Source organism: Micromonospora marina, assembly GCF_900091565.1.
In the GTDB taxonomy this organism is placed as follows: domain Bacteria; phylum Actinomycetota; class Actinomycetes; order Mycobacteriales; family Micromonosporaceae; genus Micromonospora; species Micromonospora marina.
In genome coordinates this window covers 166,630-221,717 of the sequence record NZ_FMCV01000004.1, presented here as the reverse complement: position 1 = coordinate 221,717, position 55,088 = coordinate 166,630, and the positions used below count along the sequence as shown (strand labels likewise).

Sequence of the window (55,088 nt, the reverse complement as noted above, 5' to 3'; positions counted from 1 at the left end):
GCACCGGCTCGATCATCCAGACGCTGCTGGGCAACATGGGCCGCCCGGGCGGCGGCATCCTGGCGCTGCGCGGGCACGCCAGCATCCAGGGCTCCACCGACATCCCGACGCTGTTCAACCTGCTGCCCGGCTACCTGCCGATGCCGCACCACGCGGACCACCCGACGTTCGACGAGTGGGTGGACAGCATCCGGCACCCGGGCCAGAAGGGCTTCTGGGGCGACTCGCGGGCCTTCGCGGCGAGCCTGCTCAAGGCGTACTGGGGTGACGCGGCGACGCCGGAGAACGACTTCTGCTACGGGTACATGCCCCGGATGACCGGCGACCACGGCACGTACCAGCAGGTCCTGAACATGATCGACGGCAGAGTGAAGGGCTACTTCCTGCTCGGCCAGAACCCGGCGGTCGGCTCGGCGCACGGCCGGGCCCAGCGCCTGGGCATGGCCAACCTGGACTGGCTCGTCGTCCGCGACCTGTTCATGATCGAGAGCGCGACGTTCTGGAAGAACGGCCCGGAGGTCGCCACCGGCGAGATCGTGCCGGAGGAGTGCCGCACCGAGGTGTTCTTCCTGCCGGCGGCCTCGCACGTGGAGAAGGAAGGCACGTTCACCCAGACGCAGCGGCTGTTGCAGTGGCGGGAGAAGGCGGTCGACGCGCCGGGCGACGCCCGCTCCGAGCTGTGGTTCTTCTACCACCTCGGCCGGGTGCTGCGGGAGAAACTGGCCGGCTCCACGCAGCGCCGCGACCGCGCGCTGCTGGACCTGGCCTGGGACTACCCGACGCACGGCCCGCACGCGGAGCCGAGCGCCGAGGCGGTGCTCAAGGAGATCAACGGGTACGAGGTGGCGACCGGCCGCCCGCTGGGCGTCTTCACCGAGGCCCGTGACGACGGCTCGACGGCGATCGGCTGCTGGATCTACTCCGGCGTCTACGCCGACGGGGTGAACCAGGCGGCCCGCCGCCGGCCCCGGCACGAGCAGGACTGGGTGGCGGCCGAGTGGGGCTGGGCGTGGCCGGCGAACCGGCGCACGCTGTACAACCGCGCCTCCGCCGACCCGGACGGCCGGCCGTGGAGCGAGCGCAAGAAGTACGTCTGGTGGGATCCGGACGCCGGCGAGTGGACCGGCTACGACGTGCCGGACTTCGAGAAGACGAAGCCGCCGTCGTACCGGCCGCCGGAGGGCGCCTCCGGCCCGGCCGCGCTCGCCGGTGACGACCCGTTCATCATGCAGGGCGACGGCAAGGCGTGGCTGTACGCGCCGGGCGGCGTCCTCGACGGCCCGCTGCCCACGCACTACGAGCCGGCCGAGTCGCCGATGCGCAACCCGCTCTACGGCCAGCAGGCCAACCCGACCCGCAAGATCTACGAGCATCCGATCAACCGGATGAACCCGAGCCCGCCGGAGCCGCACAGCCAGGTCTTCCCGTACGTGTTCACGGTCAGCCGCCTCACCGAGCACCACACGGCCGGCGGGATGAGCCGTACCGTGCCGCGCCTGGCCGAGCTGCAACCGGAGATGTTCGTCGAGGTGTCCCCGGAACTCGCCGGCGAGGTCGGGCTGGCCCATCTGGGCTGGGCGCACCTGATCAGCGGCCGCGCGGTGATCGAGGCGCGGGTGCTGGTCACCGACCGGCTCACCCCGCTGCGGGTGGACGGCCGGATCATCCACCAGGTCTGGCTGCCGTACCACTTCGGCACCGAGGGCCTGGTGACCGGCGACTCGGCGAACGACCTGTTCGGCATCACGCTGGACCCGAACGTCCTCATCCAGGAGAGCAAGGTCGGCACCTGTGACATCCGGCCCGGGCGGCGGCCCACCGGCCCGTCGCTGCTCGACCTGGTCGGCGACTACCAGCGGCGGGCCGGGATGACGCCGGACCGCAAGGTGCCGGTGGTGACCACCGACGCGGCCGGCGGGGACGACGCCGCCGGCAGCACCGACGAGCAGTCGGCCGCCGCGCACCAGGACGGGGAACCGCATGCCTGACGCCAACAGCCTGTACGGCCCGCTCGACCCGGCACCGGACGCGGGCTGGGTCTCCGCGCCGCCCCGGATGGGCTTCTTCACCGACACCAGCGTCTGCATCGGCTGCAAGGCGTGCGAGGTGGCCTGCAAGGAGTGGAACGGCGTCCCCGACTCGGGTTTCGACCTGCTCGGCATGTCGTACGACAACACCGGCGCGCTGACCGCGAACTCGTGGCGGCACGTCGCGTTCATCGAGCAGCCCCGCCCGGCCGGGCACCGCACGCCGCCGTTCGCCGGTGACCCGACCGGCCCGGCGACCAGCCCGGCGTCGGCGACGGCCGGCGCGGTGACGGCCGCGGACACCGGGACGAACCCCGGTCTGCCGCCGGGGCAGCCGGAGGCGGCGGCTCTGATGGCCGCCGGTCCGGAGTTCCTCGGCATGCCCGGTGCCCGGCCGCCCGGGCGGGGCACGGGCGCGGAGAGCCGAACGGACTTCCGCTGGCTGATGATGTCCGACGTGTGCAAGCACTGCACGCACGCGGCCTGCCTGGACGTGTGCCCGACCGGTTCGCTGTTCCGCACCGAGTTCGGCACCGTGGTGGTGCAGGAGGACATCTGCAACGGCTGCGGGTACTGCATCTCCGCCTGCCCGTACGGCGTGATCGACCAGCGCAAGGACGACGGCCGGGCGTGGAAGTGCACGCTGTGCTACGACCGGATCGGCGCGGGCATGACGCCCGCCTGCGCGCAGGCGTGCCCGACCGAGTCGATCCAGTACGGCCCGCTCGACGAGTTGCGGGAGCGCGCCGCCCGGCGGGTCACCGCGCTGCACGAGCGAGGGGTGCCGGAGGCGCGGCTGTACGGCCACGACCCGACCGACGGCGTCGGCGGCGACGGCGCGTTCTTCCTGCTGCTGGACTCACCCGAGGTCTACGGGCTGCCGCCGGACCCGGTGGTCACCACCCGGGATCTGCCGAAGATGTGGAAGCGGGCCGGGCTGGCCGCCCTGGCCATGGCGGCGGCTGCCGTCGCCGCGTTCGCCGGAGGATCGTCGTGAGCCCGGACCGCCCGGTCGGTGACCTGTTCCGCCGCTTCCGCGAGCGCCCGGCCGCCGGACGCGTCAACGGTTCCGCCACCGGACGCGACGCCGGCCTCGCCCCGCACCCGTCCCGCGACGCGGCACCGCGCCGGGGCGGCAGGGGCGGCGGGGAGCAGCTCAACGTCCCGCCGGCCGAGTTCACCTCCTACTACGGCCGGCCCGTCCTCAAGCCGCCGGTGTGGCGGTGGGACGTCGCCGCGTACCTGTTCACCGGCGGTCTCGCCGCCGGGTCGTCGCTGCTGGCGGCGGGCGGGCAGCTCACCGGCCGGCCGGCACTGCGCCGGGCCGGCCGGGTCAGCGCGCTCGCGGCGGTCGGCGCCAGCACGTACTTCCTGGTGAACGACCTGGGGCGGCCGTCACGCTTCCACCACATGCTGCGGGTGGCGAAGGTGACCTCACCGATGTCGGTGGGCACCTGGATCCTCAGCGTGTTCGGCCCGGCCGCCGGGGTCGCGGCGGTGGCCGAGGCGGCGCCGCTGCTGCCCGACCGTGGCGTGCTGGGGTTCGGCCGCCGGCTGCTGCCCCCGGCCGGGCATGCCGCCGGTGTGGTCGCCGCCGTCACCGCGCCGGCGCTGGCCACGTACACCGGGGTGCTGCTGGCGGACACGGCGGTGCCGTCGTGGCACGAGGCGTACCCGGAACTGCCCGCCATCTTCGCGGGCAGCGCGCTGGCCAGCGGAGCCGGTGTCGGGCTGGTGGCCGCGCCCGGCGCGCAGGCCGGCCCGGCGCGGCGCCTCGCGGTCGCGGGCGCGGCGATGGAGCTGTGGGGTTCGCACCGGGTGGAGAACCGGCTCGGCCTGCTCAGCGAGCCCTACACGCAGGGCACACCCGGGAAGCTGCTGCGCGCCGGCCGGGCGCTGACCGCCGCCGGTGTGGCGGGCGCGCTGCTCGGCCGCCGCAGCCGGGTGCTGTCCGCGCTATCCGGTGGCGCGCTGATCGCCGCGTCGGTGTGCACCCGGTTCGGCATCTTCCACGGCGGGGTCGCCTCGGCGCGCGATCCGCGGTACACGGTGGTGCCGCAGCGCGAACGCGCCGACCGGCGGGCCGCCGGCCAGGACTGACACCTCCCCGGGCGGGCCCTCCGTCCGCTGTGGTTGACTGCTGCGTGGAGGCGTTCAGGCGGCTGGTGCCCCTCCCGGTCTTCAAAACCGGTGTGGTCCGGGATCCGGGCCAGGCGGGTTCGATTCCCGTCCGTCTCCGCCAGGAACCGTTCCCGGGAGTCCGCCGATGCGTGAGGTCGACCCGCGACGGCGGGTGCCGCGCACCGACGCGCTGCTCGCCGATCCCGCGCTGGCCGCCGCCGCCGGCACGCTCGGCCGCGACCGGGTCAAGGCCGCGATCGTCCGCGCGCAGGACCGCGCCCGCCGCGGCGAGCTGACGCCCGATGAGGTACGCGACGCGGCGCTGGCGGACCTGCCCGGTCGTACGCCGCGCGCGGTGCTCAACGCCACCGGCGTCGTGCTGCACACCAACCTGGGCCGCGCCCCGCTCGCCCCGTCCGCCGTGGACGCCCTGGTCGCCGCCGCCGGGCACACCGACGTGGAGCTGGACCTGCGGACCGGGCGGCGGGCCCGCCGCGGCCGGGAGGCGCTCGACGCGCTCGCCGCGGCGGTGCCCGACGCCGGGGCGGTGCACGTGGTGAACAACGGCGCCGCCGCGCTGGCGCTGGCCGCGACCGCGCTGGCCGCCGGCCGGGAGATCGTGGTCAGCCGCGGCGAACTGGTCGAGATCGGCGACGGGTTCCGCCTGCCCGACCTGCTGGCCAGCACCGGCGCCCGGCTGCGCGAGGTGGGCACCACGAATCGCACCACGCGCGCCGACTACGAGGCCGCGATCGGCGAGCGGACCGGGTTCGTGCTGAAGGTGCACCCGTCGAACTTCGTGGTCAGCGGCTTCACCTCCGCGGTGCCGGTGGCCGAGCTGGCCACACTCGGCGTGCCGGTGGTGGCCGACATCGGCTCCGGCCTGCTCGCGCCGGACCCGCTGCTGCCCGCCGAGCCGGACGCCGCGACCACGTTGCGGGCGGGCGCGCACCTGGTCACCGCCAGCGGCGACAAGCTGCTCGGCGGCCCGCAGGCCGGTCTGCTGCTCGGCGACGCCGACCTGGTGCACCGGCTGCGCCGGCACCCCCTCGCCCGAGCGCTGCGGGTGGACAAGCTCACCCTCGCCGCGCTCGCCGCCACCCTGTACGCGCCGGCCACGCCCACCGGGGACGCGCTGCACGCCGACCCGGCCCGGCTGCGGAAGCGGCTGGAACGGCTGCGTGACCGGCTCGGCGAGGACGGCTGCAAGGCCGAGGTGGTGCCCAGCGTCGCCGTCGTCGGCGGCGGTGGGGCACCCGGCGTGGAGCTGGACTCGTGGGCGCTGAGCCTGCCCGAGCGGTACGCGCAGCCGCTGCGCACCGGCGACCCGGCGATCCTCGGCCGGGTGCTGCACGGCCGGGTCCTGCTGGACCTGCGTGCCGTGCCGGAGGGCGCCGACGACCGGGTCCGCGCGGCCGTGCTGAACGTGGGGGACTGACCGGCATGTGGGTGGTGGCGACCGCCGGGCACGTCGACCACGGCAAGTCCACGCTGGTGCGGGCGCTGACCGGGATGGAACCGGACCGGTGGGCGGAGGAACGCCGCCGGGGCATGACCATCGACCTCGGCTTCGCCTGGACCACGCTGCCGTCGGGCGGCACGATCGCCTTCGTCGACGTGCCGGGGCACGAGCGGTTCGTGCCGAACATGCTCGCCGGTGTCGGCCCGGTACCGGCCGCGCTGATCGTGGTGGCCGCCGACGAGGGCTGGATGCCGCAGTCCGCGGAGCACCTGGCCGCGCTGGACGCGCTGGGTGTGTCGTACGGGCTGCTGGCGGTGACCCGCGCGGACCTGGCCGACCCCGGCCCGGCGGCCGCGCGCGCCCGTCGAGAGATCGCCGCGACGTCGCTGGGCGCTGTGGAGGCGGTGCCGGTCTCCGCGGTCACCGGCGCCGGGCTGCCCGAGCTGCGCGCCGCACTGGACCGCCTGACCGCCCGCCTGCCCGACCCGGCCCGGGACGCGCCGGTGCGGCTGTGGGTGGATCGGGCGTTCACCGTGCGCGGCAGCGGCACTGTGGTCACCGGCACGCTCGGCGGCGGCCGGCTGCGTGCCGACGACGAGCTGGAGCTGGCCGCCACCGGCGAGACGCTGCGGGTACGCGGGCTGCACTCGCTCGGCACCGCACGCACCGCTGTCGAGGCGGTGGCCCGGGTCGCGGTGAACCTGCGCGGCCTGTCCCGCGACCGGGTCGGGCGCGGCGACGCGCTGCTCACGCCTGGCCGGTTCGGACGCACCGACCTGCTCGACGTGCGGCTGTCCGGTGACCCGGCCGCCGACCTGCCGGCCGCGCTCACCCTGCACGCGGGCTCGGCGGCGGTGCCCGCCCGGGTCCGGCCGCTGGGCCCGGACACGGTACGACTGCGCCTGGCCCGCCCGCTGCCGCTGCTGGTCGGGGACCGGGCGTTGCTGCGCGACCCCGGCCGGCACCACGTGGCGGGCGGCGTGACGGTGCTGGACGTCGACCCGCCGCCGCTGCGCCGCCGGGGGGCGGCAGCAGCCCGCGCGGCGGTGCTGGCCGGCCTGGACGGGCGGCCGGACCTGGCCGGGGAGCTGCGCCGCCGGCGGCTGGTCCGGGCCGGTGACCTGACCCGGATGGGTGTGCCGCCGGCCGGAACGCCGGTGGCCGGGCAGTGGCTGGCCGACCCGGAGCACTGGCGGGATCTGGGCCGTCGCCTCACCGCGGAGGTGACCCGGTACGCCAGCGAGCATCCGCTCGCCGCGGGCGTACCCGTCGACGTGCTGCGGCACCGGCTCGACCTGCCCGAGCGCGCCCTGGTCACGGCGCTGCTGCGCCCGCCGCTGCGGCTGCGCGACGGCCTGGTCACCGCCGCCGGGCAGGGGACACTGCCGGATCCGGTGGCCCGGGCGGTGGACCGGGTCCGGGCCGAGTACGGCGACCGGCCGTTCCAGGCCCCCGAGGCGCACCACCTGGCCGACCTCGGCCTGGGCCCCCGCGAGATCGGCGCCGCGGTCCGGGCCGGTGTGCTGCTGAGGCTGGCCGAGAACGTGGTGCTGTTACCCGGCGCCCCGGACGACGCGGTGCGGGTGCTCGCCGGGCTGCCGCAGCCGTTCACGCTCAGCGCCGCCCGGCAGGCGCTCGGCACCACCCGCCGGGTGGCGGTGCCGCTGTTGGAACTGCTCGACCGGCGGGGCGCCACGCGGCGGCTGCCCGACGACGCCCGCGAGGTGGTCCGCCCGCCGGGCTGAGCCAACCGGCGCCACCGGCCCGTGCCGGTCACCTACCGTGACGCCATGGACCCTTCCGCGGTCTGGCGGGACAAGAACCACAAGTGGCGGATCGAGGCGTACCGGGCCCCGGACCTGCGCTTCGCGATCTTCGCCACGAACGGCCCCACCGAGTCGGCGCCGCTGTGGCTGTTCGGGATGGCCGCGCTGGCCCGCTGGCTGATGACCCACGCGATCTCGCTGGACGACCTGGAGACCGACTGATGGGCGCGCAGCCGCCCCCAAGCGGCTGGCCGTGCAGACCGCGGGCGACCGGGCCCGCCCACCGGTGCTGCTGCCCGGGACGCTGCCGGTGGCCGACGCGATGCGGCAGCTGCGCCAGCGGCGCGGGCAGCTCGCCCTGGTTCGTACGCCGGACTGACACCCGGACGGGGGACAGACGCCCGATCCGGCGTCCCGGCCCGCGCCGCCGGTCGTACGGTGCGGACGTGCGGGACCGTGGAATGCGTGTGTTCATCACCGTGCTGGCCGGGCTGGCCGTGATCTACTTCGGCTTCACCGGAAGCCGCGACAGCGGCGGGGAGGGTGGCGTCTCCGGCGGCGTGGTGCTGCTCGCGCTGCTCGCCTCGCTGCTGGCCTGGAACCTCACCAAGCCCGGCCCGGCCAAGTAGCCACCCCTCAGTGGGCCGTGGCGGCGCTGCGGCTCACCTCGCCCGCCGACTCCTCGCCCAGGGCCACCCGCACCAGCGCCGACGCCAGCCGGCCGAAGTCGGCCTCGCCGACCAGCCCGACCAGGTCACCCGGGCTCGCCGGCAGCCCCAGCCGCCGCGCCCCGGCAAGCGTGCGCCGGTCGGCGTACGGGCGCACGTCCGGCCACACCGACTGCGCCTCCCGCAGGAAGATGTCCGCACCGGTGGGGCCGATGCCGGGGAACCCGGTGAGCAGGCGGCGCAGCACGGCCCGGTCGGCGCCGGCCTCCTCGTGCAGGCGGCGCAGGTCACCGTGCCAGCGGTCCAGGCAGAGCCGCGCGCCGGTGCCGAGCATGGTGGCGGTCCGCTCGTCGTAGCGCCGGTAGTGGCCCCGGCCCAGCGCGTCGACCCGGTCCTGCCAGCTCGCCGCCTCCATCGCCTGCGGGGTGCGGTAGCCGGCCGCGAACAGCTCCCGGGCGGCGGCCACCGCCACCGAGGCCCTGATCCGGGTGCTCAGCAGCGTGGTGAGGACCAGCAACTGGTAGAGCGGGCCGGGCCGGTCCGCGAGGGCGATGCCGGCCTCCTCCGCGTACGTGCGGGACTGCCGGTCCAGCAGGGCGCGCGCGACGTTGCGATCGTCTGGCATCCATCCGGCTTACCCGCCGCGGCCCCGGCCAGACCCCCGGCCGATCCGGAATGCGCCGGGCGGCGACGGGTACGCGGGGCGGGTGCGCGGTCGACGGCCGTGCGCTCCACCGGGAAGGAGAGACCCGTGGTCAAGCCGCAGCAGGAGGAACTGCGCCGGAACGACCTCGGCGGCACCAGCCAGGACAGCCGCAAAACGGCCACCCTGGCGGGCGGCCGTTCGCGAGGCGGTGGTACGTCCAACGCCGACGCGGGACGCCCCGTCCCGAGGGGACAGGTGTCGCCGTACGGCCCGGCCGGTGAGCCGGTGGCCGACGACGAGAGCGACGGCTAGGCGCGAGCCGACGTCGGCCGCAGTCGCCGCCAGGTGGCTGCGGCCGACAGCCCGTACGCCAGGTGCGGGATCAGGTCGGCGACCCAGTCGCTGCGCCGCCAGGTCCGCGGGTCGGTCACCCCGAGCACCGTCATCGAGCCGTCGGTGGTGGCCATCACCCCGCCGCCGAGCAGCACCGTGGCAAGCGGCAACGGGATCCGGCGATCGGCGGCGAGCAGGCCGAACACGGCCCCGGCGGCGACGCCCGTGGCGTATCCGAGCAACGGCCCCAGACCGGAGCGGCGGTTCGCCGCCTCGTCGCCGGGGCCCAGGTCGACGTGCGCGACGTCGGCCAGCCGCCCGGCCACCGACTCCGGGGTGCTGCTGGCCGGCCGGGCCCGCAACGCCATGTCGAGGTACGTGACCGCGTTGAGGACGGCGCTGCCGACGGCGCCCGCGACGGCGCCGTCGGCAACCGCTGCCGATCTCACTTCGGGTCACCCGGTTCCCGGTTGCCCTTGGGGCCGTAGGTCCGTTCGCCCCGGACCACGCCGCGTTGCCCCCGGTCGTCCTGGAGGATCCGGTTGGCGACCTGGTTCGCCTCCTTGTCGGACGCCCGCCCGGACTGCTCGACGAGGTCGCGAAGGCGTGCCCGCTGCTTGTCGTACGCGTTGCTGCCCGGCCGTGGTCCTGGCATCTCTGCCTCCTGCGGATCGGTGTCGGCTGACCGAAGGCGTCTACCCGTCCGGGCCGGGACCAACCGTCGCCTGCACGTCCCCGCCCGGCCGCCGTTCAGTCGGGCGCGCGGACCACCGCGACCGGGCAGGCGGAGTGGTGCAGGACCCCCTGGCTGACCGAGCCGAGCAGCAGCCCGCCCAACTCGCCGCGGCCGTGCCGGCCCACCACGACGAGCTGGGCGTCGCGGGACGCCTCGGTCAGCGCGGCGAGCGGCTTGGCGCGTACCGCCTCGGCGTGCACCGGCAGTTCCGGCCACCGTTCGCCGATCGCGGTGAGCGCATCGGTGAGCACCCGCTCCTCGTCGTCGTCCCGGCCGCGCGGGCGGGCGTGCACCACGTGCAGCGCGGCGTCGCGGTCGTACGCGGTCTCGGCGGCGAACTCGACGGCGTCGCGCGACAGCGCGGAGCCGTCGACGCCGACCACGACCGGGCCGTGGTCACGGGCGGTGCCGCGGGCGATGAGCACCGGGCAGTCGGCGTGTGAGGAGACCTGCACCGCCACCGACCCGACCACGAGCGCGGCGAATCCGCCCAGGCCGCGGTCGCCGAGCACGAGCACGGCGGCGGTGGGGGACTCGCCGAGCAGCACCGCCGCCGCCTCCCCGTCGATGATCTCGCCGGTGACGTGCAGTCCCGGTGCCTCGGTCTCGGCCACGGCGACCGCGTCGGAGACGAGCTGCTCGGCCTGGTGGCGCAGCCCGGCGCCGGGTGGCGACCCGGCCGGCGGGGACACCGGTACGCGCAGCAGCGGCCAGATGAAGCCGTGCACCACCCGCAGCGGGCGGTCGCGCCGCAGCGCCTCCCGGGCCGCCAGGCGCACCGCCCGTGTCGCGGGTTCGGAGCCGTCCACCCCGACCACCACCGCGGCCCCGTTCGCCGAATTCACCAGTGCCTCCTCGTGGTCGGCGCGCTCCCGTGGCCAGTATCGCGGCCCGGGTGGGCGGCCCGGGGCGATACCGCCGGGGTCGCCCGGTGGGTACGCTGGCGTGCAGCGCCCAGGGGGAGGAGCCCCGTCGATGGATCAGCCGGACGGACCGAGCACCGCCCGCATGATCGACTACTGGCTCGGCGGCCGGCACCACCGTCCGGTGGACGTGGCAGCGGCCGCCGCGTTCGAGGCGGCGTACGGGCCCTGCGCGGCGATCTTCCGGTCGCTGCGCGGCTTCCTCGGCCGTACCGTGCGGGCCATGGCAGCCGACGGGATCGACGGCTTCCTGGTCTTCGGTGCAGGCGTGCCCACCTGTGGCAACGTGCACGAGGTCGCACCGGAGGCGACTGTCCTCTACACCGACGTGGAACCGGAGACCGTCCGCCTGGGCCGCAGCCTGCTCGCCGGCAGCGACCGGGCCGGGTACGGCTACGGCGACGCCACCGACATCGGGACCGTGGACCGGGCGCAGCTGCACCGGTTCGTGCCGGGCTGGGGGAGACGACCGGTGGGTGTGGTCTTCCTGGGGCTGGCGGCGTTCCTGGACGACGACACGCTCGCCCGTACGCTCGACGAACTGTACGAGGCGGTCGCGCCCGGCAGCCGGCTGGCGATCGACTTCGACACCGAGGAGCTGGCCGGTCACCCCGAGGCGCTGGCCATGATGGGTCCGAAGTTCCGGATGCGGGCGCCCGAGCGGTTCGCGCCGCTGCTGGGCCGCTGGCGGCCGACCGACGACGGCATCGTGCCGGTGGCCCGGTGGCGGCCGGCTAGCGAGCCTGAGCCGGTGCCGGACGCGTTCCACGGCGCGCTGGCGGTCCGCGCGGCCGGCTGAGGCGTTCTCGTCACGCCCGGCCGAGGCGGGGCGTTCGTTGTCGGCCGACCTTCGTATGATGTTTGCTCTGTAGCAATAGTCGTCATCGGAGGATGAGCATGCCGGAGGCGTCCGGATCGGTGTCGCGTGCCCTGCGCACGGCGCCGCCCGACCAGCTGGCGGAGACCGCGGACGCGGTGCTTCGCCAGACGCTCGGGGCCGCGCGGGCGGAGGTGTTCGTCGCCGACTACCGCGCCAGCGGGCTCTGGCCGGTGCTCGACCCGGACGTGCCCGACGGCGGCCCGCTGCCGGCCCACACCGTGGCGCAGCGCTGTTTCAGCAGCCAGGAACCGGTGCTGGACATCGTCGAGGACGGCCGCTGCCGCGCCTACCTGCCGTTGTCGGTGTGGGGGGAGCGGCTCGGCGTGCTGATGGTGGACCTACCCGGCGATCCGGACGCGGCCACTGTGGAGGCGGTCCGTGACGCCGCCGGGGAACTGGCCGTGGCGATCCGGGCGGCGGACCGGGAGACCGACCGCTACCGGCGCGCCCGGCGACGGGAGCGGCTGAGCATGGCCGCCGAGATGCAGTGGGACCTGCTGCCGGGGCGCAGCGTACGGCTCGGTGACGCGCTGCTCGCCGGGCAGCTCGAACCGGCGTACACGGTGGGCGGCGACCACTTCGACTGGTCGGTGGACGGCGACCGGCTCACGCTCACCGTGCTCAACGGCACCGGCAGCGGGCTGGCCGCGTCGATGCTCACGTCGATGACGGTGAACGCCATGCGCAACGCCCGGCGTTCGGGCGGCAGCCTGGTCGAGCAGGCGGAGCTGGCCTCGGACACCATCTTCTACCAGCACCGGGGAAGCCGGCACGTGGCCACGCTGCTGCTGGAACTGGACAGCCGCCGCGGTGTGATGCGGGCGGTGGATGCCGGCTCACCGCAACTGCTGCGGCTGCGCGGTGGCCGCGTCACGCCGATCGCGCTGGAGCAGCAACTGCCGCTGGGCATGTTCGCCGAGACGCGCTACGACGTGCAGGAGTTCACTCTGGAACCGGGCGATCGACTCTTCGTGGTCAGCGACGGGGTGTACGCGGCGGCGCCCGACGAGCAGGAGCCGTACGGTGTGCGGGCGATGGCGCGCGCGATGCGGTCGACGCGGCTGCAGCCGGCGACCGAGGCAGTTGGTACGGTGATGCGCGAACTGCATGCGTACCATGCCGACGCGGATCTCCGTGACGACGCGGTCGTCGTCTGCCTGGACTGGCGCGGCTCCAGCCGGTCGGACGACGTGACGGGGCAGTGACGGGGGCGGCGGAGCGGACACGAGCGGGACGATCGCAGGGGACAGCGAGTGGAGCGACCTCCGAATCTTGCCGCGGCCATCGAATCGGCTGCGGAGGCGCTCATCGGTGTGCTCGACTCCGCGACCTCCCGGCACACGGTCAGCGTCTCGCCCACCCAGCTGCGGGTGCTGTCGCTGATCGTGTCGCATCCGGACACCAACGTGAACCGGCTGGCCGAGCTGCTGGACGTCGTCCCGTCCTCGGCGAGCCGGCTCTGCGACCGCCTGGAGGCGGTCGGCCTGCTGCGCCGGGTGGCCGACCCGCGCGACCGGCGCGAGGTGCGGCTGATTCCCACCACTGCGGCGGAGACACTGTTGCGCGACCTCCAGGAGAGACGGCACCGGGCGGTGCAGGCCGTGCTGGACCGGATGCCCAACCGGGTGCAGCACGAACTGCTGCTGGCGCTGGTCGCGTTCAGTCAGGCCGCGACCGCCACCGCCCCGCAGGCCGGGTCGGACTCGGCCGCCCGTACCGCCTGACCCGCACTGCCCAGATCGGCCTCCCCTTCCACCGTTCGACTAGTGTCCTAGGATGCCCTAACGGTTGTGACGGTCCCCACCGTGACACCACTGAGCAACGGCGCAGCGGGCAGCCGGGGCAGAACGGCCAGCCCGATATAGTGGCAGCGCAACTGGGCGGCCCGTGACGACGACGGCGGGCCGCATCGGGGAGGTCCCAGCCCGGGATCACAGAGGGCGCCGGCGTCTGACCGGCCGGCAACGCGCACGTCCCTCCAGCGGCCGCTCGTCCGGCTGCCGGACCGTGCTGCGAAGGGAGGTTCGGTGTCGCGTCGGCCGGCTCCAGCGGAGCAACCGGATTCCGGGACCGCCACGGTCATGGGAGATCGCGTCCTCACGCTGCCCAACCTGATCAGCTTCGTCCGGCTCGTCGGCGTGCCGGTCTTCCTCTACCTGTTCCTCGTGGTCCGGGCCGACGTCGCCGCCATCGTGGTGCTCGCCGTCGGTGGCACCAGCGACTGGGTGGACGGCTGGATCGCCCGCCGCCTGGGCCAGGTGAGCCGGCTCGGGGAGTTGCTCGACCCGCTCGCGGACCGCCTCTACATCATCGCCACGCTGTTCGCGTTCACCGCACGCGAGGTGGTGCCGTGGCAGTTCACCGGCGCGCTGCTGGCCCGGGAGCTGCTGCTGCTGGCGTCGCTCGGGGTGCTGCGCCGGTACGGCTACGGCCCGCCGCCGGTGCACTACGTGGGCAAGACCGCGACGTTCCTGCTGCTGGCGGCGTTCCCGATCCTGCTGCTGGCCGACGCCGTGCCGGACGCCGGCACCGCCGCCGGCGCGATCGGCTGGGGGCTGGCCTGGTGGGGTCTGGCCCTCTACTGGGCCGCCGGCACGATGTACGTGGTGCAGGCCGGCCGCCTCGTGCGGACCATGCGGGGGCGTCGTACGGAGGCGGCGGCATGACCACGCCGCAGCCGCGGGACGGGGAGCGCGACCCGTCGACCCGGGTGTACACGCCGGACTTCCTGACCGAGCTGTTCCGCAATCCGCTGGATCCGGGGTACGGCGACGCTGCGGCGCGCCGGGCGACGGGCTCGGTGTCGCGGGTGCGGCAGGTGCTGGGCCGGCCGGTGAGCCTGGTGGTGCTGGCGCTGATCGGTTTCCTGTTCGCGGTGGCGTACCGGGAGACGGTGGCGGAGGAGCCGAGCCGCGCGACGGCGCGGGCGGGTCTGGTCGCCGAGATCAAGGGGCGGGAGGCGGAGACCGACCGGTTGACCGAGCGCGCGGAGCAGTTGCGTGAGGAGGTCGGCCGGCAGCGGGACGCGGCGTTGAGCGGTTCGCAGGCGTCCCGGTTGCGCACGTTGGAGGCGGGAACCGGCCTGGCCCGGGTGCGAGGGGACGGCGTGGTGGTGCGGCTGGCCGACGCGGCGGCGGACCAGGACGGGGTGACCGGTGGGAACGCGGGTCCGTCCCGGGTGCTGTATTCGGATCTGCAGAAGGTCGCGAACGCGTTGTGGGCGGCAGGCGCCGAGGCGGTGGCGGTGAACGGGCAGCGGTTGACGGCGACGTCGACGATCCGGTCGGCGGGTGAGGCGATCCTGGTGGACTACCGGCCGGTGACGGGCCCGTACGAGGTGCAGGCGATCGGGCCGGGGTCGATGCGGGACCGGTTCGACGAGAGCCGGGCGGCGGCGTTGATGCGTGAGGTGGCGCGGACGACGGGTCTGTCGTTCGGGGTGAAGCGGGTCGAGGACCTCACCCTGCCGGCGGCGCCGCAGCCGCGGCTACGCTACGCCGAGCCTTCGGTGAGTCCGAGCGCGCGCCCGTCGCGTTCGGGTGGTGCCGGTTCGTCGAGTCCCGGGTCGTCCGGCCCGGGTGGTTCTTCCAGCCCTTCGGGAGGTGGCCGATGATCGCGGTGCTGGCGTTGCTCGCCGGTGTGGTGCTCGGGGTGTATCTGGACCCCACGGTGCCGGCGGCGTTGCAGCCGTATCTGCCGATCGCGGTGGTGGCCGCGTTGGACGCGGTGTTCGGTGGGGTGCGGGCGAAGCTGGACCGGATCTTCGACGACAAGCAGTTCGTGGTGTCGTTCATTTCGAACGTGCTGGTGGCGGGTCTGATCGTGTACCTGGGTGACCAGTTGGGCGTGGGCGGTCAGTTGTCGACCGGTGTGGTGGTCGTGCTCGGGGTGCGCATCTTCGGAAACGTGGCGGCGATCCGCCGGCACCTGTTCCGGGCGTAGGTTTGTGGCGATGAGCGAGGAACACAGGGAGACGGGTACCGGGTGGCCGAGGCCGGGGGAGCCGGTGCGGCCGTCGGGTCCGGCGGGTGAGCCGGATCCGCGCCCGGAGGCGCCCGATCCGGACGAGTTGAGCCCGTTGGCGCCGGTGCCGGACGAGTCGGCGCCTCCCGCGGAGCGGACGGCGGTGCCGGAGTCCGAGCCGGAGCGGGGCGAGGTGGCCGGTGGGCCGTCGGCGGCGCGGCGGTTCTCGTCGGCGGGTGCGATGATCGCGGTGTTGCTGGCGTTGCTGGGGTTCACGCTGGTGGTGCAGTTCAAGACGACGTCGACGGATCCGACGCTCGCGGCGACGCGGGAGGAGGACCTGGTGCGGATCTCGTCGGATCTGGATTCGCGGGAGCGGCGGCTGCGCCAGGAGATCGAGTTGCTGGAGGAGAGTCAGCGGCAGCTGCGGTCGGGTGAGCAGGGCCGGCAGGCGGCGTTGGAGGAGGCGACGCGGCGGGCGGACGAGCTGGGCATCCTGGCGGGTACGTTGCCGGCGGTGGGTCCGGGTCTTGAGGTGCGGTTCTCGGGGCCGGCGAAGGCGGTGTCGTCGACGCGGATCCTGGACGCGGTGCAGGAGCTGCGGGGTGCGGGCGCGGAGGCGATGCAGATCCAGGGCGCGGACGGTACGGCGGCGCGGATCATCGCGTCGACGTATTTCGTGGACGGGCCCGACGGTGCGCTGGTGGTGGACGGGCGGCGGTTGACGGGTCCGTTCACGATCATGGTGATCGGTGATCCGGCGACGATGCGTACGGCGTTGAACATTCCGGGCGGGGTGGTCGCATCGGTGCGGGACGGCGGCGGTAACGTGACCTCCGAGGATCGTGAGGTTGTGGAGGTTTCGCAGCTGCACGCGCCGATCAAGCTGGACCACGCCCGGCCGGTCTCGTGACCGGTCGCGGCCGCGCCGGTTTCTCCGGTGCACCGATGACGAAGGACGCAGCTGGTGATTCCTGAGGATCTGCGGTACACCGCCGAGCACGAGTGGGTGGTCGGTGGTGACGGTGGTGTCGTCCGCGTCGGTATCACGCATTTCGCGCAGGATGCCCTGGGTGACATCGTGTTCGTGCAGCTGCCGGAGCCCGGTGCGGTGGTGGCGGCGGGTGAGTCGCTGGGCGAGATCGAGTCGACGAAGAGCGTGTCGGAGATCTACGCGCCGATGAGCGGCACGGTGGCGGCGCGCAACGAGGCGTTGGCCGACGCCCCTGAGGTGATCAATACGGATCCGTACGGTGCGGGGTGGTTGGTGGAGATCACTCCGGACGATCCGGCGGCGGTCGAGGGTCTGCTGACCGCTGATGCGTACCGCGAGCTCACCGAGAGCTGAGTTCGTGCTGTTCCGGGCGGCGGCGCGGTTCCGCGCGTCCGGTTGCCCTGCATTTCGGCGCTGGCTAGGCTCGCCCAGTCGACCGAGAACCAATAGTTTGAGCGTCGCGGAATGCGCCTTCCCGGGCACGGGGAGCCAGCCGCCGGGTGTGGTGTTGCCCGGCGGCCAGACCCGCCATTCCCTGACGCCGACCGAACAGATCCGTGAGGTGGTCCCATGACGCGCCCAGACGACGAGTTCCCCCCGCTCGACGTCACTTCGACGCTCAATCTCGGTTCGCTCGACGAAGTGCTGGAGGGGCCGGACACCGATGTGGTGCCGAGCCGGATGTCCGGCTCGTTGCCGCCGGGTATGGCGTTGCTGGTGGTTCGCCGGGGTCCGAATGCGGGTGCCCGGTTCCTGTTGGACCACGATGTGACGACGAGTGGGCGGCACCCGGACAGTGACATCTTCCTGGACGACGTGACGGTGTCGCGCCGGCACGCGGAGTTCCACCGTGACGGTGGGACGTTCACGGTGCGGGATGTGGGCAGCCTGAACGGCACGTATGTGAACCGTGAGCGGGTCGAGGCGGCGACGCTGAGCAACGGTGACGAGGTGCAGATCGGCAAGTTCCGGGTGGTGTTCATCGCCGGTCCGCGCCCGGAGGAGGAGGCCGGCCGGGGGTGAACGAGCCTGCGGCTTCGACGCCGTCCGGGGCGGCGCGGGCGCCTGCGTTGATGAGTATCGGCGAGGTGCTGGCGCAGTTGCGGCCGGAGTTTCCGGACGTGACGATCTCGAAGTTGCGGTTCCTGGAGGCTGAGGGCCTGGTGGAGCCGCAGCGGACGCCGGCGGGTTATCGGAAGTACGGCTGGGACGATGTGGCGCGGTTGCGGTTCGTGTTGACCGCGCAGCGGGATCAGTACCTGCCGTTGCGGGTGATCCGGGAGCAGTTGGCCCAGTGGGACGGGTCTGGTCCGTCGCCGGGGCGGGGGCGGCCGAATCTGGTGGCGGTGGGTCCGGGTGGTGAGGTTCCGGGCCGGGAGCCGGTGGAGTCGTCGGAGGTGCGGCTGGACCGGGCGGGTCTGATCGCCCGTAGTGGTGTGGAGGAGTCGACGCTCGCGGAGTTGGAGCGGCTGGGTGTGCTGGTGCCGGATCCGCCGGGGTGGTACGACGCGGATGCGTTGATCATCGCGAGTGCGGTGGCGGGTCTGGCGGCGTACGGGCTGGAGCCTCGGCATCTGCGGGCGTACCGGTCGGCGGCGGATCGTGAGGTCGGGTTGTTCGCGCAGCTCGTGGCGCCGTTGGCGCGGCAGAGCGATCCGGCGGCGCGGGCCCGGGCGGCTGAGACGGCGCGGGAGTTGGTGGCGTTGTCGCAGCGGTTGCACGCGGCGTTGCTGCGGGTGGGGTTGCGGTCGACGTTGGGCCGGTGAGGTCGGTGCGGAGGGCCGGGTGCGGGTGCGCCCGGCCCTTCGTCGTGGGTGGGCGCGGAAAGATCTGGTGGGTGGAGCGTGTCGTAGGCTTGCCGGGGTATGCCCGTCCGGCGAGGCGTGGTGCACGTAGCGCGTGGGACTCCCGTGTCCTGGTCCGTGTACCGTGCAGGGAAGGGCGCGGTGCAAGGTGACGACGACACGGAGGCGGCGGTGCGCGAGCTGAGCGTGGTCGGAGTTCGGGTGGAGTTGCCCAGCAACCAGCCGATCGTCCTGCTGCGGGAGGTCGAGGGGGACCGCTATCTGCCGATCTGGATCGGCGCGGTCGAGGCGACGGCGATCGCTTACGAGCAGCAGGGGGTCAAGCCGGCTCGGCCGTTGACGCACGATCTTCTGCGGGATGTGCTGACGGCGTTGCAGGCGCCGTTGCGGGCGGTGGAGATCACCGAGTTGAAGGAGAACGTGTTCTACGCGGATCTGCTGCTCGGTGACGGTGTGCGGGTGTCGGCGCGGCCGAGTGACTCGATCGCGTTGGCGTTGCGGGTGGGTGCTCCTATTCGTTGTGCGGAGCAGGTCCTCAGTGAGGCGGGGATCGTGATTCCGGACGAGCAGGAGGACGAGGTGGAGAAGTTCCGGGAGTTCCTGGAGCAGGTGCGTCCGGAGGACTTCGCGGGTTGAGGTGTTCCCGGCCGGGTGGCCGGGGTCGGCGCGGCGGCGGGTGTCACGGTGGTGGCGGCCGGCCGCCGTGTGTGGTTTGTTGCCGGATGGTGGCGCGGCGTGTCGCGGTGTCTCCTGCGGGTGAAGTCCGGGGGGCGGCGTTAGGGTTGCCGTGTCGAGGGGTGCGCGTACGGGGAGTCGACGCGCCGCCGCCACGGACGCGGGGAGGTTGGTCCGGATGCACGAGCCGCGGGATCCTGGTCCGGGTGCGGAGCAGCAGGCGGGTGTGGGGGCCGTTCCGGCTGGTGACGGCGAGGTCGGTTACCGGGGTGTGACCGCGTGTTCTGCGGTGGGGATCAGTTACCGGCAGTTGGACTACTGGGCGCGTACGGCGCTGGTGGTGCCGAGTGTGCGTGACGCGTCGGGTTCGGGGACGTCGCGGTTGTACTCGTTCCGCGACCTGGTGGTGTTGAAGGTCGTGAAGCGGCTGCTGGATGCCGGGGTGTCGTTGCAGAACATCCGTAAGGCGATCGAGGCGTTGCGGTCGCGTGGGGTGGACGATCTGGCGGGTATCACGTTGATCTCCGACGGGACGACTGTGTACGAGTGCCGGTCGCCGGAGGAGGTGGTCGACCTGTTGCAGGGCGGCCAGGGGGTGTTCGGCATCGCGATCGGCGGCGCGTTCAAGGAGATCCAGGGTTCGTTGTCGCATCTGCCGGCGGAGCCGGTGGGTGGGCAGGAGCCGGCCGTTGCGGCGGTGGAGCCGGAGGTGGAGTCGGTGGGTGACGAGCTGGCGGCGCGCCGGGCCCGGCGCCGGGCCGGGTGACCTGCGTCGCGTCTCGTTGACGGGATCGCGCCGCGCCCGAAAAGGGTGCGGCGCGATTCGTGTTTTGGTGACGGGGTGTGGTCCTCGCCTGTGGGTTCAGGCGTTCGGGCGGTGTGGGCCGGGCCGGGTGGAAGTCGGTGCAGGTCGCGGCGCGTGTGCACGTGATGTCCGAAAAGGACGGTACGTGGTGTGCGTTGACGGCTTGTGTGCGTGCGGCTGCGGTGCGTCCACCGGTTCGGGCGGGTTGCTGACTGTCCGTGATCGACGGCTCTCGGGATCGACACAGGGTGGGCGTGAAGTGTCGTTGCGGTCGCGCTATGGTCCGTTCCGGTCGTCGGCGTGTCGGCGTCACGGCGGAACGCTGTGTGACGCCGCGCCGGACGGCGAACCCCTGCCGCGGCGCTGCCCGCGGGCTCCTGGTGGAAGGACCGAGCATGACGGTGACGAGCGAGACCACCCCGATCTCCCATTACGAGCGCATCGGCGGCGCGGCGGCGGTGAAGGCCGCGGTGGAGCTGTTCTACGACAGGGTGCTGGCCGACCCGGATCTGGCCGGCTACTTCGCCGACGTGGACATGGTGGAGCAGCGGCGGCACCTGGCGCTGATGCTGGCGGTGGTGCTGGGTGGCCCGAACGAGTACGCGGGCCGTGGGCTGGCCGAGGCGCACCAGCCGCTGAGCATCACCGGTGAGCACTACGCGAAGGTCGGTGAGCACCTGACCGCGACGCTCGTCGAGCTGGGTGTGCCGGCGGACGTGATCGCCGACGTGCAGGTCGTGCTCGGGCAGGTGCGGGAGCAGGTCGTGTCGGCGGGGGACGCCTGAGCGTGGACGTCGCACGGCTCAAGCAGAGCTGGTCCCTGGCCGCCGCGCACGGCGACCAGGTGCCGCTCTACTTCTATTCGACGCTGTTCCTGGCGCATCCGGAGACCCGGCAGATGTTCCCCACGAACATGGCCGGGCAGCGGGACCGGCTGGTGGCCGCGTTGGGGCATGTGGTGTCCCACGTGGACCAGGTGGACCGGCTGGTCGGGTTCCTGCGGGACCTCGGCGCGGATCACCGGAAGTTCGCGGTGCGCGCCGAGCACTACCCGGCGGTCGGTGAGGCGCTGCTGGCGACGTTGCGGCACTTCTGCGGTGAGGCGTGGACCGAGGAACTGGCCGCTGACTGGGCCGCGGCGTACGGGCTCGTCGCGCGGGTGATGATCGAGGGCGCGCAGGCCGCGGAGTCGCAGTCGCCGCCGTGGTGGGTGGCGGAGGTGCTGACGCACGAGCAGCGCACGTTCGATGTGGCGGTGCTGACGGTGCGCCCGCAGTATCTGTTGCCGTTCACGCCCGGCCAGTCGATCGGGGTGTCGCATCCGGCGGTTCGGTCGTGGCGGTACTACTCGCCGGCGAACGCGCCGCGGCCGGACGGCACGGTGGAGTTGCACGTGCGGGCCGCGCCGGGTGGTGTGGTGTCGTCGCGTCTGGTGTACGGGTGCGCGGCCGGTGACCAGATCCACCTGGCGTCGCCGGTGGGGGACCGGTTGACGTTGTGGCAGGCCGGGTCGTCGGATCTGTTGCTGCTGGCGGGTGGGACCGGCTGGGCGCCGGTGAAGGCGCTCGTGGAGCAGGTCGCGGCGGAGGGTTCGGGCCGGCGGGTGGACCTGTACGTGGGTGCGCGTTCGCGGACGGAGTTCTACGACAGCGAGGCGATCGACAAGCTGGCGGCGACGCATCCGTGGCTGCGGGTGTCGTACGTGGCCGGTGCGGATCCGGCCCGGCCGGGTGAGTCGGTGCGTGTCGCCGACCGGGTGCTGGCCGACGGGGACTGGCGGTCGCGGCACGTGTACGTGTGCGGCTCGGACGAGATGGTGGGTCATTCCGTGGCGGCGTTGAGCGGTGCCGGGTACCAGCCGGGCCAGGTGCATCACGAGGGTTACGGCAAGCACTGGTACGGCCCGGCGTGGCGGACGTTGACGGGGTCTGACGAGTCGGAGGTGGACCGGTGAGCGCGAGGAGTGAGCCGGTGAGCGCGGGTCCGATCAGAAGTTACGACGGGCAGCAGGTGTCCGGTCCGGTGCAGGTGCGGTTGACCTCGGACCGGGTACGGCGGTGGGAGTTCGGGTCGGCGGCGTTCACCCGGCGTGGCTACGACCAGACCGGGGTGGACCGGTTCCGGTTGCAGGTGGCTGACGAGCTGGATCTGCTGGCCGCGCAGGTGGCGAACCTGCGGGCGGAGAACGAGCGGCTCAACGACCATCTGGAGCTGCACCGGCACGGGGTGATCCCGAGCACCGAGGCGGCGGTGGCGCCGGCGGCGAAGGAGGTCAACCTGTTGTCGGCGGCGCAGCGGGAGGCCGAGCAGATCATCGCGCAGGCCCACGACTACGCCCGCCGGGTCGCCGAGTACGCCCGTACGCAGTACGAGAGTTACATGCGGGCGGCGGCGGAGGAGGCGAAGCGGGAGGCCGAGCGGGCGGTGACGGAGTACCGCAGCGCGGCCGGGAGCGGCTTCGACGACTCGGTGGCGACGCGTGAGGCGTTGCGGATCTTCGGCGAGATGATGATCTCGCACATGCAGGCGGCGGCCCGGCACCTCGACGACGGCAGTGAGCAGTTGTCGCGCACGATGGAGCGGATCGCCCGGGAGTTGCCGCAGGGCGGCGGGGGCGCACCGCAGCCGGCGTTGTCCCGGCACCAGCGTTGAGCGGCGTCCCGGCCCGTGGATGATCGCGGGCCGGGACGTGCCCGCCGGGTCAGCCGGCGACGGCGGCGATCGCGTCGGCGATGGGTGTGTCTCCGCCGACCAGTTCCAGGGTGTGCCCGGCGGTGTCCGGGGCGTACAGCAGGGCGAGCAGTACCCGGGCCACGTCGGCGCGGCTGATCGCGCCGGGTTCGACGTGCCGGGCCAGGGTGATCCGGCCCGCGGGTTCGTCGTCGGTGAGGCGGCCGGGCCGCAGCACCGTCACGTCGAGGTCCCGGCCGGCGACGTCGTCCTCGGCGGCCTTCTTCGCGCGCAGGTACGCCGCCCACACGTCGTCGGTGCCCTCGGCGGGCGCGTTCTCGACGCCCATGGAGGAGACCAGCAGGTAGCGGCGTACCCCGGCGCGGACGGCGGCGTCGGCGAGCAGCACGGCGGCGCCGCGGTCGACGGTGTCCTTGCGGGCGGCGCCGCTGCCGGGTCCGGCGCCGGCGGCGAACACGACCGCGTCGGCACCGGCGAGGTGGGCGGCGAGGGTGTCGACGTCGGTGTGTTCCAGGTCGCACACGACGGGTTCGGCGCCGGCGGCGCGCAGCGCGGCTTCGTGGTCGGGGTTGCGGATCAGCCCGAGCGCGGTGTCTCCGCGTCCGGCGAGTTCCCGCTCCAGCAGTTTGGCGATCTTTCCGTGCCCTCCGGCGATGACGACGCGCATGGGCTCAACCTAGCCCGCCACGGCGGCCCTCGCCGGGCGACCGGCCTCGCCGATCATGAGGTCGGCGGTACGAAACGCCGGGCCTGAGCACCGCCGACCTCATGATCGACCGGGTGAAGGGGCGGGCAGGGGCGCGGCGAGGGACGATGGACGGGTGAGTGAGGCGTTCGAGGAGTTGACGCGGCTGGTGGCCGCCGGGGACGTGGTGGTGCTCAGCGGCGCGGGCCTGTCCACCGAGTCGGGCATCCCGGACTACCGGGGGCCCAGCGGCGCGGCGCGCCGGCACACCCCGATGACGTACCAGGAGTTCACCCGGGATCCGCTGGCGCGGCGGCGGTACTGGGCGCGCAGCCACCTGGGCTGGCGGACCATCGCCCGGGCGGCGCCCAACGACGGGCACCGGGCGGTGGCCCGGCTGCAGGGCGCCGGGCTGCTCGGCGGGATCATCACCCAGAACGTCGACGGGCTGCACACCGCCGCCGGCGCGACCGGGGTGATCGAGCTGCACGGCCGCCTCGACGAGGTGACGTGCCTGGACTGCGGCAACGCCACCGGCCGCGACGAGCTGCACCGGCGGCTGTCGGAGGCGAACCCGGGCTTCGACGCGCGGGCGGCCCGCGTCAACCCCGACGGTGACGTGGACCTGCCCGACGAGGCGGTGACCGGGTTCCGCACCGTCGACTGCGGGGTCTGCGGCACCGGCATGCTGAAACCGGACGTGGTGTTCTTCGGCGAGACGGTTCCCGCGCCCCGGGTGGCGGACTGTTTCGCGCTGGTCGAGCGGGCCCGGGCGCTGCTGGTGCTCGGGTCGTCGTTGACTGTCATGTCGGGGCGGCGGTTCGTGCTGCGCGCGGCCCGCCACGGCATCCCGGTGGCGATCGTCAACCGGGGCGCAACCCGCGGCGACGGGTACGCGGCGCTGCGCCTGGACGCACCGCTGGGCGTCACGCTGTGCGCGCTCGCCGACCGGGTGGCGGCGGCACCGGCGCCGGTGTGATCAACCCCCGGGACATGAGCCGGAAACACGCCCGCTGGTAGCGTTGGGGCTGCCGGTACCACCCACGTGGGAGAGACCGTCGACCCGACGGCGCCGAAGGGGCAGATTCTCCCCGGAACCTCTCAGGCAAAAGGACCACGTGGGCAGGCGCTGTGGAGCGCGTCAGCGCGACTCAGGGGGAGGCCGACCCGTCGACCTCGCCCCACCAAGGAGCGCAGCGCATGACCGCAGAGCAGTTCGCCGACCGGCACATCGGTCCCGGCCGCGACGACGAACGCCGGATGCTGGGCACAGTCGGTTACGACTCCGTCGACGAGCTGATGGACGCCGCGATCCCCGAGGTGATCCGCTGGCACGGCACCCTGGACCTGCCCGCCCCGGCCAGCGAGCGGGAGGCGATCGCCGAGCTGCGCGCCCTGGCCTGCCGCAACACCGTGGCCGTGTCCATGATCGGCCTGGGTTACCACGGCACGCACACCCCGGCGGTGATCCGCCGCAACGTGCTGGAGAACCCGGCCTGGTACACCGCGTACACGCCGTACCAGCCGGAGATCAGCCAGGGCCGGCTGGAGGCGCTGCTGAACTTCCAGACCATGGTCACCGACCTGACCGGTCTGGCCACGGCGAACGCCTCGATGCTCGACGAGGGCACCGCCGCGGCCGAGGCGATGACGCTGGCCCGCCGCGCGTCCAGGAGCAGGAGCCCGGTGTACGTGGTGGACGCCGACGCGCTGCCGCAGACCGTCGCGGTGATCGCCGGCCGCGCCGAGCCGCTCGGCATCGAGGTGCGCGTCGTCGACGTCGAGCGTGACGAGTTGCCGGCCGAGTTCTTCGGCCTGCACCTGCAGTATCCGGGCGCCTCCGGCGCGGTCCGTGACCACCGGGCGCTGGTCGAGGCGGCGCACGGCGTGGGCGCGCTGGTGACCGTCGCCGCGGACCTGCTGGCGTTGACGCTGCTGCGCCCGCCGGGCGAGATCGGCGCCGACATCGCCGCCGGCACCACGCAGCGTTTCGGCGTACCGATGGGCTTCGGCGGGCCGCACGCCGGTTACCTGGCGGTGCGCTCGGGCCTGGAGCGGATGCTGCCCGGCCGCCTCGTCGGGGTGTCCCGCGACGCCGACGGCAACCCGGCGTACCGGCTGGCGTTGCAGACCCGCGAGCAGCACATCCGCCGGGAGAAGGCCACCAGTAACATCTGCACCGCGCAGGTGCTCCTCGCGGTGATGGCCGGCATGTACGCCGTCTACCACGGCCCCGACGGGCTGCGCGCGATCGCCCGGCGTACCCACGAGGCGGCGGCGCGGCTCGCGGCCGGGCTGCGCGCCGGGGGCGTGCAGGTCGCGGACGTCGCGTTCTTCGACACCGTCACCGCGACCGTGCCGGGCCGCGCCGCCGACGTGGTGGCCGCCGCGGCCGAGCGCAACGTGAACCTGCGGCTGGTCGACGCCGACCGGGTCGGTGTGTCCTGCGACGAGACCACCACACCCGCGCACCTCGCCGCGGTGTGGGCGGCGTTCGGCGTCGGCGGGTTCGACGGCGACGCCGACGTGGCCCTGCCCGACGGGCTGGCCCGCACGTCGGACTTCCTCACCCACCCGGTGTTCCACAACCACCACTCGGAGACGGCGATGCTGCGCTACCTGCGCCGCCTGGCCGACTTCGACTACGCGCTGGACCGCGGCATGATCCCGCTGGGGTCGTGCACGATGAAGCTCAACGCCACCACCGAGATGGAAGCGATCACCTGGCCGGAGTTCGCGCACCTGCACCCGTTCGCGCCGGACGAGCAGACCGCCGGGTACCGGGAGCTGATCGCGCAGCTGGAGGGCTGGCTGGCCGAGGTCACCGGCTACGACGCGGTCAGCGTGCAACCCAACGCCGGTTCCCAGGGTGAGCTGGCCGGGCTGCTGGCGATCCGCGGCTACCACCGCGAGCGCGGCGAGGGCCACCGCGACGTGTGCCTGATCCCGTCGTCGGCGCACGGCACCAACGCCGCGTCGGCGGTGATGGCCGGCATGCGGGTGGTGGTGGTCGGCTGCGACGCCGACGGCAACGTCGACCTGATCGACCTCGACGCGAAGATCGACAAGCACCGGGACGTGCTCGCCGCGATCATGGTGACGTACCCGTCGACGCACGGCGTGTACGAGACCGGCATCGCCCAGCTGTGCGCGAAGGTCCACGACGCGGGCGGTCAGGTGTACGTCGACGGCGCGAACCTCAACGCGCTGGTCGGGTTCGCCAAGCCGGGCCGGTTCGGCGCGGACGTGTCGCACCTGAACCTGCACAAGACGTTCTGCATTCCGCACGGCGGCGGCGGCCCCGGTGTGGGCCCGGTGGCGGTGCGCTCGCACCTGGCGCCGTTCCTGCCCGGTGACCCCCTCGGTGCGCGCGCCGAGGGGCGGCCGGTGATCTCGGCGGCGAACCACGGGTCGGCGGGGATCCTGCCGATCCCGTGGGCGTACCTGCGGATGATGGGCGCCGACGGGCTGGCCCGCGCCACCGGCGTGGCGGTCCTGGCCGCGAACTACGTGGCGGCGCGGCTGCGGGGCCACTTCCCGGTGCTGTACGCCGGCAACAAGGGCCTGGTCGCGCACGAGTGCATCCTGGACCTGCGTCCGCTGACCAAGGCCACCGGTGTGAGCGTCGACGACGTGGCGAAGCGGCTGATCGACTACGGCTTCCACGCGCCGACGATGTCGTTCCCGGTGGCCGGGACGTTGATGGTGGAGCCGACGGAGAGCGAGGACCTGGCCGAGCTGGACCGCTTCTGCGACGCGATGATCGCGATCCGGGCGGAGATCGACAAGGTCGGCTCGGGGGAGTGGCCGGCCGGGGACAACCCGCTGGCCAACGCGCCGCACACCGCGGCGATGGTGTCCGCCGACCAGTGGCCGCACCCGTACCCGCGGTCGGTGGGCGCCTACCCGGCGGGTGTGGACCGGGCGGGCCGGTACTGGCCTCCGGTGCGGCGCGTCGACGGCGCGTACGGCGACCGGAACCTGGTCTGCTCGTGCCCCGCGCCGGAGGCGTTCGAGGACTGAGCGGCTGCCGCCGGGGCGGTGGGCTCCCGCCGCCCCGGCCGGTGTGCGCGCCAGTCCTGACCGGCGCGTACGCTCACTGACGCTGCGTGATCGCTCAGGCGACGAGGGCGTGGCGGGCCGGACCCCGGTGCGGGGCGATGGTGCGCCCGTCGGGGAGCAGCTCACCGGTGTCCTCGAAGACGATGACACCGTTGCAGAGCAGGCTCCAGCCTTGCTCAGGGAAGCAGGCGAGGACGCGGGCGGCCTCGCGGTCGGTCGCGTCGGCGGAGGGGCAGGTGGGCTGGTGCTGACACATCGGGTTCTCCGGACTGTGGGGGCACTGTGTCATGGTTCACATGACCAGTGACGCACAGTACCAAGGAAAACTGAGCGGCATCGAGCAAGGATGCGTCATGTTCACCCAGAATGGGCTGAACGGATGACCCGTCACGGCCCAGACGTCGTGGAAGCGCTCCCACAGGTGGAGGTCGATGCACCGGGTGCCCCGCCCGGATGCCGCCGCCGGCTCGTCGAGACCGCCCGGCTGCACTGGCGCATCGGCGACGGCGGCGACCCCGCCGACCTGGCACAACGCTTCCTCGCCGCACACGGCATCACCCGCGACGACCTGGCCCGCCCCGGCCGCCACGACCCCGGCGCCGCAGTGTGCGGCGCCGCGCTGTACCTGTCCGCCGCCGCCGGCGCCTACACCCTCGGCGTGCCGCCCGGCGCGCCGAGCCCCGCGCCGGCGCTGCCCGACCTGGCCGTGGTCGTCTACCACCACACCGGCCGCCCGGCGGCACCCCGGCCACCGGCGTCGGCCCCGTGGCGGCTCGGCGGCTGGCGCGACAGCTGGACCCCCGGCGCGCACGCCGCCGCCGTCGCCGCGGTCCGCGACGCCATCGCCCGCGGCGACGTCTACCAGGTCAACGTCGTCGGCCACGCCGCCGCCCGCTACACCGGCGACCCGCGCCCCGCGCTGGCCCGCCTCGCCGCACTGCCCGGCGCCCGCTACGGCGGCACCCTGCACGGCCCCGGCTGGACGCTCGGCTGCGCCTCCCCGGAAACCCTCATCGCCGTCGAGCACGGCCGGCTGATCACCCGCCCCATCAAAGGCACCCGCCCCGCCACCCCCGCCGGACACCGGGACCTGCTCGCCTCGGCCAAGGAACGCGCCGAACACGTCATGATCGTCGACCTGGAACGCAACGACCTGGCCCGCGTCGCCCGCACCGGCTCGGTACGCGTCGAAGAACTGTTCACCGTACGCCGCTGGTGTGACCTGTGGCAGGCGGAGTCCACCGTGTCGGCGGCGCCCGCCGACGGCCTAGGCCTGGCCGACCTGCTACGCGCGGTCTGCCCCGGCGGGTCGGTCACCGGCGCGCCCAAACACGCCGCCCTGACCCACGTCGCCGCCTTGGAGCCGGTCGGCCGCGGCGCGAGCATGGGCGCGCTCGGCTGGGTCGGACCCGACCGCCTCGACCTGGGCCTGACCATCCGCACCGCCGCCGCCGACGCGCACCTGCTGCACCTGTGGGCCGGGGGAGGCATCACCTGGGACAGCGACCCCGCCGCCGAGGTCGCCGAAGCAGCCGCCAAGGCCGCCCCGATCCGCGCCCTGCTCGCCGGCTGACGGGCTGCCCACCGCCCCCGGCCGCCCGCCTCCGGTTGCTCAGGCCACGGCGAACGCGTCCAGGGCGGCGACCACCCGCTCCCCGATACCGTGCCCGCCGCCGTGACCGCCGGACTCCACGATCTCCAGCCGCGCGTCCGGCCAGTCCCGGGTCAGCAGCCACGCGATGTCCGGCGGGCCGCTGACATCCAGCCGGCCCTGCACCAACACCCCCGGAACGCCCGCCAGCCGGCCCGCATCACGCAGCAGCTGACCGTCGGGCAGGAAACCCCGATTCGCGAAATAGTGCGTCACCAGCCGGGCGAACCCGTACCGGAACACCGGATCGGCGAACCGCGGATCCGGCGCATACCCGCCGGCGAGCGACACGTGCACGTCCTCCCAGTCGCACCAGTGGCGCGCCGCCCGGTCCCGCACCGCCGGGTCCGCATCGTCGAGCAGCCGCCCGTACGCGGCCGACAGGTCACCGTCCCGGTCGGCCTCCGGAACCCCGTCCCGGAACCGCGCCCACTCCTGCGGGAACACCCGGCCCATGTCCCGGGTCACCCACTCGATCTCCCGGCTGGTGTTGGCCACCACGCTGAACAGCACCAGCGCGCTCACCCGCCCCGGGTGCCGCTGCGCGTACGCCAACGCCAGCGACGACCCCCACGACGCGCCGCACAGCAGCCACCTGTCGACCCCCAGGTACGCGCGCAGCACCTCCATGTCGGCCAGCAGATGCCCGGTGGTGTTCACCGACAGGTCAGTCGCCGGATCCGACGCCGGGGGAGTGCTGCGCCCGCAGCCACGCTGGTCGAACAACACGATCCGGTACGCGGCCGGGTCGAACAGCCGACGCCACGACGCGCCCGCGCCCGAACCGGGCCCACCGTGCACCACCAGCGCCGGCCGCCCGTCCGGGTTGCCGCACGTCTCCCAGTACACGCGCTGCCCGTCCCCGACGTCCAGCATGCCGTGCGCGTACGGCTCGATCGGCGGATACATACGGCGGCCTCCCTGCGACGGTGTCCGCACACCCTACGAGCGTCACCGCCCCGGCGGGTGTCCACCCACGAGCGGTAAGCAACGGATAGCCTTCCGGACATGACTATGCGCCCCATCCGGATCATCGGCGACCCCGTGCTGCGCACCCCCAGCGAACCCGTCACCAGCTTCGACGCCGAACTGCGCGCCCTCGTCACCGACCTGATGGACACGCTGCTCGGCGCACCCGGCCGCGCCGGCGTCGCCGCACCCCAGATCGGCGTCAACACCCAGGTGTTCGTCTACGACGCCGACGGCCACCGCGGCCACCTGGTCAACCCCACCCTGGAGGTGTCCGACGAACTCCAGGACGACGAGGAAGGCTGCCTGTCCATCCCCGGCCTGTACTTCCCGACCCCCCGCGCGCTGCACGCCACCGCACACGGCTACGACCAGCACGGCGAACCGCTCACCATCACCGGCAGCGGCTTCCTCGCCCGCGCCCTGCAACACGAAACCGACCACCTGCGCGGACGCCTCTACGTCGACACCCTGCGCGGCGACACCCGCCGACAGGCCCTGCGCGAGATCCGCGCCGGCCGGTTCGACTCACCCAGCCGCGACCGATGACGTCAACGCGCACTCGGTGAACCCGGCCACCCGGGAGAACCCCAGCCGCTCGTACAACCGCACCGCCGCCGCGTTGTCCGCCCGCACGTTCAACGTCACATGATCCACCGACGCGCGCAGCCGGGCGCACAACGCCGCCACCACACCCGCACCCAGACCACGACCCCGCACCTGCGGATGCGTCGTCACGTTCCCCACCGCCGCCACCCGCCACCGCGGCGAGAACACATGCACCCCCGCCACCGCCACCAACCGGCCACGCTCCCGCACCCCCACGTACTGGCCCGTCTCCAGCATCCGCGCGTCGAACCAGTTCCCCGGATACGCCACCGCGTACAACCCGGAAAGCTCCGCCGCGTCCGCCGGCCCCAACGGCTCACCCACCACCGGCACCGTCGCCAACCGGCCCGGCTCCGTCAACGCCATCCGGTGATGCGCCGCCGCCTCCGACACCACGAACCAGCGGCCCAGCGCCGCCTCCAGACCCGGGGACAGGTGCGCCCACATCCGCGCCGGCAACACCGGCGCCGCCTCCACCAGCAACCCCGCCAACTCCGGCACCCGATCCGGCGCCGCGAACGCCAGCAACGTCGGCAACTCCACCCCGTGATACAGCAACACCACCTGATCGCCACGCCGGAACCACGACGTGTACGGCCAGAAAAAATCGTCCAGATCACCCAACTGGTACGCGTGCAACACCGGATCCCGGCCCAGCAGACCCGCCAGCACCGCCCGGTCGTGCTCCGCCCGCACCGCCACCGCGATCAGCCCGCCATCCACTGGTCGTAACCCAACCGGGCCACCAGCGCCAGCACCACCACCAGCAGCACCACCCGCACGAACCCGGCACCCCGCCGCAACGCCATCCGCGCACCCACCGCCGCCCCCGCCACGTTGCACACCGCCATCGCCGCACCAAGCGCCCACCACACGTGCCCGGTCAACCCGAACACCACCAGCGCACCCAGATTCGTACCCGCGTTCACGACCTTCGCCATCGCCGACGCGTGCACGAAATCCGAACCCAGAAGCGCAGTGAACGCCAGCACCAGGAACGTGCCCGTACCAGGCCCGATCAACCCGTCGTACAAAGCGATACCCAGACCGGCCACCGCCACCGCCACCACCACCCGCACCGGCGACCGCCGCTGCGGCGACGCCACCACACCCAGCGACGGCCGCGCCAGCACGAACACCGCCACCGCCACCAGCACCACCAGCACCACCGGCCGGTACGCGCTACCCGGCACCGCACCCGCCAACGCCGCACCCAACCCCGCCGTCAGCACCGCCAACCCCGCCGCCGGCCCCGCCACCGCCCAGTCCAGCTTCGTCCGCCGCGCATACGTCACCGCCGCCGTCGACGTACCGAAGATCGCCGCCAGCTTGTTCGTGCCCAACGCCGTCGCCACCGGCACACCCGGCGCCGCCACCAGCAACGCCGGCAACAACAACAGACCGCCGCCACCCACCACCGCGTCCACCCACCCGGCCAGAAGGGCAGCGGTCAGCAACGTCGTCAACGACAGGGCATCCACCGCCGCATTCTGCCCACGCCGCCACCAGCGACGAGACCACCTGTGGCCAGCCTCACCGCCCCCGGCGACGCCGCAACCACACCCCGACCGACCCCACCGCCACGAACACCAGCATCGAACAGCACAACAGTCTCAGCACCCGGCAAGACTCCCACGACGACGTAGGGTGTCCAGGTGCGCCTGGCCACCTTCAACCTGCTGCACGGCCGATCCCTCACCGACGGACTCGTCGACCCCGACCGGCTCAGCGCCGCCGTCACCGACCTCGACGCCGACATCCTCGCCCTCCAGGAAGTCGACCGAGACCAGACCCGCAGCGGCAAACTCGACCTCACCGCAGTGGCCGCCCGCGCCCTGCACGCCGACCACCACCGCTTCGCCGCCGCCGTCGTCGGCACCCCCGGCGAACAGTTCCGCCCCCTCACCCACGACGACGACGGCCACGGCGAACCCCTCTACGGCATCGGCCTGATCAGCCGCCACCCCGTTCGCTCCTGGCAGGTCACCCGCCTGCGCGCCGCCCCCGTCCGCTCACCCATCTACGCACCCGGCCCCGGCGGCGGACTCGTCCTGCTCCGCGACGAACCCCGCGTCGTGCTCGCCGCCGTCCTCGACACCCCCCACGGCCCCCTCACCGTCGCCGCCACCCACCTGTCCTTCGTCCCCGGCTGGAACATCTGGCAACTACGCCGCGTCGTCCGCGTCCTGCGCACCCTGCCCGCACCCCGGATCCTGCTCGGCGACCTCAACCTGCCCGCCGGACCCGCCGCCGCACTCACCCGCTGGCAACCCCTCGCGCGGCGCCCCACCTACCCGGCCGGGCAACCCCGCCTCCAACTCGACCACATCCTCGCCGACCGCCACGCACTCGACCAGCTACCACCCGTCACCGCCGTACACACGCCACTGGCCACCATCTCCGACCACCGGCCCCTCGTCGTCGACCTCGGCTGACACTCAAGCCAGACCGCACTGCCGCCACGCCGCCCGCACCGCGTTGCGGAACAACATCGCTACCGTCGTCGGACCCACCCCACCCACACGCGGCGTGATCGCACCCGCCACCTGCGCGCACGACTCGTCCACATCCGGCAGCAACCGCCGCCCCTCGTACCGCACCCCACCACCGACCACCACGGCACCCGGACGCACATGCTCCGGCCGCACGATCCCCGGCACCCCCGCCGCCGCCACCAGGATCTCCGCCCGCCGCGTGTACCGCGGCCAGTCCGCCACCCCCGTGTGCACCACGGTCACCGCCGCGTTCGCCGTCGGCCGCTTCTGCGCCAGCAACATCGCCAGCGGCCGCCCCAACGTCGCACCCCGGCCCAGGATCACCACCTCCCGGCCCGCCACCGGCACACCGTGAAACGCCAGCAACGCCTCGATCCCCGCCGGCGTACACGGCAACGGACCCGGCAACCCCAACGCCAGCCGGCCCATGTTCACCGGATGCATCCCGTCCACGTCCTTGTCCGGATCCAGCTCCGCCAACGCCCGGTCGTAGTCCAGGTGACCCGGAACCGGATACTGCACCAGCACCCCGTGCACCGACTTGTCCGCGTTGAGATCCGCCAGCACCGCATGCAGATCCGCCTGCGACGCCGACGCCGGCAGATGCACGTGCGGCGACACGAAACCCAGCTCCGCCGCCTGCCGCTGCTTGATCCGGATATAACCCGCGCTCGCGTCGTCGTCACCCACCAGCACCGTCGCCAACGCCGGCGTCACCCCCGCCGCACGCAACTGGACCACCGACGCGGCGACCTCCGACAACACCTGCTCCGCCACCGGCGCACCCGGCAACAACCGTGCAGAAGACATACGACACCTCGCCCGCGGAGGCCCAGGCGGTCGACCCCCACGACGAGCTCCCTGATGGTTCACCCATCCCCGTGCCGCCAGTCGCGTTCCCCCTCAGCCTGCCACAGCCTCCGCCGCCACCGCATCCACCACCGCCTGCCACTCCGGCAACGCCGCCAGCAAACCGTCCGCCCGCCGCCGCCGATCCGCAGACGACGCCACACCCAGATCCGCCAGCACCGCCCCGAACGCCCGCTCCCGCTCCGGCGCCACCGCACCCGACACCACAAGACACCGCGCGTACGTCACCAACACCCAGAACATCGCCTCCCGATGCCGGCCCGCCCCGACCAGCTCAGCCGCACCGTCGAACACCACCGGACGCCCCGCGGCGCTCAGGTCCGCCCCGAACGCGAACCCCTCCCGCGGCAACCGAGACACCTCGTCGAACAGCACCGCCAACCCGGCCAGATGCTCCCGCACCCGCGCCGCGTCCACGCCCGCCCCGCCGCCGTCGAGCGTGTCCAGCAACCCCGCGTACCGATCCGCCAACCCGAACCGCGACAACACCCGCTCCGCCCGCACGTACCGCCGCCGCACCGTCGGATCCACCAGACCCGCCACCGCCGGCCACACCGCCAGCAACGACGTCGGAAACACCCACGCCAGCACCTGCTCCGCCACCGGCGCCGAACCGCCGACCGCCCGCAACCCGGCCTCGATCCGCCGCCGCACCCCCGCGCACCGCGCCCGCACCCACACCGGATCCGCGAACCCCGCCGCCACCCGCTCGCGCACCGCGGCCAGCCGGCCCGACGGATCCGCGATCACCCCATCGGTACGGAACATCGGCGCGAACACCCACGACCCCAGCACGTCCTCCGGGCCGCCCAACTCCTCCCACGTGACAGTGCTGACCTCCAGCAGCACCCCCCGGTGCACGAACTTGCCCACCTTCACACCGGGCTCCCGGCGCACCAGCAACACGTCCACGTCCGACCACACCGGCAGCACCGCCTCGTCCGGCAACCCCACAGTCGACCCGCTGAACAACGCCCCCTCGATCGACGGATCGACGCGCATCCGCTCCCGCACCCACCCGACCGCCACCGTCCGCGCCGCACCAACCCGCATCCCGCCGATCCTGCCAGCCCGGCAACGCCCACGCCCGCCCGCATTGACACGGAAGGTTGTCGATCGGACACAGAACGTGGAACATCGATACAAGTGACTGTCGTCAAATCGTGTGGGGCGATGCAATGGCGGGCTACTATCCGATCCTCAAAGGCCGAAAAGCCGAATTCCGGGCCCTCGACCACATCGCGGATGAGTTGGTGCCGCACATCCTCCCGATCTTCGACGTGCCACCGTCCGACCAGGGTTCGATCAAGGCCGCCTCCGCCTTCAGCCAGCGCGCGCAGGAATCCATCCCACGCGACATGGCCATCGCTGTCGACGTGCGTCACCTCCCGGAGCCCACCACCGGTACCCGCCGACCCCTTCAGGACATCGCCGACGACCTGCACCGATGGGGGATCCCCGCCCTGCCCGTCGCCCACCTGCACGACACCCCCGCACAACTGGCGGACGTCCGTGACGCCGCCGCCCCGTACGGCGGCGTCATACGGCTCCCCGCCGACCACACCGAACCGGACGCCGCCGAAACCGGCGCCCGACTGAGTCACGTTCTGTCCGCCACCGAACTGCATCCCGAGGACTGCATCCTCATCCTCGACGTCGCTGAGGTGCCCTCCGACCGGGACCTCACCAGCGCCGAACCCTTGGTCCGTAAACACCTCGCATGGGCTCGGCGCCATCCCTGGAAGACAGTCGTCGTCGCCGCGGGTGCCATGCCCGCGAACATCTCCCACGTGCCGGCCCACACAGCCACCCCGCTGCGCCGGAGGGACTTCGATCTCTGGAAGCGGCTACAGGAGCACGACATCCAGTTCGCCGACTACGGGATCACCTGTCCCCGCATGAGCTCCGGAACCCGCGGGCCGGCACCGAACCTCCGCTACACCCACCACGACGCCTGGTGGGCCTACCGAGCCACGCGCGACGGCAACGGCAACATCGGCATCTACGACATCTGCAAGGCCCTTGTGTCCGCCGACCACTGGCCAGCCGCCGGACGGCACTTCTCCTGGGGCGACGAACAGATCGCCCTGCGCGCCGCATGCCATGCCGGGCCCGGCGTCGCCACGGATTGGATCGCTTGGGGAACGTCACACCACCTGGCGTACGTCGCCGCTCAACTCGGCCTGACCCCTACTGCTTGAGAAACCCCGACAACGCCCGGTTGGTGCGGTTCGCCGCCACCGCCGCCCGCTGCTGACCCGCCGTCACCTCGATGTACGTCTGCGACGACGCCAACGACGCGTGCCCCAGCAATCGCATGATCTCCGCCGCGCTCGCCCCGTCCTCCGCCAGCCGCGTCGCGAACGTGTGCCGCAACGCGTGCAACCGCGCACCCCGCGGCACCCGGTCACCGATGCCCGCCCGCCGGTAACACGACTCGACCAGGTACTGCAGACCACCCCGCCGCAACGGCTCACCCTGACGGTCCACCAGGAACGGCGCGTCCGGCCGCACGCTGCGCGACCCGAACCGGTGCCGCCGGCTGTCCAGATAACCGGCCAGCACCCGGTCCACGGCGTCCTCGATCGGCACCGTACGCGGCCGCCCGCCCTTTCCCGCCACGTCCACCCGCCGCTCGCCGGCGCGCCCGGCCACCGACGACACCCGCAGCGCCAGCAGTTCCGACAGCCGCAACCCCGCGCACAACGCCAGTGCCAGCACCGCCAGGTCGCGCTCCGGCCACGGATCACGCTGCCGGCCCTCCGCGCGCGCCACCGCCGCCAGCAGTTCCTCCGGGGTGTCCTCGCCCCGCAGCGGCTTGGGCCGGGGGAGAGGCGTGCGGGGCCGGCCCACCGCAGGCATCGGATTTCCCGGTACGACGCCCTCGGCGACCAGGAACGTGAAGAAGCTGTTCCACGTCGACCAGGCGCGATGGACCGACGCGGCGGCGCGGGGAGCGGCGAACCGCGCGAACGCCGCGCGCATCACGCGGGGGGAGAGGGCACTGACCGCCAGCCGGTCCAGGGGGAGGGGAGTGGCGTCACTGTCCGCCGCCACCAGCTCGGCCACTGTGGTCAGATCCCTCCGGTACGCGGCCAGGGTGTGCGGTGAGGGCTTACGGGTGGCCCGGGCGGTCAGAAACTCCTCGATGAGAGTCCTCACCGTTTCGTCCGGTTTGTCATGCATAAGGGATATTATGCATGATTTTCGCGTTCCCGCCAGGAGGCCCACTTCGGGGGAGCGCGGGCGATCAAGGCGATGATCAACTCCATCTCGCCGAGACGGCGGTATCCGCAGCCCTCCGATGCAGCCACCTCGGCGAACCGGCGGCAGCTCCGGGCGATCATGAGGTTGACCGGGAGTGCTGTCCAATTTGTCGCCGTCAACTTCATGATCGGCGGACGGTGGATGGAGCGAGGTGGGGTTCAGGCGATTGGTGCCTGCCGGCGGGCAACGCCGGGCGATGTCGTGTCTGTCGGTGCGAGGCGGCTGGCGGCGGACGGCGAGCTCACTGTCGGTGCCAGCGCTCGCCAGGGGTGCGCTAATCGACCCGCCTGCACCCGAAGGCCTGCCGAAGCGGTCACCTGCTCGCGCGAGCGCTCGGGGAGGTCCCGTCTCCGGGTTACTTGACATAATGTACATTATCGAATCACCGCCAGAGGCGCTCAGGCAGGCTGCGGGTCGCGGTGCTCGGCCTCGCCGGCCTCCACGTCATCGACGGACCGCAGATCCGGCATGTCACGCACAGCCGGCGCGAGGGCCGCCACGCCGGCGAGCGCCAGCATGACGGCGGCGAAGCTGCCGAACACCATCGGGGCCGGCACCCGGTCGATCAGCAGGCCGGACAACGCCGGGCCGAACGGCGCCACGACCAGCGCGATGAAGCTGGTGGCGGCGTTCGCCCTCCCCTGGAGCTCGCCGGGGGTCAACAGCGTCTGCAGGGTCAGCATGCTGATGTTCGCCGCCGGTACGACCAGGACGCAGGCGCCGGCCAGCGCGCCCAGCGCCAGTCCGTTGTCGGTGGTGGCCATGGCGGCGGTCAACACGCCGCAGGCCCAGATGACCGCGAGGATCAGCCAGCGGGTGGGTACCCGGGCGGTCAGCCAGGACGCGACGAGCGACCCGGCGACGGCGCCGAGCCCGACGCACGCCATGACGGTTCCGGCGGACAGGCCGGAGGCCCCGTTGCGGACCGGCACGACGATGATCGCCAGCAGCACACCGGCGAACGCGAAGTTCAGGACGGCGCCGCTGAGCAGCGTGAACCGCAGTGCGGGGTGCCGCCACAGGAACCGTACGCCGGCGACCGCCTGCCGGGGCAGGGACTCCCCCGGCTGGGTCAGGGTCCGGCCGAGCGGGCCGCGCAGCAGGGCCACGGCGACCAGGGATACGGCGTACGAGATCGCGTCGACGAGGAACGGCAGGGCCGGGGCGAGGCCGAACAGGAAGCCGCCGAACGGTGGGCCGGCCAGGTGGACGACGCCGTTGCGGGTCTCGTTGAACACGGTGGCCGTACGCAGGTCGCGGGCCGCAACGACGGCGCGGGTGGCCGCCGCGGCGGCGGGTTGCAGCGCGGCGCCGAGGCCGGCGGTGGCGGCGGCGAGGAGCGCGATCAGCAGGACGGGCGCGTCTCCGATGAGGGCGAGGACGGTGACGCCGGTGACGGCGAGGAGCGCGCCGCCGTCGCAGCAGAGCATGAGGATGCGCCGGTCGCGGCGGTCGGCGAGCAGGCCGGCGGGCAGGAGTACGAGGACGAGGGCCATGCCTTCGGCGAAGGCGACGAGGCCGGCGTCGGTGGCGGAACCGGTCGTCATCAGGACGAGCAGCGGTGTGGCGACGGCGGTGACCTGGGTGCCGAGTTTCGAGGCGGTGCGGGCGACGGTGATCAGGAGGAAGTCGCGGTTGTGTCGCAGGCCGGTGGGCGGCATGAGGGCTCCGTGGGCGTGGTGGCGGGCGGGAGGTCGGCTCCACCGGGTGGGTAGACGACGGACCCGGGCGGGCGGGGGGCCGCCCGCCCGGGTCGCCAGGCGGATCAGGTGTGGCCGGGGCCGGTGGCCCTGTCGCCACTGCCGTCTCAGCCGTTGCAGCAGGCGATGCTGATGCTGCTGGACTGCGGCGGGACCGCGTGGCGGGTGCCGTTCTGCGTGGCCATGGCCTGCAGGTTGAGGAGCTTCGTCATGGGGGTTCACCTCCTTCGTGGGTGTGGTGGTCGGGCCTCCGGTGTGTCCCGGAGGGCCGTCGGTGGGTGCCGACGGGGTCTGTGGGTGCCGGCTGGTTCAGCTCGCGGCGAGGAGGTGGCCGGTGGTCGCGACGTGGGTGGGTGCGTCGAGGAAGGGCAGTGTGACTCCGGTGTGGTGCAGCGCGGCGTGCATGGCGGAGAGGATTCCGGCGCCGCCGGCGGCGAGGTCGGTGGAGATGCGCAGCAGGGTGTCGCCGGGGAAGGCGAGGTGGCCGTCGAGGGCGTACGCGTGCCAGGCGAGCCGGGCCAGGTGTGCGGGGTGGCGGCGGGTCGCGGCGTCGCGGACGAGGCTGACGGGACGGTTCGGGGTGGGGTGGGGCGGTTCGTCGGCGAGGAGTGCGGCGGTGGCGAGCAGTCCGGCGCGGCCGTGGAAGAGGCCGGGCAGGAGGACGAACTCGACGTCGACGGTGCGGCGGACGGTGGTGACGATGTCGCGCAGCCAGGGGCGTTCGCCGTGGTGGAGCAGTGTGTGTGCGGCGACGGCGATGCCGGCGCTGCCTTCGTCGAGGTAGAACAGTCGTCGTGCGCCGTCGCGTACGTGGAGGTTGCCGTTGTCGTCGCGGACGGTGTGTTCGAGGTCGCGGCGGACGGCGGTGCGGGCGGCGTGCAGCCAGGCGGGGTCGCCGGTGGCTTCGTGGAGCCGGGTGAGGAAGACCGCGGGGCCGGACCAGCCGCGGAGCAGGCCGGGGCGTGCGGGTTCGGGTACGGGGTGTCTGGTGTCGCCGGTGAGGGTGCGGGTGAGCCGGTCACCGATGCGCAGGGCGTCGTCGGGGGCGGGAGTGCCGGTGCGGAGCAGGGCGAGTCCGATGCCGGCGAGGCCGCTGTGCAGGCCGGGGCCGTGTTGGTCGTGGAGGCCGGTGCGACATCGGTCGAGGAGTTCCGCGGCGTCGTCGTGGCGTCCGGTGCGGTGCAGCAGCGCGGCGATGCCGGCCAGGCCGTCGTAGAGGCCGAGGTGGGTGGCGGGTAGGCGTTGTGCGGCGCGGACGAGCCAGTCGAGGTGTTCGTCGCGTTCGGGGTAGTGGGTGCCGGTGCTGACCAGTGCCCAGATGACGCCGGCGGCGCCGTGCGCGAGGGTGGCGCCGCCGTGCGGGAACTGTCCGGGGTCGCCGGGGAAGAGCCGGTCGGTGCGGTGTGGGGTGGCGGTGGCGCGGATTCCGGCGGCGAGTGATTCGAGCAGCGGGGTGTGGTCGGCGGTGTGGCCGGTGGGCCATGGGAAGCGGGTGACGCGGGTGACGCGGGTGTGCTCGGAGGCAGCGGTGCGGGCGGGCGTGGCGTGTGCGGTGTGCAGGTCGTCCTGGATGCGGTCGAGGTATCCGGCGGGCAGGGGGAACCGTCGGGCGGCGGTGACGAGGTCGTGGAACTTCTCGTCGGTCAGTGCGGTGAGTTGGGTGATCGGTATGAAGACGGCGAGTCGGAGGCAGGCCAGCGCGTATTCGTCGACGGCCGGGCCGCGGCGTATCCGCGGGGTGGCGAAGCCGGGGTCGCCGAGTGACGGGGTGAAGTCCTCGTCGGCCAGGTACGCCTGTTCGAAGTCGACGAGGACGATCCGGCCGTCGGGCCGGATCATGACGTTGGCGGTGTGCAGGTCGCCGAAGACCACTCCCCTGGCGTGTATCTGGGCCATTGCCGTCTCGACGCGGTCGATGACGTCGAGCGCCCAGGTGGTGTAGTCGGCGAGGTCCTGGTCGGTGGGGTCGGGGTGGATCAGGGGGTGCCGCATGGCCAGGTGGTGTTGGAGGGTGTCGCCCTCGACGAACTCCTCGACCAGGAATTCGTGTTCCCACCAGGTGAGGCGGTCGAGCAGTCGTGGTACGCAGTCGAGGCCGGTGAGGCGCCGCAGCATGTCCTCCTCGCGGCGCAGGCGGGTGAGGGCGTCTGTTCCTGCTCCGTCGAGCCCGGCCAGCGGCCGGGCTTCGCGCAGGACGACGGTGCGGCCGTCGCGCAGGTCGGTGGCGCGGTAGACGCCGCCGGCGTTTGAGTGGTGCAGGGCCTCGTCGATGCGGTAGGGCGGGTCGTCGGCGGTCTGCGCGTCCACTGCCGCGATGTGTTCGGCGACGAAGTCGGGTACGGGGGCCCAGTCGGGCACGGTGAAGACGGGTTCGCGCCGGTCGGGGACGAGGACTCCGTCGGGGCGTACGACGGCGGGGACGGGTTCGTCGCCGTCGACGCACCAGAGTTCGGCGAATCCGCCGTAGCGCAGGTAGAGGGGTCCGTCGTGCCAGCGCAGGTCACTGAGGACGTATGGGCCGCGGTAGCCGGCCAGCCGGGTGCCGAGGTCGTCGAGGATGCGGCGCAGGGCGGTGTCGTCGGCCGGGTACAGGGCGGCGAGTTTTCCGCTGCCGGCGCGGTGGGCGTACTTCTCGTTGTTGACCAGGGCGAGTCGCCGGCTGCGCTGGAACTTGAAGGCGACCCGGTGGCGTACGCAGTGGTCGCGTACCAGGTCGAGTACGTCGGCGGCGTCGTCGAGGCCCACTGACACGTGCACCTTCCAGCCCTGCTGCGGCAGCTGCGTGTGGGTGGGGTGCCACATGACCCAGCCGCCGTGCTCGGCGATGCGCCATCCGTCGGGCGGGGTCTGGCCGGCCAGCGGGAACCGGTTCGCCGTGTCGGCGACGTACGCCGGTGAGTCGACGTGGATCGGGTCGGCGATCAGGAAGGCACCGGGCGTGGGCATGGCGAACCTCGCGGCCGTGACGGGTGGGATGGGTGTCCGGGGTGTTCGGTGTGTGGCTGCCGTCGTCCGGACTGGTTCCATCGTGGTCGTAGCCGGCCGGTTCCGGCGTCCGGCCGTGGGGCGAGGTTCGGTGTCCGCCCCGGTCCGGTCCGGGGTGCCGGGGGGTCCGTCCGGAAGGTGACACCGGATGTCACCCGGTACGGGGACGTCCGCCGGGCCTGGTGTCGGCCAGAATTCGTCGCGTACGCGGGTCGTCCGCCCGCATCTTTCTGTTCTCTGGAGGTCCTTGATGGAGACCGAGGTCCAGTCGCCGCCGACGGTGTTGTTCCTGCAGGCGCAGCGGCCGGCGGGTTGGGTGACGGTGGCGCGTGGGGTTGCGCTGGACGGCCGGCGGTGTCTGCTGCGGACGGTGGGTGCGGGCCGGCCGCGCTCGGGTGACGCGGTGCGTCTGGTGGGGGTGACCGGTCCGGACGCGCGGTCGCTCACTGTGGCCGAGGTGTCGGTGCTGCACCGTGACCCGGCGGACCTGCTGATGGTGTCCCTCGCCGGTGAGACGGTTCCCGGTGGGTACGGCACCGACGCGTCGGCGGTGCGCCGGGTGCTGGCGTTGCTCGCCGACGACGGGGACCGGCGGTGGCGGGTGGCCGCGGACGCCGCCGGTGGCGTGGTGTCGCCGGTCGTGCTGGCCGCCGCGGGCCGGCCGGGTGTGCCGGTGACCACGCACCGGGTGAGCGCGGCGACGCCGGATGGTGGAGGTGACGACGACGGCTCTCCGCTGTCGTGGACGTGCCGGTTGTTCGGGATCGGCTGCCCCGCCGAAGACTCCTAGCCCGCCGATGACCACGGTGACCGGTGCGGTGGCGCCGTCTGCCCCGGCGCGGGCTGCGAGATGGTGGCGTCACGATCTTCTGCTGCTGCCGGTGCTGTGCCTGCTCGACCTGTTCACGGCTTCGTCGGTGGTGATTCAGAGTGAGCCGGTGGGCCCGGTCCGGCAGTGGGTGCAGGTGCTCGCCGCGGTGCTGTCGATCGGTGCCCTGTGGTGGCGGGCCCGCGCACCGGTAGCCGTCTTCGGGTTCCAGTGTGCCCACGGTGTGGCGATGTGGTTCCTGGTGCACGACTACCGGCCGTGGGTGGGCCTGATCGTCGCCCTGTACACGGTGGCGGCGTTGCGGCCGCTCGTGGTGTCGGCGGTGGCGTTCGCGGCGGCGTGCGCGCGTAGTCTGCTCAGCGCGCTCGACTCGTTCCGGGTGGAGCCGAACCCGGGTGCGCGGGCCGGGGAGTTCGTGGTCACCGCGCTGATGTTCGCGCTGATCTACGCGGCCGCGTGGGCGGCCGGGTCGGTGGTGCGGCGGCATCGGCGGCGGGTGGCCGATCTGGAACGGGAGCGGCGTCTGGCCCGGGCCGAGGCGGTGGCGTTGGAGCGTCGCCGGATCGCCGCCGAGCTGCACGACGTGGTGTCCCACTCGGTGACCGTGATGGTTCTGCAGGCCGCCGGTGCCGCGCGGATCAGCGCTTCCGACCCGGAGCGCACCCGGGAGGCGTTGCTGCACATTCAGCAGGCGGGGCAGCAGGCGATGGCGGAGCTGCGCCGGCTGCTGGCGGTCATGCGGGCCGAGTCGGGTCCGGCGGCCGGCGGTGAGCCGGGCCCGCAGCCGCGGCTGGACGACATCGAGGTGCTGCTGACGTCGATGCGGTGCGCGGGGCTGACGGTGACGATGTCGGTGTCCGGCAGCCCCAGGCCGCTGGATCCGAGTATCGAGCTGGCGGCGTACCGGACGGTGCAGGAGAGCTTGACGAACACGCTGAAGCACGTCGGGCGGCGTGCCTGCGCGACTGTGCATTTCGGGTGGCAGGAGCGGGTGGTGTTGCTGCGTGTCGACGACGACGGCACGGGCGGTGACCCGGGCGGCGCGGCGGCGGGGCTGTCGACCGGCAACGGGCTGGTCAGCCTCGCCGAACGGCTGGAACGCGTCGGTGGCCGCCTGGTCGCCGGGCCGCGTCCCGAGGGCGGGTTCCGGGTGAGCGCGACGCTGCCGGTCGCGCAGCGCGGCGACGTCGTGGCGGTGCCGGGTGACGGCGGGGTGCCGGCTGTCGGGTGAACGCGTGTCCGTTGGGCGACATCAGGCTGGCCGGCGACGCCGGCACCGATGATCATGTGGTGGGGCCGTGGTCACGGCCGCCGACGACGGGAGCCTTCATGATCAGGGTGCTGCTCGCCGACGATCAGCCGCTCGTGCGGGCGGGACTCGCGATGCTGCTGACGAACGAGCCGGACATCGAGGTCGTCGCCGAGGCCGGCGATGGAGCGCAGGCCGTGGAACTCGGTCGCCGGCTGCGCCCGGACGTGGTGCTCATGGACGTGCGGATGCCCGGCACCGACGGCCTGGCCGCGACGAGGCTGATGGCCGAGGAGAAGCTGATCGGTGACGCCGACCGGCCGGTGCGGATCATCATGTTGACGACCTACCACGTGGACGAGGCGGTGCATGCCGCGCTGCGGGCGGGCGCCTCCGGTTTCGTGCTGAAGGACGCCGCGCCCGAGGAACTGGTGTCGGCCATCCGGGCGGTGTCCGCCGGAGAGGCGTGGCTGGATCCCGCTGTGGCCCGGCGGCTGCTCGACGACCTCGCCGCCCGGCCCGACCCGGGGCTGCCCACACCGGTGCAGATGCGCGGGCTCACGCCGAGGGAGCGCGAGGTGCTGGTGCTCATGGCGTACGGGATGTCGAACCGGGAGATCGCCGAGCATCTCGTGCTCGGTGACGCGACGGTCAAGACCCACGTCAGCCGGGTCCTGACGAAGCTGGGGATGCGGGACCGGACGCACGCGGTGGTGGCCGCGTACCAGTGCGGGCTGGTGGAGCCCGGGACGGCGCCGCCGGCCCGGATGGCCGGCTTGTCCCGCTGAGGCCCGCGGCGCGGCCGGGAGCCTCAGCGGGCGCGGCGGTCAGGCGCCGACGTAGTCGGCGAGGTGTTCGCCGGTGAGCGTGGACCGGGCGGCGACGAGATCGGCCGGGGTGCCCTCGTAGACGAGCCGGCCGCCGTCGTGGCCGGCTCCCGGGCCGAGGTCGATGATCCAGTCGGCGTGCGCCATGACGGCCTGGTGGTGCTCGATCACGATGACCGACTTGCCGGCGTCGACGAGCCGGTCGAGCAGGCCGAGTAGTTGGGCGACGTCGGCCAGGTGCAGGCCGGTGGTCGGTTCGTCGAGGACGTACACGCCGCCCTTGTCCCCCATCCGGGTGGCGAGCTTGAGGCGCTGCCGTTCGCCGCCGGACAGGGTGGTGAGGGGCTGGCCGAGCGTGAGGTAGCCGAGGCCGACGTCGGCGAGCCGGTCGAGGACGGTGTGGGCGGCGGGGGTGCGGGCCTCGCCGTCGCTGAAGAACGTCTCGGCCTCGTCGACGGACATGGCGAGGACCTCGCTGATGTCGCGGCCGCCGAGGTGGTAGTCGAGGACGGCGGGCTGGAACCGTTTGCCCTCGCAGTCCTCGCAGGTGCTGGCGACGCCGGCCATCATGCCGAGGTCGGTGTAGATGACACCGGCGCCGTTGCAGGTGGGGCAGGCGCCTTCGGAGTTGGCGCTGAACAGGGCGGGTTTGACGCCGTTGGCCTTGGCGAAGGCCTTGCGGATGGGGTCGAGCAGGCCGGTGTAGGTGGCCGGGTTGCTGCGGCGGGAGCCGCGGATCGCGGTCTGGTCGATGCTGACGACGTCCTCACGCTTGGCCAGGGAGCCGTGGATGAGGCTGCTCTTGCCGGAGCCGGCGACGCCGGTGACCACGACCAGGACGCCGAGGGGGATGTCGACGTCGACGTCGCGCAGGTTGTGGGTGCGGGCGCCGCGGATCGGCAGGGCGCCGGTGGGCGTACGTAGCTTGTCCTTGCAGGTGGCGCGGTCGTCGAGGTGGCGGCCGGTGGTGGTGCCGCTGTCGCGCAGGCCGGCGACTGTGCCCTCGTAGCAGATGGTGCCGCCGGCGGTGCCGGCGCCGGGGCCGAGGTCGACGACGTGGTCGGCGATGGCGATGGTTTCGGGTTTGTGTTCGACGACCAGGACGGTGTTGCCCTTGTCGCGCAGTTGTAGCAGGAGGTTGTTCATGCGGGCGATGTCGTGCGGGTGCAGGCCGATGGTGGGTTCGTCGAAGATGTATGTGACGTCGGTGAGGGACGAGCCGAGGTGGCGGATCATCTTGGTGCGCTGTGCCTCGCCGCCGGAGAGGGTGCCGGCGGGGCGGTCGAGGCTGAGGTAGCCGAGGCCGATCTCGACGAACGAGTCGAGGGTGTCCCCCAGCGCGGTGAGCAGCGGGCCGACGGAGGGTTCGCGCAGGTCGCGTACCCAGGTGGCGAGGTCGCTGATCTGCATGGCGCACGCGTCGGCGATGTTGATGCCCTTGATCTTCGAGGAGCGGGCTTCGGGTGCCAGCCGGGTGCCGTCGCAGTCGGGGCAGGTGGTGAACGTGACGGCGCGTTCGACGAAGGCGCGGATGTGCGGCTGCATGGCGTCGACGTCCTTGGCGAGCATCGACTTGCTGATGGCCGGGACGAGGCCGGTGTAGGTGACGTTGATGCCGTCGACCTTGATCTTGGTGGGCTCCTTGTGGAGCAGGTCGTCCAGTTCCCGCTTGGTGTAGTCGCGGATGGGCTTGTCGGGGTCGAACAGGCCGCTGGAGCGGAAGATGCGGCCGTACCAGCCGTCCATGCTGTAGCCGGGGATGGTGATGGCGCCCTCGTTGAGGGACAGTTTCTCGTCGTAGAGGACGGTCAGGTCGAAGTCGGTGACGGCGCCGCGGCCCTCGCAGCGGGGACACATGCCGCCGAGGCGGTTGAAGGTGCCCTTCTTGGTCTGGGTCTTGCCGGGGCCGCGGTCGACGGTGACGGCGCCGGCGGCGCGTACGGAGGGGACGTTGAACGAGTAGGCGTTGGGCGGGCCGATGTGGGGGTCGCCGAGGCGGCTGAACAGGATGCGCAGCATCGCGTTGACGTCGGTGGCGGTGCCGACGGTGGAGCGGGGGTCGGCGCCCATGCGTTCCTGGTCGACGATGATGGCGGTGGTGAGGCCTTCGAGGACGTCGACCTCGGGGCGGGACAGGGTGGGCATGAAGCCCTGGACGAAGGCGCTGTACGTCTCGTTGATGAGGCGCTGGGACTCGGCGGCGATGGTGCCGAAGACCAGTGAGCTCTTGCCGGAGCCGGACACGCCGGTGAAGACGGTGAGCCGGCGTTTGGGTATCTCGACGTCGACGTTGCGCAGGTTGTTCTCGCGGGCGCCGTGGACGCGGATGATGTCGTGGCTGTCGGCGTGGTGCAGGCCGGTGGTGGCCTTGCTCATGGTGTCTCCGTCCGGTGTTGCGGTGTCAGTCGAGCCAGCGGCCGTCGCGCTTCAGGGTGCGGCCGGGCAGTTCGTCGGCTTCACGCCAGGCCTGGATGCGGCGTGGTGTGATGCGGTGCCAACGGTAGGGCGTGATCAGGGTACGGGGGTCGAAGCCGGTTCGGGTGCCGAAGCGGTCCCCGTGTTCGGTGGGCAGGGCGTCGACGGCGAGGGTTTCCACGTCGCCGTCGATCATCGTGACGTCGCGGGTGGGGCCGAGACCGACGCGGGCGCGGCGGCGGCGAGGTTGCGGCCCGTCGGGGCCGGCGGTGGCGACCCCGCAGTCGACGTCGTGGTCGAGGCGGTGGGCGGTGTCGTCGCGGCGCCGGGCGCGGGTGCGTCGCTCACGGAGTGGGCCTCAGCGCCGCTCGTTGATGCGGATGAGGTTGCCGGTGGGGTCGCGGAAGGCGCAGTCGCGTACGCCGTAGGGCTGTTCGGTGGGTTCCTGGACGACGTCGGCGCCGCCGGCCTGAAGGCGGTCGAACAGGCCGTCGAGGTCGTCGGTGGCGAGGGTGAGCGCGCCGTAGCTGCCCTTGGCGATCAGTTCGAGGATGGTGCGGCGTTCGTCGTCGGTGATGCCGGGGTCGGCGGCCGGCGGGTGCAGGACGATGCCGGTCTCGGGCTGGTTCGGCGGGCCGACGGTGAGCCAGCGCATGTCCTGGTAGCCGACGTCGTTGCGCAGTTCGAAGCCGAGGGTGTCGCGGTAGAAGGCGAGGGCGGCGTCGGCGTCGGTGTGGGGCAGGAACGCGTAGTGGATGGTGATCGTCATGGTGGTCACGGTAGTGGTGGCCGGCCGGTGCGGGCTTCTCGATTCCTGATCGGCCGGGTGGCCTGTTTGGTCAGGCACGGGGGTGGTTCGGCGGTGTCGGGGGCGTGGCGGGCGCGGTAGGCGCCGGGTGGTTCGCCGACGAGTTCGGTGAACCGGGTGGTGAAGGTGCCCAGGGACTGGCAGCCGACGGCGAAGCAGACGTCGGTGACGTTGAGGTCGCCGCGGCGCAGCAGGGCCATGGCGCGTTCGATGCGGCGGGTCATGAGGTACGCGTACGGGGATTCGCCGTAGGTCTGGCGGAACTGGCGGCTGAGGTGCCCGGCGGACATGTGCTCGCCGCGGGCGAGGGCTTCGACGTCGAGGGGTTCGGCGTATTCGCGGTCGATGCGGTCGCGGACGCGGCGCAGGCGGGTGAGGTCGCGCAGCCGCTGGGCGAATGCGGGGTCGTCGGTGGCCGGGTGCGGTGGCACGTCCGCATCCTGCCTGCTCGGCGGCGGTGTCGTCCACCAGTGTGGGCGGCGGGTCGTCGCCGGGTGCACCGGCCGTGCCCGGTGCACCCGGGGCGTGGGTCAGCGCAGCCGGCGGGCGGTGAAGCGGGTGGGCGGGTCGGCGATGGCGTCCTGGGTGGCGACGAGTTGCAGTTCGCGGGTGCCGGCTTCGAGGGTCGCCTCGAGTACCGCGTAGATCGAGTTGGTGGTGCGTTCCAGCGCGGTCCGCGGTGAGCCGGTGGTGGTGAGGTGGGCGAGGTAGAGGGCGGCGGTGACGTCGCCGCCGCCGTTGGGGGCGATCGGCAGCAGCGGCGTGGTGACGGCCCAGGCGCCGTCGTCGGAGACGGCGACGACTTCCAGGTGACCGGCGGGCAGGTCGCCGTGCAGGACGCTGGTGACCAGGACGTGCCGGGGGCCGGTGGCGCGGACGGCGTCGACGGCGGCGAGCAGGTCGTCGAGGGTGCCGGTGGTGCGGCCGGCGAGGAACTCCAGCTCGAACTGGTTGGGGGTCACGATGTCGGCGCGCGGGACGACGGTGTCGCGCAGGTATTCGGGGATGCCGGGGCGGACGAACATGCCGCGGCCGACGTCGCCCATGACCGGGTCGCAGCAGTAGACGGCGGCCGGGTTGGCGGCCTTGACGCGGGCGACGGCGTCGAGGATGACGGCGCCGACGGCGGGGTCGCCCTGGTAGCCGGAGAGGACGGCGTCGGCGGTGCCGAGCACGCCGCGGTCGGAGATCCCGGCGATGACGTCGGCGACGTCGGTGGGGGCGAGCAGGGGGCCGCGCCAGGCGCCGTAGCCGGTGTGGTTGGAGAAGTGCACGGTCAGCACCGGCCAGACCTCGTGCCGGAGGCGTTGCAGCGGGAACACGGCGGCGGAGTTGCCGACGTGGCCGTAGGCGACCGACGACTGGATGGACAGGATCTTCACCCGGTCATCGTCGCATCTCCGGCCGCGGATGACTGCCGGTGGTGGGGCGATGACCGGGTCGGGACGGCGGTGACCGTTCGGCTCACGCTTTCGACCTTCCCCGTCTCCACGTTGATCAAGTGGTTCCCGGACCGGCCTCAGTAGGAGACGCGACGCGGCAGCCCGGGGGCGGAGATCCCCCGGGCCGCCGCCGGGTCAGAGGCCGCCGCCGACGCGCAGGACCGCGCCCGTGGTGTACGAGGCGTCCGGGCCGAGCAGGTACGCGATCGCGCCGGCGACCTCCTCGGGTTCCCCGGCGCGGCCCATCGGGATCCGGCCGGCGGCGGTGTCGGGACGGTCGGGCACGCCGGAGCGGGCGTGGATGGTGGTGCGGATGATCCCGGGGGCGACGGCGTTGACGCGGACACCGTGCGGCGCGAGTTCCTTGGCCAGCCCGACGGTGAGGGCGTCGGTGGCGGCCTTGACCGCGGCGTAGTGGATGTACTCGCCGGGTGAGCCGAGCGTCGCGGCCACGGAGGAGACGTTGACGATGGCGCCGCCGCGGGTGAGCCGCCGGGCCGCCTGCTGGGCGCACAGGACGTACCCGATGAGGTTGACGTCGACGACCTCGCGCAGGTCGTCGACGCGCAGGTCGGTGAACGGGCCGATCGGGCTGGTGACGCCGGCGTTGTTGACCAGGCCGGTGAGCGGGCCGAGCCGGTCGGCGGCGTCGAAGATGCGGCGTACCCCGTCGGGGTCGCATGTGTCGGCGGCGACGGTGACCGCGCGGCGGCCGGCGGCGCGCACGTCGGCGGCCACCGCCTCGGCGGCGGTGTGGTCGGCGCGGTATCCGATGACCAGATCGTGACCCTCGGCGGCGAGGCGGCGGGCGGTGGCCGCGCCGATGCCGCGCCCACCCCCGGTGATGATGGTGACGGAGGTCAATGCCCTTCTCCCCTGCCTGGCGGTGGGGGCGACGTTACCGTGGGCGGGACCATCCGGGGTGGAGAGGACTGTCACATGGGGCGCGCGTTGGTGCTGGGTGGCAGCGGGGTGACCGGGGTGCCGCTCAGGCGCCGTCGGTGAGGCGGGCGAGCCGCCGGTTGAGGTAGCGCTGTTCGGGCCGGCTGCCGGTGAGCCGGGCGGCCAGCCGGTAGTGCTCGGCGGCGGCCTGCGTGTCGCCGTGGAGTTCGAGCAGGTGGGCGCGCACGGCGTGCAGCCGGTGGTGACCGTGCGTCGTGCGGCGGTGCCTCCCCGCCGCTCGCCCGGTACGACGGAGCGGGATCGCCGATGTCTACATATCCTCACGTCATGAGTGACGCGGTGGGTGTCGGTGACCTGGTCGAGGATTTCACGCTGCCGGACGAGACGGGCACGCCACGGCGGCTGTCGGAGTTCCTGGCCGCCGGTCCGGTGGTGCTGTTCTTCTACCCGGCGGCGATGACGCGGGGCTGCACCGCGCAGAGCTGCCACTTCCGGGACCTGGCGGCGGAGTTCGCGGCGGTGGGCGCGTCCCGGGTGGGGATCAGCCGGGATCCGGTGCAGCGGCAGGCGGAGTTCTCCCGCCGGCACGGGTTCGACTACCCGCTGCTGTCCGACGTCGACGGCGAGGTGGCGCGGGCGTTCGGGGTGCGGCGGCGGCTGCCGCTGGGCGCGCTGAGCACCCGGCGGATGACGTTCGTGATCGGTACCGACCGGCGGGTCCTCGCCGTGGTGCACAACGAGCTGAACATGAACGAGCACGCCGACGCGGCGCTGCGGGCCCTCGGGGGCTGATCATCGCGGTGTCGCAGCCGGCTGATATCAAGGCTGCGTCAAACAGGTGTACGGAAGAGGGCGTGATGGCGGGTCAGGGTTTGTCCACTGACGAGGTTCAGGGAATTCGGGAGGCCCTTGCGGCGGGCCGCAAGCCCCGGGTGGTGTTCACCGAGGCGGCCGGGCAGATGGCCGGGCAGCTCGGGCAGGTGGTGGAGCTGACCGACCCGGCGGCGTCGGAGGAGTTCGTGGTGGTGCGGTTCGGCCGCGACGAGCTGCCGTTCTCCCCCGCCGACGTGGCGATCGCCCCCAGGGGCGCGGGGCGGCGTCCGGCCGCCGAGGCGAAGCCGGAACCGGAGCAGCCGCCGGCCGCGCCGGAGCCGGCGTTCGTGCTGGACACGCCGCGGGTGCCGGCGCCGCGACGGGAGGAGCCGAGGGCCGAGCAGCCGGCGGCGGAGCCGAAGCCGGCGAAGCGGGCGGTGAAGGCCGCGAAGCCGAAGACCCCGCCGGGGCTCACCGTGACGCTGGCCTACGCCGAGGGCGAGTGGACGGTCGCCGCGCAGCAGGGCACGAAGGCGCTGGCCCGGCCGTACGTGGTGAAGCCCGCCGAGGCGCTGCGGATGGTGGCGCTGGTGGACGTGCCCGGCGTGCAGGAGGCGGTGGAGCAGATCCTGGCCGCCGAGCGGGCCGAGGCCGAGCAGCAGGCGGAGAAGCTGCGCGCCGAGCTGGCCGAGATCGAGGCGCGGCTGGCGGAGCTGCGCGAGGCGCGCTGACCCCGGAACGCCCCGCGGGGCCGGTGCGACCCCCTCGCACCGGCCCCGCGCCCCTGCGCCCACAGGTCCATCAGTGTTGCGGGATGTTCTGTACCCCGATCCGGCGGCGGAACACCCAGTAGGTCCAACCCTGGTAGGCCAGCACGATCGGCGTGAACACCACCGCCACCCAGGTCATGATCTTCAAGGTGTACGGGGTGGACGCGGCGTTGGTGGCGGTGAGCGTGCCCGCCGCGTCGAGGGTGGACGGCATCACGTTCGGGAACAGCGCCGCGAACAGGGTCGCCACGGCCAGCGCGATCGCCACGGCGGTGCCGGTGAACGCCCAGCCCTCCCGGCGTACCCTGGCCGCGGCCAGACCGCCGAGCAGGGCGAGGGCGGCGCCGACGGCGAGCACGACGGCGGCGGCGCTGGAGCGGATGGTCAGCGACCAGCTCAGGAACGCCACGGCGGCCACGGCGGTGCCGACGCCGAGCTTGACGGCGAGGGCGCCGGCGCGCTCCCGGATGTCACCGGTGGTCTTGAGGGCCAGGAACACCGCGCCGTGGGTGAGGAACAGCCCCAGCGTGGTCAGGCCGCCGAGCAGCGCGTACGGGTGGAGCAGGTCGAGCAGGCCGCCGACGTACTCGTGGTCGGCGGAAAGCGGCACACCGCGGAAGATGTTGGCGAACGCCACGCCCCACAGCACGGCAGGGATCGCCGAGCCCCAGAAGATGGCCTGGTCCCAGCGGCCCTTCCAGGACGCCTCGGGCCGCTTGTGGCGGTACTCGAAGGCGACGCCGCGGGCGATCAGAGCCAGCAGGATGAGCAGCAGCGGCAGGTAGAAGCCGGAGAACAGGGTGGCGTACCACTCGGGGAAGGCGGCGAACATGGCCCCGCCGGCGGTGATCAGCCACACCTCGTTGCCGTCCCAGACCGGGCCGATGGTGTTGATCAGGACGCGGCGCTGCCGGTCGTCGCGGCCGAGCACCGGCAGCAGCATCCCGACGCCGAAGTCGAAGCCTTCGAGGATGAAGTAGCCGGTGAAGAGCACTGCTACGAGAAGAAACCAGACGGTAGTCAGTTCCACGGTTGGGCTCCGGGGTGTCAGTAGGCGAACGCCAGCGGGCGCTCGGCGTCGTCGGTGTCGTCGTCGGTCTGCGGGGTGACGTCCGGTACGCCGGCGCGGGCGTAGCGGACCAGCAGTTTGAACTCGACCACCGCGAGGACGGCGTAGATGAGGGTGAACGCGGTGAAGGAGGTGAGCACCTCGGTCAGGGAGACGCTGCGGGACACGCCGTCGCGGGTGAGCATCTCGCCGAACACGATCCACGGCTGGCGGCCCATCTCGGTGAAGATCCAGCCGAAGGAGTTGGCCAGCAGCGGCAGCACGGGCATGACCAGGCCGGCGCGCAGCAGCCACTTGCTGGTGGGGGTGCGGCCCTTGCGCTGGCTCCACAGCACCAGCAGCGCGATCGCGGCGGCGGCCAACCCGAAGCCGATCATGAAGCGGAAGCTCCAGTAGGTGACCGGGATGATCGGGGCGTAGTTGCCGGGGCCGTACTGGCTGGCGTACTGGGCCTGGAGGTCGTTGATGCCCTGCACGGTGCCGTTGGGGTCGCCGGTGCCGAGGAACGACAGCAGGTACGGGATCTTGACGGCGAACAGCTCGCGGCTGCCGTCGAGGCTGCCGACGGTGAGCACGGAGAACGAGGCGGGGCTCTCGGTGGTGTAGAGGCCCTCGGCGGCGGCCATCTTCATCGGCTGCACCTCGGTCATGATCTTGCCCTGGATATCGCCGGTGAGGATGACCAGTGCCGAGGAGACCAGGACCGTCCAGGAGCCGAGCTTGGTGGCGAAGCGGTACGCGCCGGTGTCGGCGCTGTCGCGGTTGCGCATCACGTGCCACAGGCCGACGGTGACCATCAGCGAGCCGGCGACCAGGAACGCGCCGGCCAGGGTGTGCGGGAAGGTGACCAGGGCGACCTTGTTGGTGAGCACGGCGACGAAGTCGGTCAGCTCGGCGCGGCCGCTGTCCGGGTTGATCCGGAAGCCGACCGGGTTCTGCATGAACGAGTTCGCGGCGAGGATGAAGTACGCCGACAGGTTGGTGCCGATCGCGGCGGCCCAGATCGCGGCCAGGTGCAGACGCTTGGGCAGCCGGTCCCAGCCGAAGATCCACAGGCCGATGAACGTGGATTCGAGGAAGAACGCCACCAGGGCCTCGATGGCCAGCGGAGCGCCGAAGATGTCGCCGACGAAGCGGGAGTAGTCGCTCCAGTTCATGCCGAACTGGAACTCCTGCACGATGCCGGTGACCACACCCATCGCGAAGTTGATCAGGAAGAGCTTGCCGTAGAACTTGGTGAGTTTGAGGTACCGCTCGTTGCCGGTGCGGTGCCACATGGTCTGGAGGATGGCCACCAGCACGGACAGGCCGATGGTCAACGGCACGAACAAGAAGTGGTAGACGGTGGTGACACCGAACTGCCAGCGGGCGACGTCCAACGCGTCCACCTGAAACCCCCAGCTGAGCATACTACGAGACGTAGTAGATACTACTCGCTGTCGTAGCGAAAGCGGCAGGGCCGCAGGGCCCGACCCGGCCCGGGACCAATGACTCTGATCACCCTTGCCGGAGGACCCGCGGTCCCCGGGATGCGCTGTGCCCGTCGTCCCCGCAGCGGCTGAGGCCGCTGCGGGGACGTGGTGATGACCGTGCGCACGCACAGCCGGCTCGGGAAACCCCTGTCAGGCTGGCGATCTTGACCCCTCGGCCCGGTCTTCGACCCGCGCGACGCGACGCAGGCCCACGGCCGCCGCCAGTACGCTCAGGGCCATGAAGGCTGCGGCGACGGCGTAGCTGCCGCCGACCGCTCCGGCAAGCTGAGTCTCGAGCTCGGCGCGGGCGGGTGGATCGAGGGCGAGCATCGCAGCGAGCCCGCCGCTGTCGGTGGTGCCCAGTTCGGTCACCCGGGTGGACACCAGAACCGTGAGAGTGGTGGCGACGAGGGCAACGCCGACAGCGCTGGCGATCTGCTGGACGAGCGCGAGCAGTGTCGTACCGCGGGGGGTGTCCTCGTGTTCCAGGTCGCGCACGGCCACGGTCATGGCCGGCATCAGGGTGGCGCCGGAACCAACACCGAGAACGGCCGCCGCGGCTGCGATCATCGGGTATGACGCGCCGCTCGTCGTGGTGATCAGCAGTGCGATGCTGCCGAGCAGGCCCAGTGTCACGCCGGTGAACACGATGCGTGCTGGTGGTACGCGGTCCACCAGTCGGGTGGCGATCTGAAGAGTCGCT

The 55,088-nt window shown here is 72.9% G+C and carries 59 protein-coding genes, 1 tRNA gene and 2 riboswitches (2 of these 62 only partly in view); of the genes, 36 read left to right on the top strand and 24 right to left on the bottom strand.

The features are described 5' to 3' along the window. The 9 genes from fdh to GA0070215_RS07545 form a co-directional block, all read left to right on the top strand. Window positions 1-1,988: the 3' portion of a formate dehydrogenase gene (gene fdh / locus GA0070215_RS07575; RefSeq protein WP_208600300.1), read on the top strand. It extends 1,336 nt beyond the left edge of the window; 1,988 of the gene's 3,324 nt are visible here — the last part of the coding sequence; its start codon lies beyond the left edge, outside the window; the stop codon is at window positions 1,986-1,988. Beyond that, a complete protein-coding gene (locus GA0070215_RS07570) occupies window positions 1,981-3,024 on the top strand; it encodes a 4Fe-4S dicluster domain-containing protein (protein ID WP_091043292.1) in 1,044 nt (347 codons plus the stop codon). Before fdh ends, GA0070215_RS07570 begins: the two co-directional genes overlap by 8 nt. Further along, a complete protein-coding gene (nrfD, locus tag GA0070215_RS07565) occupies window positions 3,021-4,127 on the top strand; it encodes an NrfD/PsrC family molybdoenzyme membrane anchor subunit (RefSeq protein WP_091043288.1) in 1,107 nt (368 codons plus the stop codon). The genes GA0070215_RS07570 and nrfD overlap by 4 nt, the downstream gene beginning before the upstream one ends. Before the next feature lie 46 nt (window positions 4,128-4,173). Further along, window positions 4,174-4,269, top strand: a tRNA-Sec gene (locus GA0070215_RS28375). A 24-nt stretch (window positions 4,270-4,293) separates the two neighbouring features. Continuing rightward, the gene (gene selA, locus GA0070215_RS07560) at window positions 4,294-5,586 is read left to right on the top strand and encodes an L-seryl-tRNA(Sec) selenium transferase (RefSeq protein ID WP_018784271.1); all 1,293 of its coding nucleotides are present in this window, start codon (window positions 4,294-4,296) and stop codon (window positions 5,584-5,586) included. A gap of 5 nt (window positions 5,587-5,591) precedes the next feature. Beyond that, window positions 5,592-7,355, top strand: coding sequence for a selenocysteine-specific translation elongation factor (selB, locus tag GA0070215_RS07555; RefSeq protein WP_091043284.1), 1,764 nt, complete (start codon window positions 5,592-5,594; stop codon window positions 7,353-7,355). Window positions 7,356-7,400: 45 nt separating this feature from the next. After that, window positions 7,401-7,598 (top strand): hypothetical protein, encoded by a 198-nt coding sequence (locus tag GA0070215_RS07550; protein ID WP_013286387.1) that lies wholly within the window; start codon window positions 7,401-7,403, stop codon window positions 7,596-7,598. Between the two features lie 31 nt (window positions 7,599-7,629). Then, entirely contained in the window at window positions 7,630-7,755 is a 126-nt protein-coding gene (locus GA0070215_RS29515; RefSeq protein WP_279616543.1) for a hypothetical protein, read from the top strand. A 67-nt stretch (window positions 7,756-7,822) separates the two neighbouring features. Continuing rightward, entirely contained in the window at window positions 7,823-8,005 is a 183-nt protein-coding gene (locus tag GA0070215_RS07545) for a hypothetical protein (protein WP_081635886.1), read from the top strand. Window positions 8,006-8,012: 7 nt separating this feature from the next. On the opposite strand, the gene GA0070215_RS07540 is transcribed toward GA0070215_RS07545, so the two are convergent. Then, window positions 8,013-8,669: a hypothetical protein gene (locus GA0070215_RS07540; RefSeq protein WP_018784276.1), complete on the bottom strand. Its 657-nt coding sequence runs from the start codon at window positions 8,667-8,669 to the stop codon at window positions 8,013-8,015. A 126-nt stretch (window positions 8,670-8,795) separates the two neighbouring features. On the opposite strand from GA0070215_RS07540, the gene GA0070215_RS07535 reads away from it, so the two are divergent. Continuing rightward, window positions 8,796-9,002: a hypothetical protein gene (locus GA0070215_RS07535; RefSeq protein ID WP_091043281.1), complete on the top strand. Its 207-nt coding sequence runs from the start codon at window positions 8,796-8,798 to the stop codon at window positions 9,000-9,002. On the opposite strand, the gene GA0070215_RS07530 is transcribed toward GA0070215_RS07535, so the two are convergent. The 3 genes from GA0070215_RS07530 to GA0070215_RS07520 all read right to left on the bottom strand — a co-directional run bounded on the left by GA0070215_RS07530 (window position 8,999) and on the right by GA0070215_RS07520 (window position 10,604). Further along, window positions 8,999-9,472 (bottom strand): hypothetical protein, encoded by a 474-nt coding sequence (locus tag GA0070215_RS07530; RefSeq protein WP_091043278.1) that lies wholly within the window; start codon window positions 9,470-9,472, stop codon window positions 8,999-9,001. The two genes, GA0070215_RS07535 and GA0070215_RS07530, sit on opposite strands and share 4 nt — an antisense overlap. Further along, the gene (locus tag GA0070215_RS07525) at window positions 9,469-9,678 is read right to left on the bottom strand and encodes a hypothetical protein (RefSeq protein WP_013286381.1); all 210 of its coding nucleotides are present in this window, start codon (window positions 9,676-9,678) and stop codon (window positions 9,469-9,471) included. Before GA0070215_RS07525 ends, GA0070215_RS07530 begins: the two co-directional genes overlap by 4 nt. A 95-nt stretch (window positions 9,679-9,773) precedes the next feature. After that, window positions 9,774-10,604 (bottom strand): universal stress protein, encoded by an 831-nt coding sequence (locus GA0070215_RS07520; protein WP_091043274.1) that lies wholly within the window; start codon window positions 10,602-10,604, stop codon window positions 9,774-9,776. A gap of 130 nt (window positions 10,605-10,734) precedes the next feature. Between GA0070215_RS07520 and GA0070215_RS07515 the strand changes: the two genes are divergently transcribed. The 15 genes from GA0070215_RS07515 to GA0070215_RS07445 all read left to right on the top strand — a co-directional run bounded on the left by GA0070215_RS07515 (window position 10,735) and on the right by GA0070215_RS07445 (window position 22,456). Next, window positions 10,735-11,481 (top strand): SAM-dependent methyltransferase, encoded by a 747-nt coding sequence (locus GA0070215_RS07515; RefSeq protein ID WP_091043271.1) that lies wholly within the window; start codon window positions 10,735-10,737, stop codon window positions 11,479-11,481. Between the two features lie 98 nt (window positions 11,482-11,579). After that, window positions 11,580-12,767 carry a PP2C family protein-serine/threonine phosphatase gene (locus tag GA0070215_RS07510; RefSeq protein WP_018784282.1) on the top strand — a complete coding sequence of 396 codons (1,188 nt, stop codon included), beginning with the start codon at window positions 11,580-11,582 and terminating at the stop codon, window positions 12,765-12,767. Between the two features lie 48 nt (window positions 12,768-12,815). Continuing rightward, the gene (locus GA0070215_RS07505) at window positions 12,816-13,286 is read left to right on the top strand and encodes a MarR family transcriptional regulator (RefSeq protein WP_091043268.1); all 471 of its coding nucleotides are present in this window, start codon (window positions 12,816-12,818) and stop codon (window positions 13,284-13,286) included. Window positions 13,287-13,589: 303 nt separating this feature from the next. Continuing rightward, complete coding sequence (clsA, locus tag GA0070215_RS07500) at window positions 13,590-14,228, top strand: cardiolipin synthase ClsA (protein ID WP_026267614.1); 639 nt, start codon at window positions 13,590-13,592, stop codon at window positions 14,226-14,228. Then, the gene (locus GA0070215_RS07495; RefSeq protein ID WP_091043265.1) at window positions 14,225-15,175 is read left to right on the top strand and encodes a DUF881 domain-containing protein; all 951 of its coding nucleotides are present in this window, start codon (window positions 14,225-14,227) and stop codon (window positions 15,173-15,175) included. The genes clsA and GA0070215_RS07495 overlap by 4 nt, the downstream gene beginning before the upstream one ends. Beyond that, window positions 15,172-15,504: a small basic family protein gene (locus GA0070215_RS07490; protein WP_007071104.1), complete on the top strand. Its 333-nt coding sequence runs from the start codon at window positions 15,172-15,174 to the stop codon at window positions 15,502-15,504. The genes GA0070215_RS07495 and GA0070215_RS07490 overlap by 4 nt, the downstream gene beginning before the upstream one ends. Before the next feature lie 10 nt (window positions 15,505-15,514). Next, entirely contained in the window at window positions 15,515-16,438 is a 924-nt protein-coding gene (locus GA0070215_RS07485) for a DUF881 domain-containing protein (RefSeq protein WP_091043261.1), read from the top strand. Between the two features lie 54 nt (window positions 16,439-16,492). After that, a complete protein-coding gene (gene gcvH, locus GA0070215_RS07480; protein ID WP_091043258.1) occupies window positions 16,493-16,873 on the top strand; it encodes a glycine cleavage system protein GcvH in 381 nt (126 codons plus the stop codon). A gap of 216 nt (window positions 16,874-17,089) precedes the next feature. Next, window positions 17,090-17,542: an oxoglutarate dehydrogenase inhibitor Odhl gene (gene odhI / locus GA0070215_RS07475; protein WP_007071101.1), complete on the top strand. Its 453-nt coding sequence runs from the start codon at window positions 17,090-17,092 to the stop codon at window positions 17,540-17,542. Window positions 17,543-17,592: 50 nt separating this feature from the next. Then, complete coding sequence (ftsR, locus tag GA0070215_RS07470) at window positions 17,593-18,285, top strand: transcriptional regulator FtsR (RefSeq protein WP_208600299.1); 693 nt, start codon at window positions 17,593-17,595, stop codon at window positions 18,283-18,285. A gap of 210 nt (window positions 18,286-18,495) precedes the next feature. Next, a complete protein-coding gene (locus GA0070215_RS07465) occupies window positions 18,496-18,960 on the top strand; it encodes a bifunctional nuclease family protein (RefSeq protein WP_036311069.1) in 465 nt (154 codons plus the stop codon). A 217-nt stretch (window positions 18,961-19,177) separates the two neighbouring features. Then, window positions 19,178-19,765: a MerR family transcriptional regulator gene (locus GA0070215_RS07460; protein WP_026267616.1), complete on the top strand. Its 588-nt coding sequence runs from the start codon at window positions 19,178-19,180 to the stop codon at window positions 19,763-19,765. 434 nt (window positions 19,766-20,199) lie between these two features. Then, window positions 20,200-20,589, top strand: a complete 390-nt coding sequence (locus GA0070215_RS07455; protein ID WP_018784291.1) for a group I truncated hemoglobin — start codon at window positions 20,200-20,202, stop codon at window positions 20,587-20,589. A gap of 2 nt (window positions 20,590-20,591) precedes the next feature. Continuing rightward, window positions 20,592-21,758, top strand: a complete 1,167-nt coding sequence (locus GA0070215_RS07450) for a globin domain-containing protein (RefSeq protein ID WP_091043248.1) — start codon at window positions 20,592-20,594, stop codon at window positions 21,756-21,758. A gap of 17 nt (window positions 21,759-21,775) precedes the next feature. Then, window positions 21,776-22,456, top strand: coding sequence for a DivIVA domain-containing protein (locus GA0070215_RS07445; protein WP_091043246.1), 681 nt, complete (start codon window positions 21,776-21,778; stop codon window positions 22,454-22,456). Between the two features lie 49 nt (window positions 22,457-22,505). Here GA0070215_RS07445 and GA0070215_RS07440 read toward each other — a convergent pair whose 3' ends face one another. Continuing rightward, a complete protein-coding gene (locus GA0070215_RS07440; RefSeq protein ID WP_091043243.1) occupies window positions 22,506-23,162 on the bottom strand; it encodes an NAD(P)H-binding protein in 657 nt (218 codons plus the stop codon). 154 nt (window positions 23,163-23,316) lie between these two features. Here GA0070215_RS07440 and GA0070215_RS07435 point away from each other — a divergent pair, with 154 nt between their 5' ends. Both GA0070215_RS07435 and gcvP read left to right on the top strand, forming a co-directional pair. Further along, entirely contained in the window at window positions 23,317-24,159 is an 843-nt protein-coding gene (locus tag GA0070215_RS07435) for an NAD-dependent protein deacetylase (protein WP_018784295.1), read from the top strand. Window positions 24,160-24,216: 57 nt separating this feature from the next. Beyond that, a riboswitch (glycine riboswitch) is annotated at window positions 24,217-24,307 on the top strand. Between the two features lie 73 nt (window positions 24,308-24,380). Continuing rightward, entirely contained in the window at window positions 24,381-27,203 is a 2,823-nt protein-coding gene (gene gcvP / locus GA0070215_RS07430) for an aminomethyl-transferring glycine dehydrogenase (protein WP_091043239.1), read from the top strand. Window positions 27,204-27,297: 94 nt separating this feature from the next. Here gcvP and GA0070215_RS07425 read toward each other — a convergent pair whose 3' ends face one another. Next, the gene (locus tag GA0070215_RS07425) at window positions 27,298-27,498 is read right to left on the bottom strand and encodes a DUF5999 family protein (RefSeq protein WP_013286363.1); all 201 of its coding nucleotides are present in this window, start codon (window positions 27,496-27,498) and stop codon (window positions 27,298-27,300) included. A gap of 123 nt (window positions 27,499-27,621) precedes the next feature. Here GA0070215_RS07425 and GA0070215_RS07420 point away from each other — a divergent pair, with 123 nt between their 5' ends. Further along, the gene (locus tag GA0070215_RS07420; RefSeq protein WP_091043236.1) at window positions 27,622-28,815 is read left to right on the top strand and encodes a chorismate-binding protein; all 1,194 of its coding nucleotides are present in this window, start codon (window positions 27,622-27,624) and stop codon (window positions 28,813-28,815) included. A gap of 39 nt (window positions 28,816-28,854) precedes the next feature. Here GA0070215_RS07420 and pip read toward each other — a convergent pair whose 3' ends face one another. Beyond that, a complete protein-coding gene (gene pip / locus GA0070215_RS07415; protein WP_091043233.1) occupies window positions 28,855-29,802 on the bottom strand; it encodes a prolyl aminopeptidase in 948 nt (315 codons plus the stop codon). A 99-nt stretch (window positions 29,803-29,901) separates the two neighbouring features. Between pip and def the strand changes: the two genes are divergently transcribed. Continuing rightward, window positions 29,902-30,411, top strand: coding sequence for a peptide deformylase (gene def / locus GA0070215_RS07410; protein WP_026267618.1), 510 nt, complete (start codon window positions 29,902-29,904; stop codon window positions 30,409-30,411). Here the strand turns inward: def and GA0070215_RS07405 are convergent. Both GA0070215_RS07405 and GA0070215_RS07400 read right to left on the bottom strand, forming a co-directional pair. Further along, entirely contained in the window at window positions 30,391-31,194 is an 804-nt protein-coding gene (locus GA0070215_RS07405; protein WP_091043230.1) for a GNAT family N-acetyltransferase, read from the bottom strand. The genes def and GA0070215_RS07405 overlap by 21 nt on opposite strands. Next, complete coding sequence (locus tag GA0070215_RS07400) at window positions 31,179-31,952, bottom strand: sulfite exporter TauE/SafE family protein (protein ID WP_196806660.1); 774 nt, start codon at window positions 31,950-31,952, stop codon at window positions 31,179-31,181. Before GA0070215_RS07400 ends, GA0070215_RS07405 begins: the two co-directional genes overlap by 16 nt. A 174-nt stretch (window positions 31,953-32,126) precedes the next feature. Between GA0070215_RS07400 and GA0070215_RS07395 the strand changes: the two genes are divergently transcribed. After that, the gene (locus tag GA0070215_RS07395) at window positions 32,127-32,906 is read left to right on the top strand and encodes an endonuclease/exonuclease/phosphatase family protein (protein ID WP_018784302.1); all 780 of its coding nucleotides are present in this window, start codon (window positions 32,127-32,129) and stop codon (window positions 32,904-32,906) included. A gap of 3 nt (window positions 32,907-32,909) precedes the next feature. Here the strand turns inward: GA0070215_RS07395 and GA0070215_RS07390 are convergent, their stop codons facing one another. Continuing rightward, entirely contained in the window at window positions 32,910-33,776 is an 867-nt protein-coding gene (locus GA0070215_RS07390; protein ID WP_026267620.1) for a bifunctional 5,10-methylenetetrahydrofolate dehydrogenase/5,10-methenyltetrahydrofolate cyclohydrolase, read from the bottom strand. Between the two features lie 13 nt (window positions 33,777-33,789). Beyond that, window positions 33,790-33,871, bottom strand: a riboswitch (ZMP/ZTP riboswitch). Continuing rightward, a complete protein-coding gene (locus GA0070215_RS07385) occupies window positions 33,870-34,889 on the bottom strand; it encodes a hypothetical protein (protein ID WP_091043227.1) in 1,020 nt (339 codons plus the stop codon). (Overlaps the previous riboswitch by 2 nt.) A 125-nt stretch (window positions 34,890-35,014) precedes the next feature. Here GA0070215_RS07385 and GA0070215_RS07380 point away from each other — a divergent pair, with 125 nt between their 5' ends. Beyond that, window positions 35,015-36,037 carry a beta family protein gene (locus GA0070215_RS07380; RefSeq protein WP_091043223.1) on the top strand — a complete coding sequence of 341 codons (1,023 nt, stop codon included), beginning with the start codon at window positions 35,015-35,017 and terminating at the stop codon, window positions 36,035-36,037. On the opposite strand, the gene GA0070215_RS07375 is transcribed toward GA0070215_RS07380, so the two are convergent. The 3 genes from GA0070215_RS07375 to lanKC form a co-directional block, all read right to left on the bottom strand. Beyond that, on the bottom strand, window positions 36,027-37,022 hold the full coding sequence (locus tag GA0070215_RS07375; RefSeq protein WP_091043220.1) for a tyrosine-type recombinase/integrase: 996 nt from the start codon (window positions 37,020-37,022) through the stop codon (window positions 36,027-36,029). The two genes, GA0070215_RS07380 and GA0070215_RS07375, sit on opposite strands and share 11 nt — an antisense overlap. Before the next feature lie 479 nt (window positions 37,023-37,501). Beyond that, the gene (locus GA0070215_RS07370) at window positions 37,502-38,764 is read right to left on the bottom strand and encodes an MFS transporter (protein ID WP_091043217.1); all 1,263 of its coding nucleotides are present in this window, start codon (window positions 38,762-38,764) and stop codon (window positions 37,502-37,504) included. Window positions 38,765-39,112: 348 nt separating this feature from the next. Beyond that, window positions 39,113-41,749, bottom strand: coding sequence for a class III lanthionine synthetase LanKC (gene lanKC / locus GA0070215_RS07365; RefSeq protein ID WP_167361492.1), 2,637 nt, complete (start codon window positions 41,747-41,749; stop codon window positions 39,113-39,115). A 289-nt stretch (window positions 41,750-42,038) separates the two neighbouring features. Here lanKC and GA0070215_RS07360 point away from each other — a divergent pair, with 289 nt between their 5' ends. The 3 genes from GA0070215_RS07360 (at window position 42,039) to GA0070215_RS07350 (ending at window position 44,654) form a co-directional block, all read left to right on the top strand. Next, window positions 42,039-42,578, top strand: coding sequence for a hypothetical protein (locus tag GA0070215_RS07360; protein WP_091043209.1), 540 nt, complete (start codon window positions 42,039-42,041; stop codon window positions 42,576-42,578). Between the two features lie 7 nt (window positions 42,579-42,585). After that, complete coding sequence (locus GA0070215_RS07355; protein ID WP_167361491.1) at window positions 42,586-43,848, top strand: sensor histidine kinase; 1,263 nt, start codon at window positions 42,586-42,588, stop codon at window positions 43,846-43,848. Between the two features lie 98 nt (window positions 43,849-43,946). Beyond that, the gene (locus GA0070215_RS07350) at window positions 43,947-44,654 is read left to right on the top strand and encodes a response regulator (RefSeq protein WP_155945483.1); all 708 of its coding nucleotides are present in this window, start codon (window positions 43,947-43,949) and stop codon (window positions 44,652-44,654) included. Between the two features lie 39 nt (window positions 44,655-44,693). On the opposite strand, the gene GA0070215_RS07345 is transcribed toward GA0070215_RS07350, so the two are convergent. From GA0070215_RS07345 to GA0070215_RS27935, 7 genes are all read right to left on the bottom strand, one after another. Then, window positions 44,694-47,069, bottom strand: a complete 2,376-nt coding sequence (locus GA0070215_RS07345; RefSeq protein WP_091043204.1) for an ATP-binding cassette domain-containing protein — start codon at window positions 47,067-47,069, stop codon at window positions 44,694-44,696. A 25-nt stretch (window positions 47,070-47,094) separates the two neighbouring features. Beyond that, entirely contained in the window at window positions 47,095-47,304 is a 210-nt protein-coding gene (locus tag GA0070215_RS28945; protein ID WP_244166905.1) for a hypothetical protein, read from the bottom strand. Window positions 47,305-47,466: 162 nt separating this feature from the next. Beyond that, on the bottom strand, window positions 47,467-47,877 hold the full coding sequence (locus GA0070215_RS07335) for a VOC family protein (RefSeq protein WP_091043719.1): 411 nt from the start codon (window positions 47,875-47,877) through the stop codon (window positions 47,467-47,469). Between the two features lie 5 nt (window positions 47,878-47,882). Then, complete coding sequence (locus tag GA0070215_RS07330; protein ID WP_018784316.1) at window positions 47,883-48,347, bottom strand: helix-turn-helix transcriptional regulator; 465 nt, start codon at window positions 48,345-48,347, stop codon at window positions 47,883-47,885. Window positions 48,348-48,446: 99 nt separating this feature from the next. After that, window positions 48,447-49,298, bottom strand: coding sequence for a pyridoxal kinase PdxY (pdxY, locus tag GA0070215_RS07325; protein WP_018784317.1), 852 nt, complete (start codon window positions 49,296-49,298; stop codon window positions 48,447-48,449). A 195-nt stretch (window positions 49,299-49,493) separates the two neighbouring features. Further along, window positions 49,494-50,222: an SDR family NAD(P)-dependent oxidoreductase gene (locus GA0070215_RS07320; RefSeq protein WP_018784318.1), complete on the bottom strand. Its 729-nt coding sequence runs from the start codon at window positions 50,220-50,222 to the stop codon at window positions 49,494-49,496. Between the two features lie 124 nt (window positions 50,223-50,346). After that, on the bottom strand, window positions 50,347-50,487 hold the full coding sequence (locus GA0070215_RS27935; protein WP_018784319.1) for a hypothetical protein: 141 nt from the start codon (window positions 50,485-50,487) through the stop codon (window positions 50,347-50,349). Window positions 50,488-50,588: 101 nt separating this feature from the next. On the opposite strand from GA0070215_RS27935, the gene GA0070215_RS07315 reads away from it, so the two are divergent. Beyond that, the gene (locus GA0070215_RS07315) at window positions 50,589-51,053 is read left to right on the top strand and encodes a peroxiredoxin (protein WP_279616542.1); all 465 of its coding nucleotides are present in this window, start codon (window positions 50,589-50,591) and stop codon (window positions 51,051-51,053) included. Between the two features lie 65 nt (window positions 51,054-51,118). After that, entirely contained in the window at window positions 51,119-51,805 is a 687-nt protein-coding gene (locus GA0070215_RS07310; protein WP_026267623.1) for a hypothetical protein, read from the top strand. A 70-nt stretch (window positions 51,806-51,875) separates the two neighbouring features. On the opposite strand, the gene cydB is transcribed toward GA0070215_RS07310, so the two are convergent. From cydB to GA0070215_RS07295, 3 genes are all read right to left on the bottom strand, one after another. After that, complete coding sequence (gene cydB, locus GA0070215_RS07305) at window positions 51,876-52,874, bottom strand: cytochrome d ubiquinol oxidase subunit II (protein WP_091043195.1); 999 nt, start codon at window positions 52,872-52,874, stop codon at window positions 51,876-51,878. 17 nt (window positions 52,875-52,891) lie between these two features. Continuing rightward, window positions 52,892-54,301 (bottom strand): cytochrome ubiquinol oxidase subunit I, encoded by a 1,410-nt coding sequence (locus GA0070215_RS07300; protein ID WP_208600298.1) that lies wholly within the window; start codon window positions 54,299-54,301, stop codon window positions 52,892-52,894. Window positions 54,302-54,535: 234 nt separating this feature from the next. Then, a protein-coding gene (locus GA0070215_RS07295) for a DHA2 family efflux MFS transporter permease subunit (RefSeq protein ID WP_091043188.1) crosses the window boundary here: on the bottom strand, window positions 54,536-55,088 show its final stretch. The gene runs 932 nt beyond the window's last position; 553 of the gene's 1,485 nt are visible here — the last part of the coding sequence; the start codon falls outside the window, past its right edge — the gene reads right to left on this strand; it ends in the stop codon at window positions 54,536-54,538.

Excerpts from the sequence above, each read along its gene's own strand:
- GA0070215_RS07460 (WP_026267616.1), top strand. The coding sequence starts at position 19,178 with ATGCACGAGCCGCGGGATCCTGGTCCGGGTGCGGAGCAGCAGGCGGGT.
- GA0070215_RS07510 (WP_018784282.1), top strand. The coding sequence starts at position 11,580 with ATGCCGGAGGCGTCCGGATCGGTGTCGCGTGCCCTGCGCACGGCGCCG.
- GA0070215_RS07540 (WP_018784276.1), bottom strand. The coding sequence starts at position 8,669 with ATGCCAGACGATCGCAACGTCGCGCGCGCCCTGCTGGACCGGCAGTCC.
- GA0070215_RS07420 (WP_091043236.1), top strand. The coding sequence starts at position 27,622 with ATGACCCGTCACGGCCCAGACGTCGTGGAAGCGCTCCCACAGGTGGAG.
- GA0070215_RS07550 (WP_013286387.1), top strand. The coding sequence starts at position 7,401 with ATGGACCCTTCCGCGGTCTGGCGGGACAAGAACCACAAGTGGCGGATC.
- gcvP (WP_091043239.1), top strand. The coding sequence starts at position 24,381 with ATGACCGCAGAGCAGTTCGCCGACCGGCACATCGGTCCCGGCCGCGAC.
- GA0070215_RS07355 (WP_167361491.1), top strand. The coding sequence starts at position 42,586 with ATGACCACGGTGACCGGTGCGGTGGCGCCGTCTGCCCCGGCGCGGGCT.
- GA0070215_RS07425 (WP_013286363.1), bottom strand. The coding sequence starts at position 27,498 with ATGTGTCAGCACCAGCCCACCTGCCCCTCCGCCGACGCGACCGACCGC.
- def (WP_026267618.1), top strand. The coding sequence starts at position 29,902 with ATGACTATGCGCCCCATCCGGATCATCGGCGACCCCGTGCTGCGCACC.
- GA0070215_RS07515 (WP_091043271.1), top strand. The coding sequence starts at position 10,735 with ATGGATCAGCCGGACGGACCGAGCACCGCCCGCATGATCGACTACTGG.
- GA0070215_RS07385 (WP_091043227.1), bottom strand. The coding sequence starts at position 34,889 with ATGCGGGTTGGTGCGGCGCGGACGGTGGCGGTCGGGTGGGTGCGGGAG.
- GA0070215_RS07485 (WP_091043261.1), top strand. The coding sequence starts at position 15,515 with ATGAGCGAGGAACACAGGGAGACGGGTACCGGGTGGCCGAGGCCGGGG.
- GA0070215_RS07360 (WP_091043209.1), top strand. The coding sequence starts at position 42,039 with ATGGAGACCGAGGTCCAGTCGCCGCCGACGGTGTTGTTCCTGCAGGCG.
- GA0070215_RS07375 (WP_091043220.1), bottom strand. The coding sequence starts at position 37,022 with ATGCATGACAAACCGGACGAAACGGTGAGGACTCTCATCGAGGAGTTT.
- GA0070215_RS07380 (WP_091043223.1), top strand. The coding sequence starts at position 35,015 with ATGGCGGGCTACTATCCGATCCTCAAAGGCCGAAAAGCCGAATTCCGG.
- GA0070215_RS07440 (WP_091043243.1), bottom strand. The coding sequence starts at position 23,162 with ATGCGCGTCGTCATCGCCGGAGGGCACGGAAAGATCGCCAAACTGCTG.
- GA0070215_RS07390 (WP_026267620.1), bottom strand. The coding sequence starts at position 33,776 with ATGTCTTCTGCACGGTTGTTGCCGGGTGCGCCGGTGGCGGAGCAGGTG.
- selA (WP_018784271.1), top strand. The coding sequence starts at position 4,294 with ATGCGTGAGGTCGACCCGCGACGGCGGGTGCCGCGCACCGACGCGCTG.
- GA0070215_RS07490 (WP_007071104.1), top strand. The coding sequence starts at position 15,172 with ATGATCGCGGTGCTGGCGTTGCTCGCCGGTGTGGTGCTCGGGGTGTAT.
- selB (WP_091043284.1), top strand. The coding sequence starts at position 5,592 with ATGTGGGTGGTGGCGACCGCCGGGCACGTCGACCACGGCAAGTCCACG.
- GA0070215_RS07310 (WP_026267623.1), top strand. The coding sequence starts at position 51,119 with ATGGCGGGTCAGGGTTTGTCCACTGACGAGGTTCAGGGAATTCGGGAG.
- GA0070215_RS07345 (WP_091043204.1), bottom strand. The coding sequence starts at position 47,069 with ATGAGCAAGGCCACCACCGGCCTGCACCACGCCGACAGCCACGACATC.
- GA0070215_RS07455 (WP_018784291.1), top strand. The coding sequence starts at position 20,200 with ATGACGGTGACGAGCGAGACCACCCCGATCTCCCATTACGAGCGCATC.
- GA0070215_RS07370 (WP_091043217.1), bottom strand. The coding sequence starts at position 38,764 with ATGCCGCCCACCGGCCTGCGACACAACCGCGACTTCCTCCTGATCACC.
- GA0070215_RS28945 (WP_244166905.1), bottom strand. The coding sequence starts at position 47,304 with ATGATCGACGGCGACGTGGAAACCCTCGCCGTCGACGCCCTGCCCACC.
- GA0070215_RS07315 (WP_279616542.1), top strand. The coding sequence starts at position 50,589 with ATGAGTGACGCGGTGGGTGTCGGTGACCTGGTCGAGGATTTCACGCTG.
- GA0070215_RS07335 (WP_091043719.1), bottom strand. The coding sequence starts at position 47,877 with ATGACGATCACCATCCACTACGCGTTCCTGCCCCACACCGACGCCGAC.
- ftsR (WP_208600299.1), top strand. The coding sequence starts at position 17,593 with ATGAGTATCGGCGAGGTGCTGGCGCAGTTGCGGCCGGAGTTTCCGGAC.
- odhI (WP_007071101.1), top strand. The coding sequence starts at position 17,090 with ATGACGCGCCCAGACGACGAGTTCCCCCCGCTCGACGTCACTTCGACG.
- pip (WP_091043233.1), bottom strand. The coding sequence starts at position 29,802 with ATGTATCCGCCGATCGAGCCGTACGCGCACGGCATGCTGGACGTCGGG.
- GA0070215_RS07495 (WP_091043265.1), top strand. The coding sequence starts at position 14,225 with ATGACCACGCCGCAGCCGCGGGACGGGGAGCGCGACCCGTCGACCCGG.
- lanKC (WP_167361492.1), bottom strand. The coding sequence starts at position 41,749 with ATGCCCACGCCCGGTGCCTTCCTGATCGCCGACCCGATCCACGTCGAC.
- GA0070215_RS07350 (WP_155945483.1), top strand. The coding sequence starts at position 43,947 with ATGATCAGGGTGCTGCTCGCCGACGATCAGCCGCTCGTGCGGGCGGGA.
- GA0070215_RS07570 (WP_091043292.1), top strand. The coding sequence starts at position 1,981 with ATGCCTGACGCCAACAGCCTGTACGGCCCGCTCGACCCGGCACCGGAC.
- GA0070215_RS07525 (WP_013286381.1), bottom strand. The coding sequence starts at position 9,678 with ATGCCAGGACCACGGCCGGGCAGCAACGCGTACGACAAGCAGCGGGCA.